The organism is Nonomuraea sp. NPDC049158 (genome assembly GCF_040648335.1).
GTDB lineage: Bacteria > Actinomycetota > Actinomycetes > Streptosporangiales > Streptosporangiaceae > Nonomuraea.
Genome location: NZ_JBEZDM010000017.1, coordinates 57,672 through 114,602 on the forward strand (window position 1 = coordinate 57,672; position 56,931 = coordinate 114,602).

Annotated in this window: 53 protein-coding genes and 1 pseudogene (2 of these 54 running past the window's edge); 23 read left to right on the forward strand and 31 right to left on the reverse strand. The window is 70.7% G+C overall.

Features of this window, described 5'->3' with window-relative positions; all coding sequences use genetic code 11:
- Positions 1–6 (forward strand): annotated as a pseudogene (locus AB0B61_RS31910) (dTDP-4-dehydrorhamnose 3,5-epimerase family protein); its annotated part reaches 393 nt to the left of the window's first position; the annotation flags it as partial.
- Positions 7–291: 285 nt separating this feature from the next.
- Here AB0B61_RS31910 and AB0B61_RS31915 read toward each other — a convergent pair.
- Positions 292–1,071, reverse strand: coding sequence for a DUF6545 domain-containing protein (locus AB0B61_RS31915; protein WP_358439673.1), 780 nt, complete (start codon positions 1,069–1,071; stop codon positions 292–294).
- Between the two features lie 38 nt (positions 1,072–1,109).
- Here AB0B61_RS31915 and AB0B61_RS31920 point away from each other — a divergent pair, with 38 nt between their 5' ends.
- A complete protein-coding gene (locus AB0B61_RS31920; protein ID WP_358439675.1) occupies positions 1,110–1,883 on the forward strand; it encodes a methyltransferase domain-containing protein in 774 nt (257 codons plus the stop codon).
- Here AB0B61_RS31920 and AB0B61_RS31925 read toward each other — a convergent pair.
- Entirely contained in the window at positions 1,880–3,361 is a 1,482-nt protein-coding gene (locus AB0B61_RS31925) for a sugar ABC transporter ATP-binding protein (RefSeq protein ID WP_358439678.1), read from the reverse strand. The genes AB0B61_RS31920 and AB0B61_RS31925 overlap by 4 nt on opposite strands.
- A gap of 74 nt (positions 3,362–3,435) precedes the next feature.
- Complete coding sequence (locus AB0B61_RS31930) at positions 3,436–4,236, reverse strand: DeoR/GlpR family DNA-binding transcription regulator (RefSeq protein WP_358439680.1); 801 nt, start codon at positions 4,234–4,236, stop codon at positions 3,436–3,438.
- A gap of 228 nt (positions 4,237–4,464) precedes the next feature.
- On the opposite strand from AB0B61_RS31930, the gene AB0B61_RS31935 reads away from it, so the two are divergent.
- From AB0B61_RS31935 to AB0B61_RS31960, 6 genes are all read left to right on the forward strand, one after another.
- Positions 4,465–6,975: a PA14 domain-containing protein gene (locus AB0B61_RS31935; protein WP_358439682.1), complete on the forward strand. Its 2,511-nt coding sequence runs from the start codon at positions 4,465–4,467 to the stop codon at positions 6,973–6,975.
- A 15-nt stretch (positions 6,976–6,990) separates the two neighbouring features.
- Positions 6,991–8,052, forward strand: a complete 1,062-nt coding sequence (locus AB0B61_RS31940) for an ABC transporter substrate-binding protein (protein ID WP_358439685.1) — start codon at positions 6,991–6,993, stop codon at positions 8,050–8,052.
- On the forward strand, positions 8,039–9,610 hold the full coding sequence (locus AB0B61_RS31945; RefSeq protein ID WP_358439687.1) for a sugar ABC transporter ATP-binding protein: 1,572 nt from the start codon (positions 8,039–8,041) through the stop codon (positions 9,608–9,610). Before AB0B61_RS31940 ends, AB0B61_RS31945 begins: the two co-directional genes overlap by 14 nt.
- Positions 9,607–10,569 carry an ABC transporter permease gene (locus AB0B61_RS31950; RefSeq protein WP_358439689.1) on the forward strand — a complete coding sequence of 321 codons (963 nt, stop codon included), beginning with the start codon at positions 9,607–9,609 and terminating at the stop codon, positions 10,567–10,569. Before AB0B61_RS31945 ends, AB0B61_RS31950 begins: the two co-directional genes overlap by 4 nt.
- Positions 10,566–11,534, forward strand: coding sequence for an ABC transporter permease (locus tag AB0B61_RS31955; RefSeq protein ID WP_358439691.1), 969 nt, complete (start codon positions 10,566–10,568; stop codon positions 11,532–11,534). Before AB0B61_RS31950 ends, AB0B61_RS31955 begins: the two co-directional genes overlap by 4 nt.
- Positions 11,535–11,866: 332 nt before the next feature.
- On the forward strand, positions 11,867–12,517 hold the full coding sequence (locus AB0B61_RS31960; RefSeq protein WP_358439694.1) for a hypothetical protein: 651 nt from the start codon (positions 11,867–11,869) through the stop codon (positions 12,515–12,517).
- A gap of 324 nt (positions 12,518–12,841) precedes the next feature.
- On the opposite strand, the gene AB0B61_RS31965 is transcribed toward AB0B61_RS31960, so the two are convergent.
- Both AB0B61_RS31965 and AB0B61_RS31970 read right to left on the reverse strand, forming a co-directional pair.
- Positions 12,842–13,291: a hypothetical protein gene (locus AB0B61_RS31965; protein ID WP_358439697.1), complete on the reverse strand. Its 450-nt coding sequence runs from the start codon at positions 13,289–13,291 to the stop codon at positions 12,842–12,844.
- A 38-nt stretch (positions 13,292–13,329) separates the two neighbouring features.
- Positions 13,330–14,799, reverse strand: coding sequence for an MFS transporter (locus AB0B61_RS31970; RefSeq protein ID WP_358439700.1), 1,470 nt, complete (start codon positions 14,797–14,799; stop codon positions 13,330–13,332).
- Positions 14,800–14,910: 111 nt separating this feature from the next.
- Between AB0B61_RS31970 and AB0B61_RS31975 the strand changes: the two genes are divergently transcribed.
- Positions 14,911–16,113: an Lrp/AsnC family transcriptional regulator gene (locus tag AB0B61_RS31975; RefSeq protein WP_358439702.1), complete on the forward strand. Its 1,203-nt coding sequence runs from the start codon at positions 14,911–14,913 to the stop codon at positions 16,111–16,113.
- A gap of 33 nt (positions 16,114–16,146) precedes the next feature.
- Positions 16,147–18,498, forward strand: a complete 2,352-nt coding sequence (locus AB0B61_RS31980) for a protein kinase (protein WP_358439705.1) — start codon at positions 16,147–16,149, stop codon at positions 18,496–18,498.
- A 225-nt stretch (positions 18,499–18,723) separates the two neighbouring features.
- On the opposite strand, the gene AB0B61_RS31985 is transcribed toward AB0B61_RS31980, so the two are convergent.
- From AB0B61_RS31985 to AB0B61_RS32000, 4 genes are all read right to left on the reverse strand, one after another.
- On the reverse strand, positions 18,724–19,638 hold the full coding sequence (locus tag AB0B61_RS31985) for a pirin family protein (protein WP_358439707.1): 915 nt from the start codon (positions 19,636–19,638) through the stop codon (positions 18,724–18,726).
- Positions 19,639–19,676: 38 nt separating this feature from the next.
- Positions 19,677–20,936: an MFS transporter gene (locus AB0B61_RS31990; protein WP_358439710.1), complete on the reverse strand. Its 1,260-nt coding sequence runs from the start codon at positions 20,934–20,936 to the stop codon at positions 19,677–19,679.
- The gene (locus tag AB0B61_RS31995) at positions 20,918–22,039 is read right to left on the reverse strand and encodes an MBL fold metallo-hydrolase (RefSeq protein ID WP_358439713.1); all 1,122 of its coding nucleotides are present in this window, start codon (positions 22,037–22,039) and stop codon (positions 20,918–20,920) included. Before AB0B61_RS31995 ends, AB0B61_RS31990 begins: the two co-directional genes overlap by 19 nt.
- 90 nt (positions 22,040–22,129) lie before the next feature.
- Positions 22,130–22,918: an SDR family oxidoreductase gene (locus tag AB0B61_RS32000; protein ID WP_358439716.1), complete on the reverse strand. Its 789-nt coding sequence runs from the start codon at positions 22,916–22,918 to the stop codon at positions 22,130–22,132.
- Between the two features lie 94 nt (positions 22,919–23,012).
- On the opposite strand from AB0B61_RS32000, the gene AB0B61_RS32005 reads away from it, so the two are divergent.
- On the forward strand, positions 23,013–23,591 hold the full coding sequence (locus AB0B61_RS32005; protein WP_358439718.1) for a helix-turn-helix domain-containing protein: 579 nt from the start codon (positions 23,013–23,015) through the stop codon (positions 23,589–23,591).
- A gap of 128 nt (positions 23,592–23,719) precedes the next feature.
- On the opposite strand, the gene AB0B61_RS32010 is transcribed toward AB0B61_RS32005, so the two are convergent.
- From AB0B61_RS32010 to AB0B61_RS32020, 3 genes are all read right to left on the reverse strand, one after another.
- On the reverse strand, positions 23,720–24,958 hold the full coding sequence (locus AB0B61_RS32010) for an FAD-dependent oxidoreductase (protein ID WP_358439720.1): 1,239 nt from the start codon (positions 24,956–24,958) through the stop codon (positions 23,720–23,722).
- Positions 24,959–24,999: 41 nt separating this feature from the next.
- Entirely contained in the window at positions 25,000–25,431 is a 432-nt protein-coding gene (locus tag AB0B61_RS32015; protein WP_358439723.1) for a type II toxin-antitoxin system PemK/MazF family toxin, read from the reverse strand.
- Between the two features lie 266 nt (positions 25,432–25,697).
- A complete protein-coding gene (locus tag AB0B61_RS32020; RefSeq protein ID WP_358439726.1) occupies positions 25,698–26,558 on the reverse strand; it encodes an AraC family transcriptional regulator in 861 nt (286 codons plus the stop codon).
- Between the two features lie 183 nt (positions 26,559–26,741).
- On the opposite strand from AB0B61_RS32020, the gene AB0B61_RS32025 reads away from it, so the two are divergent.
- Positions 26,742–27,101, forward strand: a complete 360-nt coding sequence (locus tag AB0B61_RS32025; protein ID WP_358439729.1) for a VOC family protein — start codon at positions 26,742–26,744, stop codon at positions 27,099–27,101.
- A 4-nt stretch (positions 27,102–27,105) separates the two neighbouring features.
- Positions 27,106–27,522, forward strand: coding sequence for an SRPBCC family protein (locus AB0B61_RS32030; protein ID WP_358439731.1), 417 nt, complete (start codon positions 27,106–27,108; stop codon positions 27,520–27,522).
- Here AB0B61_RS32030 and AB0B61_RS32035 read toward each other — a convergent pair.
- On the reverse strand, positions 27,420–28,544 hold the full coding sequence (locus tag AB0B61_RS32035; RefSeq protein ID WP_358439733.1) for an epoxide hydrolase family protein: 1,125 nt from the start codon (positions 28,542–28,544) through the stop codon (positions 27,420–27,422). The genes AB0B61_RS32030 and AB0B61_RS32035 overlap by 103 nt on opposite strands.
- A 50-nt stretch (positions 28,545–28,594) precedes the next feature.
- Between AB0B61_RS32035 and AB0B61_RS32040 the strand changes: the two genes are divergently transcribed.
- Complete coding sequence (locus tag AB0B61_RS32040) at positions 28,595–29,533, forward strand: YafY family protein (RefSeq protein ID WP_358439736.1); 939 nt, start codon at positions 28,595–28,597, stop codon at positions 29,531–29,533.
- Positions 29,534–29,544: 11 nt separating this feature from the next.
- A complete protein-coding gene (locus AB0B61_RS32045; RefSeq protein WP_358439739.1) occupies positions 29,545–30,315 on the forward strand; it encodes a thioesterase family protein in 771 nt (256 codons plus the stop codon).
- A 99-nt stretch (positions 30,316–30,414) separates the two neighbouring features.
- On the opposite strand, the gene gndA is transcribed toward AB0B61_RS32045, so the two are convergent.
- Both gndA and AB0B61_RS32055 read right to left on the reverse strand, forming a co-directional pair.
- Positions 30,415–31,839 (reverse strand): NADP-dependent phosphogluconate dehydrogenase, encoded by a 1,425-nt coding sequence (gene gndA / locus AB0B61_RS32050; RefSeq protein ID WP_357645422.1) that lies wholly within the window; start codon positions 31,837–31,839, stop codon positions 30,415–30,417.
- Positions 31,840–31,905: 66 nt separating this feature from the next.
- The gene (locus AB0B61_RS32055; RefSeq protein ID WP_358439742.1) at positions 31,906–32,598 is read right to left on the reverse strand and encodes an HAD family hydrolase; all 693 of its coding nucleotides are present in this window, start codon (positions 32,596–32,598) and stop codon (positions 31,906–31,908) included.
- An 84-nt stretch (positions 32,599–32,682) separates the two neighbouring features.
- Between AB0B61_RS32055 and AB0B61_RS32060 the strand changes: the two genes are divergently transcribed.
- Positions 32,683–33,717 carry an aldo/keto reductase gene (locus tag AB0B61_RS32060; protein WP_358439744.1) on the forward strand — a complete coding sequence of 345 codons (1,035 nt, stop codon included), beginning with the start codon at positions 32,683–32,685 and terminating at the stop codon, positions 33,715–33,717.
- A 3-nt stretch (positions 33,718–33,720) separates the two neighbouring features.
- Here AB0B61_RS32060 and ptsP read toward each other — a convergent pair whose 3' ends face one another.
- The 8 genes from ptsP to AB0B61_RS32100 form a co-directional block, all read right to left on the reverse strand.
- Positions 33,721–35,406 carry a phosphoenolpyruvate--protein phosphotransferase gene (gene ptsP, locus AB0B61_RS32065; RefSeq protein ID WP_358439747.1) on the reverse strand — a complete coding sequence of 562 codons (1,686 nt, stop codon included), beginning with the start codon at positions 35,404–35,406 and terminating at the stop codon, positions 33,721–33,723.
- A complete protein-coding gene (locus tag AB0B61_RS32070) occupies positions 35,399–35,680 on the reverse strand; it encodes an HPr family phosphocarrier protein (protein ID WP_225292945.1) in 282 nt (93 codons plus the stop codon). Before AB0B61_RS32070 ends, ptsP begins: the two co-directional genes overlap by 8 nt.
- Positions 35,681–35,691: 11 nt before the next feature.
- Complete coding sequence (locus tag AB0B61_RS32075; RefSeq protein WP_358439750.1) at positions 35,692–36,696, reverse strand: zinc-dependent dehydrogenase; 1,005 nt, start codon at positions 36,694–36,696, stop codon at positions 35,692–35,694.
- Positions 36,693–37,133, reverse strand: a complete 441-nt coding sequence (locus AB0B61_RS32080; protein ID WP_358439752.1) for a PTS sugar transporter subunit IIA — start codon at positions 37,131–37,133, stop codon at positions 36,693–36,695. The genes AB0B61_RS32075 and AB0B61_RS32080 overlap by 4 nt, the downstream gene beginning before the upstream one ends.
- Positions 37,114–37,422, reverse strand: coding sequence for a PTS lactose transporter subunit IIB (locus AB0B61_RS32085; RefSeq protein WP_358439755.1), 309 nt, complete (start codon positions 37,420–37,422; stop codon positions 37,114–37,116). Before AB0B61_RS32085 ends, AB0B61_RS32080 begins: the two co-directional genes overlap by 20 nt.
- Positions 37,423–37,425: 3 nt before the next feature.
- Positions 37,426–38,604, reverse strand: a complete 1,179-nt coding sequence (locus AB0B61_RS32090; RefSeq protein ID WP_358439757.1) for a PTS mannitol transporter subunit IICB — start codon at positions 38,602–38,604, stop codon at positions 37,426–37,428.
- 47 nt (positions 38,605–38,651) lie between these two features.
- On the reverse strand, positions 38,652–39,602 hold the full coding sequence (gene pfkB / locus AB0B61_RS32095) for a 1-phosphofructokinase (RefSeq protein WP_358439760.1): 951 nt from the start codon (positions 39,600–39,602) through the stop codon (positions 38,652–38,654).
- A 70-nt stretch (positions 39,603–39,672) separates the two neighbouring features.
- On the reverse strand, positions 39,673–40,434 hold the full coding sequence (locus tag AB0B61_RS32100) for a DeoR/GlpR family DNA-binding transcription regulator (protein WP_358439762.1): 762 nt from the start codon (positions 40,432–40,434) through the stop codon (positions 39,673–39,675).
- 88 nt (positions 40,435–40,522) lie between these two features.
- Here AB0B61_RS32100 and AB0B61_RS32105 point away from each other — a divergent pair, with 88 nt between their 5' ends.
- A complete protein-coding gene (locus AB0B61_RS32105) occupies positions 40,523–41,431 on the forward strand; it encodes a hypothetical protein (protein WP_358439765.1) in 909 nt (302 codons plus the stop codon).
- A 15-nt stretch (positions 41,432–41,446) separates the two neighbouring features.
- On the opposite strand, the gene AB0B61_RS32110 is transcribed toward AB0B61_RS32105, so the two are convergent.
- Positions 41,447–42,052, reverse strand: coding sequence for a class I SAM-dependent methyltransferase (locus tag AB0B61_RS32110; RefSeq protein WP_358439768.1), 606 nt, complete (start codon positions 42,050–42,052; stop codon positions 41,447–41,449).
- A gap of 21 nt (positions 42,053–42,073) precedes the next feature.
- Here AB0B61_RS32110 and AB0B61_RS32115 point away from each other — a divergent pair, with 21 nt between their 5' ends.
- Positions 42,074–42,937, forward strand: coding sequence for a hypothetical protein (locus AB0B61_RS32115; protein WP_358439771.1), 864 nt, complete (start codon positions 42,074–42,076; stop codon positions 42,935–42,937).
- On the opposite strand, the gene AB0B61_RS32120 is transcribed toward AB0B61_RS32115, so the two are convergent.
- Both AB0B61_RS32120 and def read right to left on the reverse strand, forming a co-directional pair.
- Positions 42,906–43,268, reverse strand: a complete 363-nt coding sequence (locus AB0B61_RS32120) for an MmcQ/YjbR family DNA-binding protein (RefSeq protein WP_358439774.1) — start codon at positions 43,266–43,268, stop codon at positions 42,906–42,908. The genes AB0B61_RS32115 and AB0B61_RS32120 overlap by 32 nt on opposite strands.
- Positions 43,269–43,347: 79 nt before the next feature.
- Complete coding sequence (gene def, locus AB0B61_RS32125) at positions 43,348–43,887, reverse strand: peptide deformylase (RefSeq protein ID WP_358439777.1); 540 nt, start codon at positions 43,885–43,887, stop codon at positions 43,348–43,350.
- Between the two features lie 140 nt (positions 43,888–44,027).
- On the opposite strand from def, the gene AB0B61_RS32130 reads away from it, so the two are divergent.
- Positions 44,028–44,822 (forward strand): methyltransferase domain-containing protein, encoded by a 795-nt coding sequence (locus AB0B61_RS32130; protein ID WP_358439779.1) that lies wholly within the window; start codon positions 44,028–44,030, stop codon positions 44,820–44,822.
- A 54-nt stretch (positions 44,823–44,876) separates the two neighbouring features.
- Here the strand turns inward: AB0B61_RS32130 and AB0B61_RS32135 are convergent, their stop codons facing one another.
- Entirely contained in the window at positions 44,877–45,422 is a 546-nt protein-coding gene (locus AB0B61_RS32135) for a hypothetical protein (protein WP_358439782.1), read from the reverse strand.
- A gap of 11 nt (positions 45,423–45,433) precedes the next feature.
- Positions 45,434–46,408 carry a hypothetical protein gene (locus AB0B61_RS32140; protein WP_358439785.1) on the reverse strand — a complete coding sequence of 325 codons (975 nt, stop codon included), beginning with the start codon at positions 46,406–46,408 and terminating at the stop codon, positions 45,434–45,436.
- Between the two features lie 142 nt (positions 46,409–46,550).
- On the opposite strand from AB0B61_RS32140, the gene AB0B61_RS32145 reads away from it, so the two are divergent.
- Positions 46,551–47,495 (forward strand): GNAT family N-acetyltransferase, encoded by a 945-nt coding sequence (locus AB0B61_RS32145; RefSeq protein ID WP_358439788.1) that lies wholly within the window; start codon positions 46,551–46,553, stop codon positions 47,493–47,495.
- A gap of 52 nt (positions 47,496–47,547) precedes the next feature.
- Here the strand turns inward: AB0B61_RS32145 and AB0B61_RS32150 are convergent, their stop codons facing one another.
- From AB0B61_RS32150 to AB0B61_RS32160, 3 genes are read right to left on the reverse strand one after another with little or no spacing between them, the layout of a single operon-like run.
- The gene (locus AB0B61_RS32150; protein ID WP_358439791.1) at positions 47,548–48,291 is read right to left on the reverse strand and encodes a nucleotidyltransferase domain-containing protein; all 744 of its coding nucleotides are present in this window, start codon (positions 48,289–48,291) and stop codon (positions 47,548–47,550) included.
- On the reverse strand, positions 48,288–48,941 hold the full coding sequence (locus AB0B61_RS32155) for a nucleotidyltransferase domain-containing protein (protein ID WP_358439794.1): 654 nt from the start codon (positions 48,939–48,941) through the stop codon (positions 48,288–48,290). The genes AB0B61_RS32150 and AB0B61_RS32155 overlap by 4 nt, the downstream gene beginning before the upstream one ends.
- On the reverse strand, positions 48,938–51,556 hold the full coding sequence (locus tag AB0B61_RS32160; protein WP_358439797.1) for an MXAN_6230/SCO0854 family RING domain-containing protein: 2,619 nt from the start codon (positions 51,554–51,556) through the stop codon (positions 48,938–48,940). The genes AB0B61_RS32155 and AB0B61_RS32160 overlap by 4 nt, the downstream gene beginning before the upstream one ends.
- A gap of 300 nt (positions 51,557–51,856) precedes the next feature.
- Here AB0B61_RS32160 and AB0B61_RS32165 point away from each other — a divergent pair, with 300 nt between their 5' ends.
- The 3 genes from AB0B61_RS32165 to AB0B61_RS32175 form a co-directional block, all read left to right on the forward strand.
- Positions 51,857–53,731, forward strand: a complete 1,875-nt coding sequence (locus tag AB0B61_RS32165) for an amino acid transporter (RefSeq protein ID WP_358440033.1) — start codon at positions 51,857–51,859, stop codon at positions 53,729–53,731.
- A gap of 186 nt (positions 53,732–53,917) precedes the next feature.
- On the forward strand, positions 53,918–55,774 hold the full coding sequence (locus AB0B61_RS32170; protein WP_358439800.1) for a propionyl-CoA synthetase: 1,857 nt from the start codon (positions 53,918–53,920) through the stop codon (positions 55,772–55,774).
- 91 nt (positions 55,775–55,865) lie between these two features.
- On the forward strand, positions 55,866–56,931 hold the 5' portion of the coding sequence (locus AB0B61_RS32175; protein WP_358439802.1) for an AAA family ATPase. 1,982 nt of this gene lie beyond the right edge of the window; the window shows 1,066 of its 3,048 coding nt (coding positions 1–1,066); the start codon lies at positions 55,866–55,868; its stop codon lies off the right edge, out of view.

Consider the following 56,931-nt stretch of genomic DNA (forward strand, 5'->3'; position numbering starts at 1 on the left):
AACGTGCCCTGGCCGCGGGAGCACAAATTCATTCTCTCCGACATGGACAGGGCCGCTCCCTCCCTGCGACTTAATCCAATGCCCATTGATAACCCTATGCGCGCACTTTCACCCGCTATGAAGGCATGTGCGGCGCGTCGAAATCCGGCCAATCATAGGCGCCTGATCGGTGGCATGGCGAATGAGAAAGTGCGCCCCAATTCGCGCAATCAATCCCCCTGGTATGTCGCCATATTTCATGAATGCGACGGGGGCGGAGAATCACGGCAGAAGGCCGCTCATGCTCTCCGTTCAGAGTCGGGCGAAGGCCCGGGAAAGTTGGGTCAGGTGCGTCAGCTCGTCCTTCATGGCCGGCAATCCAGGGCTGAGCACCGGGTCGCCGGACGTGGTGTCACGGGTGGCCGCGGGTTTCACATCACCCGCGGAAGCAGGGGAAACGCCTGGCGCCGCCGTGTTTCGCTTCGTGGCCGCGAAGGTATGGAGGGCCTGGGCCACGGTTTGGGCGCGCAGGGCCGGGGACATGCCGTCATGAAACGGCTTTCCGGTATAGGACTCCAGGACCAGCAGGGAGTCGCGGATCTCGATGACATAGCGATAGAGCTGGTAGCCGGCGGAGTCGCCGATGGTGGGGCCGGCCAGGATCAGCGTGGTGCAGCCGAGCCCGAGGTACGTCACGGCATGCGTCGACGTGCCCGGCGGCGTCGGCAGGGAGAAATAGCTGGTCAGCGCGGTGGCGCCCAGATAGCCGACGTAGACGAGCCCGCCGGCGTCACCGGCCGCGACCAGCCGTAATCCGAGCCGCACATAGGGCTGGTGCATGTAGCGCACGTATCGCCAGGTCCGGCGGAGCGTACCGAAAAGGCCGGCGGAGATATAGCCGAGGAAGGCCAGATAGGAACCTATGATGAGCGGGTTCTCGCCGTGCACGACGAGAAAGCCCGCGCCGGCGTCGTCCGGCACCCCGGAGCCCAGCAGCAGGGCTCCCATCACCGCGATGTCGGCCGCGGCCCATAATATCTTCGCCCTGACACCCGCCGACCGGTCGCCCGCCGATGACGTCAGGTAGGTCACCGTGATCCAGCGGTCAGCTTTACGACCGGACCACAGAGATGATCGAGAAAATCATGGGAGGCAGCCTGCAGAACGGCTATTGGGACGACCCCAGGGATGAGGCTTCGCTGGAAACGGCCTCCGAACGCCTGACCGAGCTGATGATCGACAAGCTGGAGGCGAGCAAGGGCCAGCGGATACTCGACATCGGATGCGGCACGGGCAGGCCGGCGATCGCCCTGGCTCGGACCGCCGGGGTGGATGTCGTCGGCGTGACGATCAGCGAGCGGGAAGTGGAGCTGGCCTCCCGTCTGGCGAAGGACGAAGGGCTGGCGGATCGGGCGACGTTCCAGGTGGCCGACGCACTGGAGCTGCCCTTCGAGCCGGACTCGTTCGACGGCGCGTGGCTCGTCGAGTCACTGCTGCACATGCCGGACCAGGCGCGCGTGCTCCGCCAGGCGCACTCCGTACTGCGGCCCGGCGGGGTGCTGGTCATCGCCAATCTGGTCGAGCGCGCACCCCTCACTGACGAGCAGCGCGGCAAGCTGGAGGCTTCCTACCACGACTCCCACATCGACTCGATCATCCCGCTGCGGAACTATCCCGGCTTCATCGCCGACAGCGGACTCGCGCTGAGAGATATCCTCGACATCTCCGAACACACGATGTCTCCGACACTGCATCGGATCGTGGAGAGAATCGCCGGACTGCGGGACCAGTTCGAAGAGTTCGACGGCGAGATCGAGCCGCCGCCGTTCGTGGCCCGCCTCATCGAAACGCCGCAAATCGGGTACGCGATCATCGTGGCCACCAAGCCCGAGCGCCTGAGCTAAGCCTTCGCCAGTGCCGCGAGCAGCCGGTCCTCGGTCACCTCGGCGCCGGTGAGCTGCTCGCTGATCGCGCCGTCGCGCAGGACCACCACGCTGTCGCAGTTGCCCGCCAGTTCGGCCACGTCTGAGGAGATCAGCAGGATGGCCAGCCCGTCCACGGCCAGTTCGTCGAGCAAGGCCTGCATCTCCAGTTTGGTGGCCACGTCGACGCCGCGGGTCGGCTCGTCGAGCAGCAGCACCTTGGGGTGCATGGCCAGCCAGCGGGCCAGCAGCACCTTCTGCTGGTTGCCGCCCGACAACTCGCCCGCGGGCTGGCGGGGGGAGACGGCCTTGATGCCGAGCCGTTTCATGAACGTCTCCACGATGCCGTCGATCTGCGCGTCGGAGACGATGCCGGCCCGGGACAGCCGGGGGAGCGCGGCCAGGGCGATGTTGTCGCGTACTGAGAGGGTGGGGACGATGCCCTCGGTCTTCCTGTTCTCGGGCACGAGGCCGACGCCGGCGCGGATGGCGCTCCTGATCGACCACTTGCGGGCCGCCGCTCCGGCCACGGTCACCTGGCCCGCGTCCACCGGCATGACGCCCGCGATCGCCCTGGCCGTCTCGCTGCGCCCGGCGCCGAGCAGGCCGCCGAGGCCGACGACCTCGCCCGCGCGCATCGCCAGTGACACGCCGTCGAGCACGTGATGGCGGGTGAGCCCCTTCGCCTCCAGGACGGGGTCGTCGCCCGGTTCGTCGGGCTGGGCGGCGGAATTGGGCTCCTCGACGGGGTGGAACGGTCTGCCGAGCATGAGCGACACCAGCCGGAGGCGATCCAATCCGGTCAGCGGGCCGGTGTGCACGACGCGGCCGTCACGCAGCACGGTGACGCGGTCGCAGACCTCGTACAGCTCCTCCAGCCGATGGGTGACGTAGACGACCGAGCGGCCCTCGTCGCGCAGCCGGGCCACCGCGCCGAACAGCGTCTCGAGCTCGGCGTGTTCGAGTGCCGAGGTGGGCTCGTCCATGATGACCAGCCGGGCGTCGGCGGTGGCCGCCCTGGCCAGGGCCACCAGCTGCCTGGCCCCCTCGCCCAGCGTGCCCAGGGGTCTGCGGACGTCGGTGCGCAGGCCGTACTCGGCCAGGATCCGCTCGGCGCGGGCGTTGGCGGCCGCGAAGTCGATCAGCCCGAGACGGCCGCGCGGCTCGCGGCCGAGCAGCAGGTTGCGGGCGATGCTCATGGTCGGGACGAGGTTCGTCTCCTGGTGGATGGTGGCGATGCCGGCCCGCCTGGCCTCGGCCGGGCTGCCGAACCTGACGGGCTCGCCCAGGAAGCGCAGCTGGCCCGCGTCCGGCTGGCAGACGCCGGACAGCACCTTGACCAGGGTGGACTTGCCGGCGCCGTTGCCGCCGATCAGCGCGTGCACCTCGCCGGGGCGCACGGAGAGCGTGACGTGGTCGAGCGCGGTCACGCCCTGGAACGTCTTGAGAACGCCAGCCACCTGTAGCACGGTTGCCTCCGCCTCGATCGTGGTCGCGGCAGGAAACAATTCAGTAACAGAAGTGTCACATTCGATCAGATCCGGGCGACGTGTAGCCTGACGCCCCTGCCGCTCAGCTCGTCGAGCACGTCGCCGGGCGCGCCCTCGTCGGTGACCAGGTGGCCGATCTGCTCGGCGGCGACGGTCTGCACCATCGTGTCGACGCCGATCTTGGTGTGGTCGGCCAGCACCACGACCTCCTCGGCCGCCGCGGCCAGCGCCCGGTCGACGCCGGCCACCTGCATGTTGGGCGTGGACAGCCCGCGCTCGGCGGTGAGCCCGTTGCCGGAGATGAACGCCCGGCGCACCCGCAGCCCGGACAGCGAGTGCTCGGCCGCGCTGCCCACCAGGGCCAGGATCGCGCCGCGCAGCGTGCCGCCGGTCAGCATCACCTCGATCCGCGGCGAACCGGCCAGGACCTGGGCGACGAGCAGCGAGTTGGTCACCACGGCGAGCTCGGCGTGCCTGGTCAGGCGGCGGGCGAACTCCTGCGTGGTGGTGCCGGGGCCGATCACGATGGCGTCGCCGTCCTCGACCAGCGCCGAGGCGAGGTCGGCGATCGCGCCCTTCTCGGCGGACTCCAGCGAGACCTTGTGCGCGTAGCCCGCCTCGCGCGACAGCTCGCCGGGCAGGGTGGCGCCGCCGTGGTGGCGGTTGAGCAGGCCCTCCGACTCCAGCGCGCGCAGGTCGCGGCGGACGGTCACCTCGGAGGAGTGCACGGACTGGGCGAGCTCGCGCAGGGACACGGCGCCGTTGGCGCGCACCAATTCGAGGATGCGCTGCCGGCGTTCCGCGGCGAACACCGGCCGTCGGCCGTCGCTCTGCGTGTCGCTCACGTCCCGATCATAGTCGAATGCTCAACTGCGGCTCACCTCTGATCATATGAGAACGAATTTGATCGGAAATCTTGACCGGCTCGGTCCACGGGTGCTTATTTGGGAGCCAGGCAGGGTCATAACCTGTCCGATCCTGATCGAAGGACATGCCATGCGTCTTGTCTGTCCGGTCGTCGTCCCGCGGTCCTCCGCTTGCTCCCTCCGCCCCCCAGCGTGAAAGGACACTCCGTGCGAAAGACACTCGCGGCTATGATCGCCGTGCTGCTGGCAGTGTTATGGCAGGTTCCCATCCCTGCGGGCGCCGCGGCCGAACGGCACGGGCTGCGCGGCGACTACTATCTCGCCTCGGCGCCAGGCGCGTTCGACTTCGATGAGCTCAAGGCCAGCGTCGTGGACCCGAGCCTCGAACAGGGCGATCTCAACCCGGTGTTCAAGCTGCTGGCCGGCCGGGAGGACGACGTCACCGTCCGGTGGACCGGCAAGATCCGGCCCGCCTACTCCGAGACCTACACCTTCTCGATCATCGGTGACAACGGCTTCCGGCTCTGGGTGGACGGCAAGGCCGTCATCGACCACTGGGTGGACGACTGGGACAGGGAGCAGGTGGGCACGCCCATCGCGCTGGAGGCGGGCAAGGACTACGACATCAAGGTCGAGTACTTCGAGCACTTCGGCGGGGCGAACCTGCACCTGCGCTGGCAGAGCGCCAGCCAGCCGAAGGCCGCGGTCCCGGCGGCGGCGTTCACGCTGCCGGACGGGTTCGACCCGCCTGGACCGGCGGCCGCGTCGGTCGGCGCCTCCGGCGACCTGGCCACGCTGACGTTCGCCAAGCCGCTGAGTTCGTTGCCCACGACTCTGACCGACCACCTGGCGCTGACGGTCGCCGGCACCAAATGGCCCATAGCCTCCGTGGCTCTGAAAAATCGGGACATGGTGGTGCTTAAGCTGCAATATCCGGTTCCGGCAAAAGCCGGTAACACGCTCCGCGCCACCTACGACGGCACCGGCCTGAGCTACACCGACGGCACGCCGGTGGCGGCCTTCCCGTACGCGTACGTCCTCAACGACTCCACGTACATCCTCAGCACCCGCTGGTCCAAGGACGTCGACCCGAAGAACCCGCTGCCCGAGTACCCCCGCCCCCAGCTGGTCAGGGACAGGTGGCGCAGCCTCAACGGCGTCTGGCAGTTCGCCGCCGCCAAGCAGGGCGAGGCGGCCCCGACCGGCCGCGACCTGGCCGAACGCATCGTCGTGCCCTACCCGGTGGAGTCGCAGCTGTCGGGCATCGGCCGCCACGAGGAGCGCATGTGGTACCGCAGGACGTTCGAGGTGCCGCGCTCGTGGAGCGGTGAGCGGCTGCTCCTGCACCTGGACGCGGTCGACTGGGACGCCACGATCTACGTCAACGGCAAGCAGGTCGGCACGCACAAGGGCGGCTACGACCGCATCACCGTGGACGTCACCGACGCGCTCAAGCGCGGTGGCCGGCAGGAGCTCGTCGTCGGCGTCGCCGACCCGACCGACTCCGGCGCGCAGCCGATCGGCAAGCAGCGGCTCGACCCGAGCGGCATCTGGTACACCGCCGTCTCCGGCATCTGGCAGACGGTCTGGATGGAGCCCGTCGCCAAGGACCACATCGAGCGCGTCGACACCGTCCCCGACGTCGCGGGCCAGGCGCTGCGCGTGACCGTCCAGGGCGGCGCGGGCACGGCCACCGTGGTCGCCAAGGACGGCCACCGCGTCGTGGGCACCGTGACCGGCCCCGTCGGCACGGAGCTCCGGCTGCCGGTCCCGAACCCCAAGCTGTGGTCGCCGGACAAGCCCTTCCTGTACGACCTGAAGGTCCGCACGAAGAAGGACGAGATCTCGTCCTATTTCGGGATGCGCTCCATCGAGCTGAAGAACAACCGCATGCTGCTCAACGGCCGGCCCGTCTTCCAGCTCGGCCCGCTCGACCAGGGCTTCTGGCCTGACGGCAGCTACACCGCCCCCACCGACGAGGCGCTCAAGTACGACCTCACGCAGACCAAGAAGCTCGGCTTCAACACCGTACGCAAGCACACCAAGGTCGAGTCCGACCGCTGGTACTACCACGCCGACAAGCTGGGCCTGCTCGTCTGGCAGGACATGCCCGCCATGTTCAGGACCAGCGACAAGCCCCAGTTCGAGGCCGAGCTGCGGGAGATGGTCGACCAGCACCGCAGCGTCCCGTCGATCGTCATGTGGGTGCCGTTCAACGAGGGCTGGGGCCAGTACGACCAGGCGCGCATCGCCGACCTGGTCAAGAGCTGGGACCCCTCGCGGCTCGTCGACAACATGAGCGGCGTCAACTGCTGCGGCGCCCAGGACGGCGGCAACGGCGACGTCAAGGACTACCACATCTACCCCGGCCCCGGTGTCCCCGGAAAACCCACCGGCACCCGGGCGGTCGTCATCGGCGAGTACGGCGGTCTGGGACTCCCGCTCATCGGCCACACCTGGTCGGGCGGCGGCTGGGGCTACGCGGTCGAGCCCGACCCGGCGGCCCTCACCACCCGCTACGTCGGCATGATCCAGGAACTCCAGAAGCTGCACGCCTGCGACCAGCTCAGCGCCGCCATCTACACCCAGACCACCGACGTCGAGACCGAGCTCAACGGCCTCATGACCTACGACAGAGCCGTCACCAAGCCCGACATCGAGCGGGTCAGCGCCGCCAACCGGGCGCTCACCGGGCAGATCAGCCCGGCCTGCGCCTGACAGGAAGGACCCCCCATGAATCTCCGGACAGCCTGCCTGGCGCTGGCCGTACTCCTGACCGCCTCGGCCTGCGCCAAGGCGGAGGAGCCGCAGAGCGCGCCCGCCGCCACCAGCACGGCCGGGCAGCAGGTCGTGCAGAGCCCCAGCGGTTCGGCCGGGCCGACGTGCACGCTCGACCAGTTCGGCGGCAAGAAGTTCGACCTCAAGACGGCCACCGTCGGCTTCTCCCAGTCGGAGAAGGAGGCCAACCCGTTCCGCATCGCCGAGACCAAGTCGATCAAGGACGAGGCGGCCAAGCTCGGCATCACCAAACTCAAGGTCACCAACGCCCAGTCGCAGTTCTCCAAGCAGATCACCGACGTGCAGCAGCTCATCGCCCAGGGCGCGCAGCTGCTGGTCATCGCGCCGCTGAACTCCGACGGCTGGGAGCCGGTGCTCCAGCAGGCCGCGGCCAAGAAGGTGCCGATCATCACGGTCGACAGGAAGATCAACGCCAAGGCGTGCAGCGACTACCTGACCTTCATCGGCTCCGACTTCTACGAGCAGGGCAAGCGGGCCGCCGACCGGATGATCGACGCCCTCTCGGCCAAGGGCAAGGTCGCCATCCTGCTCGGCGCGCCCGGCAACAACGTCACCACCGAGCGGACGAACGGGTTCAAGGACCGGATCAAGGAGAAGGCCCCCGGCATCACGATCTCGTTCGAACAGACCGGTGAGTTCGCCCGCGAGAAGGGTCAGCAGGTCACCGAGCAGCTCATCCAATCCAACCCCGACATCAACGGCATCTACGCCGAGAACGACGAGATGGCGCTCGGCGCCGTCACCGCTCTGAAGGGCGCGGGCAAGGAGGCGGGCACCATCAAGATCGTGTCCGTCGACGGCACCCGCAGCGCCGTCCAGGGCATCGCCGACGGCTGGCTGCACGCGGTCATCGAGTCGAACCCCCGCTTCGGGCCGCTCGCCTTCGAGACCGCGCGGAAGTTCCTCGACGGCCAGGCCATCCCCGACAAGGTGATCATCTCCGACCGCGACTACGACACGTCCAACGCCAAGGACTCCCTCGGTGAGGCGTACTGACTTGGAAGCGGTTCTCGAGGCGAAGGGGATCAGCAAGCGCTTCCCCGGCGTACTCGCTCTCGACGGTGTGCATCTCGCCCTCCTCCCCGGCGAGGTGCACGCCCTCGTGGGGGAGAACGGCGCCGGCAAGTCCACCCTGATCAAGGTCTTCACCGGCGTGTACCATCCCGACGGCGGCGAACTGCGCCACCACGGCGCGCCCGCCGCCTTCGGCACGCCGCTCGACGCGCAGCGCGCCGGGATCTCCACCATCTACCAGGAGGTCAACCTCGTCCCGATGATGAGCGTCGCCCGCAACCTGCTGCTCGGCCGCGAGCCCCGCGGCCGATTCGGGGTCATCGACGCCACGAAGATGTACGCCGAAGCCGCCCGCGTCCTGTCCGGCTACGGCGTCGAGACCGACGTCCGGCGGCCGCTGCGGACGCTCGGCATCGGCGCCCAGCAGATGGTCGCCCTGGCCAGGGCCGTGGCCGTCGAAGCCCGCGTGGTCATCATGGACGAGCCCACCTCCTCCCTGGAGCCGCGCGAGGTCGAGACGTTGTTCGGGGTGATCAGGCGGCTGCGCGACGAGGGCATCGCCGTCCTGTACGTCAGCCACCGGCTCGACGAGCTCTACCAGGTGTGCGACCGGGTCACCGTGCTACGCGACGGCCGCGTCGCGCACACCGGGCCGCTGACCGGGCTGGACCGGCTCAAGCTGATCTCGCTCATGCTGGGCCGCGAGCTGAACGAGGTCAAAACGGATGGCCTGACCAGGTTCTCCCGCGACCGCCACCGCGCCGCCGACGGCCAGGAGCCACCGGCCGTCGAGGCGCGCGGCCTCACGCGGCGGCACGTCCTGGACGGGATCGACGTGTCCGTACGGCCCGGCGAGGTGGTGGGTCTCGGCGGCCTGCTCGGCGCCGGCCGTACCGAGACCGCCAAGGCCATCGTCGGCGCGATGCCCCTGGACGGCGGGCAGGTGCTCGTGGCCGGGCTGCCGCTGCGCGGCGGCTCCACCACCGCGGCCATCAGGGCGGGCGTCAGCCTGCTGCCCGAGGACCGCAAGGCCGAAGGCATCGTCCCGACGCTGTCCGTCCGCGAGAACATCGCGCTGGCCGCCCTGCCCGCCTTGGCCAGGGCGGGCGTGGTGTCCGACGCGAAGATCGACCGGATGGTCGAGATCTTCATGCGGCGGCTGCGCATCAAGGCGGCCTCGCCGAACCAGCTCGTGTCGGAGCTGTCCGGCGGCAACCAGCAGAAGGTGCTGCTGGCCCGCTGGCTGGCCGTCCGCCCCAAGGTGCTGCTGCTCGACGAGCCCACCCGCGGCATCGACGTGGGCGCCAAGGCCGAGGTGCAGGCGCTGATCGACGAGCTGGCCGAGGAGGGGCTGGGCGTGCTGCTGATCTCCTCCGACCTGGAGGAACTGGTCGAGGGCGCCGACCGCATCCTGGTGCTGCGCGAGGGCGCGGTCGTCGGGGAGCTGACCGGCGACGAGGTGACCGAGGAGAGGATCATGGCAACGATCGCGGATGACCGCGCGCACCTCGACGGCGACGATCGCGGGGCGGTCCGATGACCGGCACCTCGAAGATGTCGATGGCGGATCTCAAACCGCGGATCTTCGCCTGGGTGCAGGACTACGGCGTGTACGCCGCCGTGCTGGCGCTGCTGCTGTTCAACGTGCTGTTCACGCCGCACTTCCTCGACGCGTCGAACTTCCGCACCCAGTTCGTCCAGGTCACGCCCATCGTGATCGTGTCGCTGGGCATGGCGCTGGTGATCGGCACACAGGGCATCGACCTGTCCGTCGGCTCGGTCATGGCGCTGGCCGCCGCGCTCGTCGCCCTCTACCTGGGGTACGGCGCGCTGCCCGCGCTCATCGTCGCGGTGATCGGCGGTGCGATCGTCGGCGCGGCGGGCGGGGCGCTGGTCGCCTACGTGGGCGTCCAGCCGATCGTGGCCACACTGGCGCTGCTCGTGGGTGTACGCGGTATCGCCAACGTGCTGGTGCCGCAGCTCGTCGAGTTCCGCAACCCGGACCTCATCGCGCTGGGCAGCAGCTCGGTGGCCGGGATCCCGGTCATCGTGCTGATCGCGGCGGCGCTGACGCTGATCGTGCTGTTCGTGGTGCGGCGCACGACGTTCGGCCGTCAGGTCGTGGCGATCGGCGGTAACCGGTCGGCCAGTGAGCTGTCCGGGCTGCCGGTCAAACGGGTGCTGCTGATCGTGTACGTCATCTCCGGGCTGCTCGCCGCGCTGGCCGGGGTGCTGGCGACGGCCCGCCTGCAGGCCAGTGACCCGACGTCGCTCGGCCTGTTCATCGAGCTGTCGGCGATCACCGCCGTCGTGGTCGGCGGCACGCCCCTCACCGGCGGGCGCATCAGGGTGCTCAGCACGGTCATGGGCGCGCTGCTCATGCAACTGCTCGCGGCGACGTTGATCAAGCACAATCTGCCGCAGTCGTGGACCCAGATGGTCCAGGCGGTCATCATCCTGGCCGCCGTCTACGCCACCAGGGAGCGTGCGAACCGATGACCACTGTTTCTTTACGGCGTGAGCAGGTGAGCCGGGTGCTCCAGCAGCACGGGGCGCTCATGGTGCTGGCGCTGCTGGTGATCGTGGGCAGCGTGGCCTTCGACTCCTTCGCCACGGCGGGGAACGCGGCCAGCGTGGTGGTCTCGTCGTCGTTCTTGGCGATCATCGCGATCGGGATGACGTTCGTGATCATCAGCGGCGGGATCGACCTGTCGGTGGGGTCGCTGTTCGTGCTGGGCGGGGTGCTGGCGGCCTACGGGTCCCAGTACGGCCTGCTCGTGGCGCTGGCGCTGCCGCTGGGCGCGTGCGGGGTGGTCGGCTTGCTGCAGGGCTTGGTCATCGCACGCACCGGTATGGCCCCTTTTATCGTGACATTGGCGGGTTTATTGGGTGTGCGGGGGTTGATGCTCGCCATTTCCGGCGAGGGGGCAACCACCTATTTGGTGAAAAATCATGCTTTTGCGTCCCTGGGGCAGGGGGAGTTGTTCGGCCTGACGTACCCCGTGTACATCACCGCGGCGCTGGCACTGATCGCGATGGTGCTGCTGCAACGGACCGGCTTCGGGCAGAACGTCTACGCGATCGGCGGCAACGAGCAGGCGGCGGCGCTCATGGGCGTGCCCGTGGCGCGTACCAAGGTGACCGTGTACGTGATGTCGGCCCTGCTGGCCGGTCTCGCCGGCGCGCTGAACGCGGCACGGCTCTCGTCCGGGGTGACGATCCTGGGCATCGGCCTGGAACTGGACGCGATCGCCGCCGTCGTCATCGGCGGCACCCTGCTGACCGGGGGCGCGGGCGGGATCACCGGGACGGTGGCGGGGGTGCTGCTGCTGGGCGTGATCCAGAGCCTGATCAACCAGGTGGGGAACCTGACGTCGGCCTTTCAGCAGGTGGTCAGCGGGGCGTTCCTGGCGCTGGTGGTGGTGGCGCAGCGGCTGCTGAGCAAGGCGCAGCGGCTGTCTTAGCGGTGGTGTGACTGTTTCGTCGCAGAGGGTCGGTGCCGTGCCCTTTCGAGGCGAGGCAGGTAAACACTGAGGTTTTATTCACCTTTGCTTTCCCTGTCCGGGGAAGTCCTTTTCGGCGTGGCGTCGGGAGGAGTCCGGCGACGACTGTAAGCATCTTTATCGTCACGCTGGGTTGCTCAGCGGGCAGGAATGGGCCGTCTTCCGGCCAATGGGTTAGCCGCGACCGCTGGCCGCGCTCCAAAAGAAACGGTACCTCTATGTTCACGCACACTTCGAGAGCCGACGCCACAGGCACACCGACCCGTCCGGCGAGGCGGCGGGCAAGACGACGGATGACGCTGGCCGTGGCAGCGCCCCTGTCCGTGGCCCTTGCCGGCATCACGACCATCCCGGCCAACGCCGATCCGGTGCCGGACCATCGGTTCCACCACCGCCATTTCCATCAGTTCCACAAGACGGTCCTGACCGATAGCGGGAATGGCTGCGAGCCGGGAACCTTCGTCAGGGCTCACTCTCTGCGGCCGCACAACTTCTTCGTTCCCCGCACCAGGTACACCGATGGTCCCGGCGGCTCGATGACCGTCTCGGTCCACCACGAGTATGAAGTGCTCGCGTTCGTGGAGGCCGACAAGATCAAGACCAGATCGGTCACCGACTCGGTCGCCAAGACGATCGGCAGCACGGTCACCACCGAGGACATTCTCCGCGCGCTCACCAGGGAGGTCACTCCACACCTCGAGAAGAGGCACATGATCTTCACGGGGCACGACTACACGCAGACAATCAGCGACGGCAAGTACGGAAACATGTGGTACCGCGTCTTCGGTTACCGCATCGGCTGGGGTCAGTGGGCCCGGCTCCACAACTGTGCCGAGGTCAGAATCGCCACGGGTATCGCCGACATTCCATCGAGAATCGAAGGCTGGCGCTACTGGGAGACCGACCACCCGATTTTCCGCGGCCACAAGCTTTCCGACAAGTAAGGGCCGAGCCGCCCGGGGCCTCCTGGCCCCGGGCGTCAGAAGGCGAAGTCGGCTATCCGTTCTTCCTCTCCCCGAAGGTAGCTATGACGGGCCGTCTTCCTGGGCTCCCCGGGGGGGTATTCCTCCATGGGGCCCGTGTCGCGACGAGCCGTCTTCTCCTCCTCCGGAGGAGGTATCCCTTCAGGGGGCCTGTGCCACGACGGGCCGTCTTCTTTCTGTCTCCCGAAGGGGCATTCCGCTAAAAGGACCCCAGCTGCCACGGACCGTCACGAGCATCGGGACGGTCGTGTGGCGAACTGCCCGGGAGCCATCGTGGTCGCCGCACTAGTTGTGCTGGGGCTCTTCGGCGGGGAGGGGGATGCCGAAGTGGGCGAACAGCGTCTCGAACATCCGAGTGTGCTTGGCCAGCGTCTGACCGTGCTCGGCCAGCGTCTGACCGTGCTCGGCCAGTATCTGGGTGTGCCCAGCCAGTATCTGGGTGTGCCCAGCCAGTATCTGGGTGTGCCCAGCTAGCGTCTCACTGTGCCCGCCCACCACCGCGGCGAGCTCGTTGAACCTCTCGTCCAGCTTGTCGAACTTCTCGTCCAGCTTGTCGAACTTCTTGTCCAGTACGTCGATTTTCTGCGTGTGCGTACGCTGGACCTTCAGGATCTCGTCCTGAGTCAGAAGGATCTTGGAGACCTCTGAGCCGATGACCTTGATGTCTTCTCGCTGGTTGTCCGAGCGCTCTTCGAGGCGCGTTACCCGGATCTCCAGCTCCTGGAGGGTTGTCATGCCGAAAATACTAACGGTGATCAATACATCGCGCTGCGTCACAAGTCGAGATCGAGGAGAGCTTCTTTACTCCCGGGATGAAGATCCTGTAACCGGGGCCCGGCCGCCCTCATGAGCGCGGCGGAGAGGAAGCTCGCCACGAGCAAGCCGCCCGCGACGCCGCAGGTCACCTGGACCGCGCCACCAGGCGAGCCGGACATGGAGCCGTCGAGGTAGACGCTGCCCAGGACGGCGACGCCGAGCGTGGCGCCGAGTTGCTGGACGGCGTTGAGCAGGCCGGCGGCTGAGCCGATCTCTTGAGGTTTGAGCGGTTTCAGCGCGGCGGTGAAGAACGACGGGGTGAACATCCCGACGCCGAGGCCCGCGACTCCCAGGGCGCCGAGCAGCGGCGTGGGATAGGTCATGGGGGCGGCCGCGTGGTACACGGCGATGGCGGCCACTATGCCCACCCCCAGAGTGGCGAGTCCGGCGAACATCACCCGGCGCCCGTAGCGAGGAACCAGATACGCGCCCGCGACCCACGACGACACCGCCAGGCACACCGACCAAGGCGCCATGCTCAGGCCCGCGGTGCGCGCGTCGGAGCCCACTCCCAGTTGCAGGTGCAGAACCACGACGAACATCAGCCCGGTCGTCATCGCGAAGAACAGAGCGGACGTCACCAGCGCGGCCGGGAAGGCGCGGTGCGTGAACAGGCTGGTCTCCACCAGCGAACTGCGGCCGAGCCCGGCTCTCCGTCGCTGCTGCAGGCCGAAGCCGAAGACGGCCGCCAGGCCGATGCCGATGGCCATCCAGCTTCCCGTCGACAGGTGCGCCGTGCCGGCCCCGATCAGGGGGTAGACGATCAGCGCGGTGCCGAGCATCGCCAGTGCGGTGCCCGCGGGGTCGAGACTCGGCCGCCGCGGCGCGTGGTCCTCGATCAGGACCGGCGCGACGGCCAGCACGGCGATGCAGAGCGGGACGTTGACCAGGAACGCCGACCGCCATGACGAGCCGAACAGGTCGGCCTGGGTCAGCACGCCACCGAGAATGGGCCCGCAGACAGCGGCCAGACCCATGACGGGGCCGATACTGCCCAAGGCCTTGGACATCTCCTCGCCGTCGAACATGGCGCGGATCAGGCCGATGGTCTGCGGAATGATCGCCGCGGCCGCGCCGCCTTGCACGACGCGGAAGCAGATCAGCATGCCGACCGAGTCCGCCAGGGCGCAGGCCAGCGACGCGCCCAGGAACGCCGCCACACCGATCCGAAAGACCAGCCGCCGACCGGCGATGTCACCCAGCCGACCCCCGGTGATCAGCAGCAGGGCGAAGGGCAAGGTGTACGCCGCGCTGAACCACTGCATGTCCGACGCCGACCCGCCCAGGTCGGCCCGGATCGCTGGTGTGGCGACCTGCACGATCGTCGAGTCCAGCAGATTCATGGCCTCGGCCAGCAGCAACGCCGCCAGCGCCACCCACCGCCACCGATAAGCCGCCCTTGGGGGCGATGACACACGTACCGACATCCCACGTTCCTCTCCAACTCCGCGAACCCACGCCGTCGACGGGCGGGATCCCAGCGTGAAGAGGTCGGGCCAGCTGTTCCATCTGGAACGTAGTGTTGGAGACTATCTTCCGTGTCCGACGGTTTTCTGCGGGAAATGCTCACACTCGACGATGTGGATCGAGGGCTGATCCACGCCCTCAGCATTGACGGGCGAGCACCTTTCGGTCGTATCGCCGAGGTACTCGGCACCTCGGGGCAGACCGTGGCCCGCCGTTATCGGCGACTGCGCGCCGAGGCCGCGCTGCGCGTGGTCGGGCTGCCCAATCCGGACCGGGCAGGCCAGACCCAGTGGTTGATCCGGCTCACCGCCACCCCGTCCACCGTGCGCGATCTTTCGCATTCGCTGGCCCGGCGCGCCGACACCTCTTGGGTCAAACTGGCCTCCGGAGGCACGGAGATCTTCGCCGTCATCCACGCGCCGACCGGCGCGCAGGCCGTACCCTCGCTGTTGCTGCACGACATCCCCCGAAGGGCCGGCATCACCGCGGTCTCCGCCCACTGCCTGCTGCACACCTACCTGGGCGGGCCGACCGGGTGGCGAGGCCGCCTCGAGACCCTCACCGACCAGCAGCAACAGCGGCTCGCACAGGCCCGCGACACAGATTCACCGGCCCGCCGACCATCACCGACCCATCAGTCAGCCCACCCGCCATCGTCGACCCGTCAGTCGGCCCGCCAGCCATCTCCGACGGATCGGCAGACCGATCAGTCGATCGATCAGCTGGCCGGTCAGTCGGCCGGTCGGTGGGGTCAGCCAGCCGATCGGCCGCCGCTGGCGCGCGCCGATCACGACCTGATCGACGCTTTGCGCCATGACGGCCGGGCCACGCACGCCGACCTCGCCGTGGCCACCGGGGTGTCCCAAGCCACCGTCGCCCGCCGTCTGGCCGAACTTCGCGCCAACGGAACGATCTTCTTCGATGTCGAGGTCGCCCCCGCCGTCCTCGGGGCCACCACCCAAGCCCTGCTCTGGATGTCCGTCCAGCCAGGACACCTCGACCGCGTCGCGACCACTCTGGCCGGTCACCGCGAACTCGCCCTGGTCGCCGCCACCACCGGCCGGACCAACCTGCTGGCCAACGCGCTCTGCCGCAGCCCCGCCGATCTGCACGATTACCTCACCCATCGGCTGGGTGGCCTCGACGCCATCCACACACTCGAAACGGCCCCCGTCCTGCACACCGTCAAGGCCGCGGGCCCACTGATCCCGATGGGTACACGCGCACCGTCGTCCATGCGTACTGACACGAAATTTCCGGACAGAGCTAGTTAAGTCATTCGCAAGAAGCACGCCCATAATTTGGTCATGCCGTCGATGAGTGAGCTGAGAGCAGGAGATCCCGCCGGTCTCGGAGGTTATGAGATCCGCGGACGGCTGGGAGAAGGCGGACAAGGCGTCGTATATCTGGGCGTCGACGAGCAGGGCGACCAGGCCGCCATCAAGTGGTTACGCCCGAACCTGGCGGGCGACGTGGTCGCGGCCGAGCGGTTCGCGCGGGAGGCGGCCGTGGCGCAGCGAGTGGCGCCGTTCTGCACCGCGAAGGTGCTGGCGACCGGGGTGCACGAGGAGCGGCCGTTCATTGTCAGCGAGTACGTCGATGGGCCGCCGCTGCGGCAGGTGGTGACCGAGGAGGGGCCGCGCGCGGACGCCGCCCTGTACCGGCTGGCCATCGGGAGCGTCACCGCACTGGCCGCCATCCACCAGGCGGGCATCGTGCACCGCGACTTCAGCCCGAACAACGTGCTGCTCGCCGGCGAAGGTCCCCGGGTGATCGACTTCGGCATCGCCAAGGCGCTCGACGCCACCTCGACGATCACCTCCACCCCGGTGGGCACGCCCGCGTTCATGGCGCCGGAGCAGGTTCTGGGGCATGCGGTGGGGCCGGCCGCGGACATGTTCGCGTGGGGGAGCACCATCGTGTTCGCCGCCACCGGGGTCGGGCCGTTCGAGGCGGAGTCGGTGCCGCAGATCGTCGACCAGGTGCTCTACAACGAGCCCGATCTGTCCTCGCTGACCGGGCCGCTGCGCGAACTCGTGGCCGCCTGCCTGTCCAAGGACCCCCTCCGGCGGCCCACCGCCGAGCAGGTGATCATGCGGCTGCTGGAGCACCCCACGTCGAATCCCGCGGAGTTGGAGCAGGCGGCCGCCGTGGTCAGCGGCTCCCCGTCCCACCCCTCGGCTCCGCCTCAGTCCTCGCCCAGCCCCTCGGCTCCGCCTCAGCCTCCATTCCCATCCCAGCCTCCGTCCCAGCCGGGGTCGGGGTTCCCCATGCAGCCCCCATATGGACAGCCCTCATACGGTCAGCCTCCGTACGGGCAGTCGGGGCCGTACCCCGAGGGACCGCAACCGCAGTCGGGGCCGTACCCCCAGGGGTCGCAACCGCAGGCGGCGTACCCGTACGGGCCACCACCCCAAGGTCCGATCCCACAGGGCTCGTCTCCGCAGGGCCCGCCACTACAAGGTCCGCAAGTACAAGGGTCGCAAGCACAGTCGGGGCCGCACCAGCAGTCGCCGTGGGTCCCCCCGGCCGCGCAGGGGCAGTCGCCGCAGTACGGCTCCGGCCCGCAGATGCCGCCACCCCGATCGGGTGGCAAGAAGAGCTATGTGGTGGCGGCGATCGCCGCGGCCGTGGCCATCGTCGCGACCATCGCCGTGGTGGCCGTCGCGCTGACCAACCTGCCCGGCCCGCCGACCCCGACCTCCTCCCCGAGCGCGGAAGGCACGGCCACATCCGCGGCTCCGGCGGTCGTTCCCACCGCGAACCTGGTCACCTCAACGCTTCCCGGTACGGACACGGTCATCTACGAGAATCCGGGCGACGCCGTCAGGCTCACCACCTACATGGTCCGCGACGCCAAGACCCAGAACTGGATCTACTACGCCCGCGACTCGCTGGCCGGACCTTTCACGAAATATCCGAACATGTGGGAGAGCATGCTGTCGCCCAACGGCCGGTACCTGGCCCAGCGCGGCAAGACCTTCGCCGAAGGCTACGACAGCGTGAAGATCACCGACAAGGTGTCGGGTGAGGCGTTCACGGTCAAGACCTCGCGCCAGCCGCTCAGCGCGTACGTGCAGGGCTGGTCGCGTGACAGCGGCCGCCTGCTGTTCAACGTCGGCAACCCGGTGAAGGGCGTCTGGCAGTCGACCGGGTTCGCCATCGTGACCCTCGCCACCAGGCAGGCCACGGTCGCCTCGCTCCGGGAGGGCTCGCTGCACGGCATCCGTTACGGCTTCGACCAGGCCGATACGGGCGTGGTGGCCCTGTCCAACGACGCCAAGCAGCAGGCGCTGCGCTTCTTCGACGTGAACGGGCTGCGACTGCGCCGGATCCCGAACGTGGGCCCGGGTATCGCCGAGTCGCTGTTCTCGCCATCGGGCAAGCAGTTCGTCACCAACTGCCCCGGCCTGGGCAGCGGCAACAACTGCGTCTACGACACCCAGACCGGCGCCGAGCTGAAGCGCTTCGAATCGCCCTGCACCGGCCTGGCCACCTGGTACGACGACAGCCACCTGGTCTGCTGGGTCAGGCCCGACGCGAGCGCGGAGAAGCAGCAGATACAGGTGGTCGATTTCACGGGTACCGCGGTGCGCCTGCTGGCCGAGATACCGACGAACAGCACGAACATGGACGTGATCTACACCTTCCCGCACTGAAACCAGCCCCGTTTCCGCGCGTAACGGAAACTAGCCCTATTTTCCGTACGTCACCGGAACCAGCCCTGTTTTCGCACGTCACGGAAACCAGTCCGGTTTCCGTACATCACCGGATCCAGGCCTGTTTTCCGCGCGTCACTGTTTCCGAGCTGCACCGATGACATCAAGTGCGGGATCAGCCATAGCGGCTGACCTGCGGCAAAGCGGTATGTGCGGAAACCGGGACTAGCGGACGCGACCCCTGGGCCGCAGCCGGGTGCCCGGCAGGACGGGCGCGGGGAGCGGACCGCCGTCGAACCCCTCGACGGTGCCGAACCCCTCGCCCTCCATCCACTCCTTGCGGAACGCGACGATCTCGTCGTGGTCGCGGCCGACGAAGTTCCACCACATCACGATCTCCTCGCTGAACGGCTCGCCGCCGATCAGCAGCACCCGCCCGTGCCCGCTCAACCGCAACAGGTTGCGGCCCGGCGGCAGATAGAGCAGCGGTCCCGCCTCCAGCGGCTCGACCTCCCCGTCGAGCAGCAGCACCCCATGCTCGAAGCCGGGGTCGAGCGGCACCTCGGCGCTCCCTTCGACGGCCACCTCGGCGCCTACCAGGGGGCTGTAGGTGGTCGCGGGCGAGGTCACGCCGCCGAGCGACCCCATGATCACCGTGGCGTCGAACCCGGGGCCGGACCTTACGGGCAGTGACGCGTGGTGCTCGAACCCGGGCCCGGTCCGCCGGTCCGTGCCGGGCAGCGCCACCCACAGCTGAACACCGTGCAGCAGCGTCTCGAGCGACTCCTCCGAGTGGGAGATGCCGCGTCCGGCGGTCATCAGGTTCAGCTGGCCGGGGCGTACCGCCTGGAGACTGCCGACACTGTCGCGATGCAGCACCTCGCCGGCGAGCAGCCAGCTCACGGTCTGCAGGCCGGTGTGCGGATGCGGAGGCACTCGCATCACCGCCACCTCGGGGCCGTAGGCGTCCACGAAGCACCACGCGCCGATCATGCGGCGGTGCGCGTTGGGCAGTGTCCTGCTCACCGACATGCCGCGCGGGCCGCCCAAGGGCACCGCGCGCCCGGCGAGCAACTCGGTCTCACCACCGCTCTCGGCTCCGCAGCGGATCTCGTTGGGGTCCTGCTCCAGGTTGCTCACGTTATGAACTGTACGACTGCAGTGAACGACGGCATGGATCAGTTCTCGGCGGGTGCGGGCGTGGAGGCGCGGCGGCGGACCAGGAGCGACTGCGCGATGCCCACCACGACGACCGCGAGCGGGAAGACGGTGCCGACCAGCAGCCCGGCGCGGAGCCCGGAGCCATCGCCGAGCAAGCCTCCTTGGGTGACGAGCAGGTCTCCTTGGGCGACGGCGCCCGCCAGCCACGGACCCGCCGCTGCCCCCGCGTCGCCGAACATCGCCAGGACCCCGAACATCGCGGTCCCGCCCAACGGGAAGCGGGCGGCCGTCAGGCTGAACGTCCCCGGCCACATCAGGCTGACCGCCAGCCCGCACAGCGCACACCCGACCAGGCTGAGCACCGGGTCCCGGGCCAGGGCGGCGGTGAGGTAGCAGGCGGTGGCCAGCGCGCCGCAGGCGATCACGGCCGGCAGCAGGGGGATCCGGCTACCCCAGAGACCGTAGGCGATCCGGCCGAGCCCCATGAGCACCGCGAACAGACACGGTCCCGCGAGGTCCCCCCACACCTTGGTCACACCCAGCCCCTCCTCGGCGAAGAGCGAGGACCACTGCGACATGGTCAGCTCGGCCGCGCCCGCGCAGAGCATCAGCAGCAGGGCGGCCGCGAAGAACGGGGTCCGCAGCAGCGCCCCGAGCCCGGTTCGGTGCTCGTCGGGCACCGTCGCGGGCAGCGGGACCCGCAGGAAGAGCACGAGGCCGGCCAGTGGTACGAGCGCCCACAGCAGCGGCAGCGCCTGCCAGGCCGCGTCGCCGATCCAGGCCAGGACCAGGGTCGTGCCCAGTACGACGGCGACCTGGCCCCAGCAGTAGAAGGAGTGCAACAGGCTCATCCTGGCGGCCCGGTGCTCAGCCGGTGCGGGGAGGGCGTCCACCACCGGGCTGACCAGGACCTCCAGCAGACCGCCGCCGATCCCGTAGACCACCACCGCCACGGCCAGCCCCGCGTATGGCGACGGCAGCGCCGACGGGGCGACCGCCAGCAGCGTCAGCCCGGCCACGCTGAACACGTGCGCCAGCACCAGGGGCACCCGGTAGCCCGTCCGGTCCACCACCTTGACCGCGATCAGGTCGGTGACGAGCTGGGTGGCGAAGTTGAGCAGGACCAGGCGGCCCAGCATCTCGTACGGCACCTGGTAGCGCGTCTGGAAGACGATGAACAGCAGTGGCGCCAGGTTGTTGACGATGGCCTGGGTGACATATCCGGCGTAGCAGGCCCGCCGGGTGTGGTCGAAGGTGGTCAGCCCAGGGTCTCCCACCAGCCGTCGACGGCCGGAGCGCCGTCGGTGTCCACGGCCTCTCCGGGGCGCGGCACCACGATCTCGACGTCGCGGGCCTTCGCCTCGCGCCACAGCCGCTCCACCGGCTCCGCCCACGGGTGCAGCGCCAACGTGAACGTCGCCCAGTGCACCGGCAACAACAGCCTGCCGCCCAGGTCGAGATGGGCGTTGACCGCCTCTTCCGGGTTCATGTGGATGTCGGGCCAGGAAGGGCTGTAGGCGCCGATCGGCATCAGCGTCAGGTCGAACGGGCCGTGTGCCGACCCGATGCCCCGGTAACCCTCGAAGTAGCCGGAGTCGCCCGCGTAGAAGACCCGCTTGCTCGCTCCGGCCACCACCCAGGAGCCCCACAGCGTGTCGTTGCGGGTGAGCACGCGGCCGGAGAAATGGCGGGCGGCCGTCGCGATGAAGCGCAGCCCGGCCACCTCGGCCTCCTCGTTCCAGTCGAGCTCGATGATGCGGTAGGCGGGCACGCCCCACCGCTCCAGGTGGGCGCCGATGCCCAGCGGCACCAGGAACGGCGCCTTCTGCGTCGCGGTGAGCGAGCGCACGGTCCCCATGTCGAGGTGGTCGTAGTGGTCATGCGAGATCGCGATCGCGTCGACCTGCGGCAAGCGGTTCAGCGGGATGGGCACCGGGTGGTGCCGCTTCGGCCCGACAAGCTGCGACGGCGACGGCCGCCTGCTCCACACCGGGTCGAACAGCACCCGGCGCCCCTCGATCTCCACCAGCGTGGAGGCATGGCCGTACCAGATCGCTCGCAGCCCGGTCGGCGACGGGTCGCCGGTCGGCGGGACGCGCAGCGGAACGGGGCCGGACGGGCGGCGCTGATCCCTGTCCTTGGACATCTCGCGCAGCAGACCCGCAGGAGGCGCGGACATCATGGTGGTGGGTTCCGGCATCGGGTTGTAGAAGGCGCCGTCCTTGAACTGCGGCGAGCGCCGCACCCTGGCCGCCCGGTCCGGTCCCGACGTCAAAGGCCGCACACCCAGCTCGGCGGGTACGTCGCGCAGGGCCCAGCCCGCCGCGGCCAAGGCCGCCCCGCCTACGAGAATCCGTCGTATCGTCCGCAGTCTCGCCATCGCTCACACTCCCCTGAAAGTCGGTCCACACCACTCAACTGATCGCGATATCTCCGATGTTCCCGATTTGGACGATATATCGCGATAGATTCAGACCGTCTTGATCGCGCCGCCGTCGATGACGTAGTCGGCGCCGTTGACGCTCGCGGCGTGCGGTGAGGCCAGATAGGTCACCAGGGCGGCGACCTCCCCGGGAGCGACGAACCTACCCGTCGTCATCCCCGCGCTCGACGGCAGTCCCGCCAGGAGTTGGTCGTGCTCCAGGCCCATCTTGGCCGCGAGCGCCGCACCGTAACCGTTGGGGTCCTCCCACATCGAGGTGCGGCAGGCGCCGGGGGAGACGGTGTTGACCCGCACCCCCTGCGGCCCGAACTCCTCGGCCAGCGCCTTGCCGAACGCGGTCAGCGCGGCCTTGGCCGTGGTGTAGGTGATCGGCCCGGCGTGCGGCATGCGGGCGCCGTTGGAGGAGATGTTGACCACGGTCCCGCCCCGGCGCAGCAGGCTGGGCAGGGCGGCCCTGGTGGCGCGGACGGCACTGAGGAAGTTGAGATCGTGGGTCTGGTGCCAGTGCTCCTCGGTGAAGCCCAGGAACCCGTCCAGCTGTCCCTCGCCACCGTCGCCGCCGCCCACGTTGTTGACCAGCAGGTCGATCTCGCCCAACTCGGCCAGGGCGGTGTCGATGAGCTGGGCCGGGCCTTCGGCGCTGGACAGGTCGGCCGCGATCGCCGTCGCGCCGGTCTCCTTCAGCTCGGGCGAGATCGTCCGCGAACCGGCCACGACCCGCATCCCCTCCGCTCGCAGCGCGGCGACGATGGCGAGACCGAGGCCCCTGCTGGCGCCGGTGACGACAGCGGTCTTGCCGGTGAGTCGCATGTCCATGGTGACGCGTACCTCCGTAAGTGCATCGCTGATGATGCCAGGAACTTAGCACTTGCAACATCAGTGTTGCAACTCTGGAGTGTATGGTTGCACTGTGGAAGCGAGTCAGCAGGGGCGCGCGCTGCGTTCCGACGCCGAACGGACCGTACGCACGATCCTCGAGGCGGCCGAGCGCGTGCTCAGCAAGAATCCGTCGGCCAGCATGGAGCAGATCGCTGAGGCGGCCGGGGTCGCCCGCACGACCGTGCATCGGCGTTTCGCGTCCCGTGACGCCCTGGTCAGCGCGATGGAGGGGTGGGCGTCGCGACAGTTCGCGGCGGCGGTCGACTCCGCCAACCCCGAGACCACGCCGCCGCTGGTCGCGCTCTACCAGGTCACGGCCAGCGTGCTGCGGGTGAAGATCGATTGGGGATACGCGATGAGCCGCGCGTCGTCGGATCCCGAGGTGGCCCGCGTGCACTCAGAGGTCGAGGACAGGTGCGAGCGGCTGTTCCTCAAGGCGCAGGCCACCGGCCTGCTGCGGGCCGACGTGGATCCGGCGTGGGCCAGGCGCGTCTACTACGCGCTGATCCACGAGGCCGCGCAGAGCCAGGGCGACGACGCCGACACCCTGGCCACGCTCCTGGTCGACACCCTGCTGCGTGGTGTGGGCACCGATCGGGGCTTGGGCTAGCCGTCCCGCTGGGCGATGTCAGCACCGATGGAGGTCTGGTCGACACTCTGCTACGCGTGCGGGCATCGATTGGGGCTTGGGTTAGTCGTCCTGCCCGCCGTCCAGGGGCCGGACGTCGATGGGCGGGCTCAGGCGGGGATGTGCGCGTACGGGCTGATGTCGATGGGTGGGGTCTCGTCCAGTGCGAGCGCGGCGGCGATCTGGCCGGTGAACGGGCCGGCCGTCAGGCCGTACGCGCCCAGGCCCGTCGCCACCACCACCCGCTCGGTGAGCCGGTCGATGAGCGCCGTGCCCGCCCCGTACACCGGACGCAGGCCCACCCTCGTCTCCACCACCCTCGCGCCGTCCAGACCGGGCGCCAGTCGCAGGCCCGCCGCCAGCACCTCGTGGACGCCGCCGAGAGTGACGTACGGCGAGAACCCGGCGTCCTCCACGGTCGCGCCGACCACCAGGCGCGAGCCGGGGAACCCCAGCAGGTACGGCCCGCTCCGGGGCAGCACGATCGGCCAGGAGGCGGTGTCCAACCCGTCGAGGGCGGCATGCACGATCTGCCCCCGCCTGGGGAACACCGGGATCTCCACCCCCAGTCCTCGGCAAACCTCCCCGCTCCAGGCCCCGGCGGCCACGATCACCACATCCGCCGCCACCCGGACCCCCGCCTCCTCGCCTGGCGACTTGAGCCCGCTGCTCGGTGCTCCCGCCCCCTCAGTCGGGGACTCAAGCCCGCTACCCGGCATCCCCGCCTCCCCGACCTGCGCCTCCGTGCTCGGCTCCGGGCCGGGCGCGCCAGTGGCGGTGTGGAGGAGCAGATCGCGTTCGGGTGCGGTGTGGAGGAGCACGCCGCCGTCGGGGGTGAGGGTCGCGGTGCCCGTACGGAGGTCGGCGCCTTGGCGGACGGCGGCGCGGAGGAGGGCGTCACGTACCGCCTGACCGTCCACCCGAGCGGCCCCCGGCACGTGGATCGCGCTCAGACCCTCCCTGAGCGGCGGGAACAGTGCCGACGGAGCCGCCACATCCGTGATGTCGCCCATTTCGGGTGCCTGCGGACGGCGGCGCAGCAGGAGGGCGCGTACCGGATCCAGTTCGGCCGGGTCCGGGGCCACCAGCAGCGCCCCCACTCGCGCGTACCCGATGTCCTCGCCCAGCGCCGACACCAGATCCGGGTAGCGGCGGGCCCCCTCACGAGCCAGGGCGTACCAGGCGTCGTCGTCGGCATGGTCCACCCACGGGCACACGATCCCCGCGCCGGCCTGCGTCGCCCGCCCGCTGAAAGCCCCGTCCACCACCGTCACGGACACCCCGCGCCCGCTCAGGTGCCAGGCCGCCGCCGCTCCGACGATCCCGCTTCCGATCACCGCAACACGCATGTGCCCATGATCTCAGCCAGCGGGACGCCGAACGAAGCGGGTCAGCCGCCGGCGGTCCAGCCGTACGTCTTCATGAGGTGGCTCGCCACGCGGGCGAACCGGGTACCGTCGAGCACCGCGCCCTCACGCCTGATGTCGTCCTCGTCCAGGGCGAACACGCGGTCCAGCCGCAGGTAGGACGTCTTGCCGTCGCGCCCCCACACGCCGACCTCCAGCCAGTCGGGGCCGTCGTCGCCCTGACTGGACAGCATCATGCCCAGCAGCCTGCGGCCGGTACGGCCCACGATCAGCAGCGGCCGGTCCTTGCCGCGCTCCGGGTCCTCCTCGTAGGGCACCCACGCCCAGACGATCTCGCCGGGGTCGGCCAGTCCGTCGAGGTCGGGGGAGTAGGACAGGGTCGCCGCCTGGCTGAGCGAGTGGATCTCCCGCACCGCACCGCGGGCGGGCCGGGGGTCCTCACCTGAATCACGCACGCGAGGGAGCTTACGCCACCGGGCCGTCGTTGATCGAATCCGGTGCGGCTATCCGGGCACGCCACGATATGTCGGCAAACAGGAGGCGGCGATCGTGGTCAGATCCGCGAGGCATGCGCGAAAGTCCTGCTGCGGGTCCAGCGTGCCGCGGGAGCGAGCGCCACAGATCTGGTCGCACGCGCAGTGCGAGCGCACACGTCGACGGGGACCGGGACCGCGACGGGGATTGGGACGGAGCGGGGACCGTGACATCCACACGTCAACGGTCATGGCCTGGGCTCTCCGTCGGCGGTCCTGGAGGGGCGAGCAGGCGACGGTCCTGGAGGGGCGAGCAGGCGGCGGAGTGCCGCGGGGGTGCGCCCGGCGTGGCGGCGGACCGTGCGGGTCAGATGGGCCTGATCGGCGAATCCCAGCTCGGCGGCCAGTAGCGCCAGGTTCGCCGCGCCGCCCTCCAGGTGGTCGAGGGCCCGCCCCACGCGCACCCGGTTGCGGTAGTGGGTCAGGGATATGCCGAGCTCCCGGGTGAAGGCCCGGCTCAGCTGGTACGGCGAGACGGCCAGGAACTCCGCCAGCGGCAGGAGCCCGTCGGCGGCGGGATGGCCGGCGGCGATGGCCTCCCGGGCACCCTCCACGATCACCTCCGAGCTCGCCGGAGTCCGGCCGCGCCGCACCGGCATGGGAGTGAGCTGGGCGAGGGCGGTGGAGAGGAGGGGCAGCAGGGCTTCGGCGAGCTCGAATGCCGTGTCGCCGGTGCGGGCGGCGGCCAGGAAGTGGCGGTGCGCCAGGTCGAGGCGGGCGTCCACATAGATCGTGGAGCGGGAGGGCGCCGTGTTGTCGCCCGCGAGCGAACGCCACAGGTCCGGTGTCACGCACAGGGACGTGCACACGTCGCCACCCCCCGGATGTGCGAAATGCTCCTCCTCGCCAGGAATGCCGAGATAGGCCATCGTCGGATCGACCACGGCGGCCCGGCCGTCGGCCTTGCGGCGGAAGCGGCCGCGGCGCACCAGCACCACCCGGTAGTCGGAGCTCGTTTCGGGCGGTGACCATCTGCGGTGATCGTCGTGGCAGGTCACCGCGTCGAGGGTGAACCCGGACCCGGTGCCAAGACGGACTGCTGAACGCACCTGCCGAACCCTACGCTTCGGCTACGACATTCCTGGCGCCGTCGCGCCGTCGCGCCGTCGCGCCGTCGCGCCGTCGCGCCGTCGTGACGGCGCGCGGGTGCCGTGGCCGCCAGTCCACGAACGCCCAGCGTTGGCGCAAGGATGTTCAAGACCCGGACCCCCGCCCCGCCCCACCCTGGACCCATGACAACCACCATCACGGTCGCCACCGTGATCTTCGACTGCCAGAACCCGGCCGCCCTTGCCGACTTCTACGCCAAGGCCACCGGCGGCCGGATCAGCCACAGCGACGACGGCTTCGCCACCGTCGAGGGTGGCCCCGTCGGGCTGGCGTTCCAGCGGGTCAACGGCTACCGGAGCCCCGGCTGGCCCGACGACGCCAAGCACGTACACCTCGACCTCCAGGTGGCCGACGTCGAGATCGCCGTCAAGGAGCTGGTCGGGCTCGGTGCCGCCGTACCGGAGTTCCAGCCGGGTGGCGCTGACTGGACCGTGCTCACCGACCCTGAGGGCCACCCGTTCTGTGTCGCGGCAGGTGGCTGACCTCATGGCCGTCATTCACAAGGAGGCGCTGCTCGACGTCCCCGCCGAGCGGGTGTGGGCGGTTCTGCGCGAGGTCGGCCGGGTTGATCGGCTCGCACCCGGGTTCGTGCTCGAGTGCCACATGGAGGGCGATGTCAGGATCGTCACGTTCTTCAACGGAGCCGTCGCCCACGAGCTCATCGTGGACGTCGACGACGAGGCCCGTCGCATCGCCTACGCCATAGTCGACAGCCCGCTCGGGCTGCGGCACCACAACGCGTCCTCGACGGTGATGGACGAGGGCGACGGCCGTTCGCGGTTCGTCTGGCACGCGGATCTCTACCCTGAGGAGGCGGTGCCCGTCGTCGCCGAGTTCATGGATCGGGGGCTGAGCGCCATGAAGAACTCCCTGATGTCCTCGGCGAGCAGCGCCGGCGCCTGAAGCGCGGCGTAGTGGCCGCCGGCGGGGAACTCCGACCAGCGCACCACGTTGTGCGCGACCTCGGCGTAGCGCCGCACCGCGCTGTCACCGGGGAAGACCGCCACGGCGGTCGGTGTTCTGCCCGGCTCGGCGGGTGGCTCCCAGGCTGAGGCGCCCTCGCGGTAGAGGCGCGCGGAGGAGCCCGCCGTGTCCGTGAGCCAGTAGATCGTCACGTTGGTCAGGATGTCGTCGCGCGACAGGCCGCCGATGTCCTGGCCCCAGGAGGCGTAGGCGTCGAGGTTCCAGGCGAGCTGGCCGGTCGGCGAGTCGGCCAGGCCGTAGGCCAGGGTCTGCGGCCTGGTCCCCTGGATCATGGCGTACCCGGAGTAGTGGCGGTGCCAGCGCTCCACCCCCTTGGCCCGCTCCACCTCGGCCGCGCTCAGCCCGGCCTGGTCGTCGTTGACGATCGTCGTGAGCGCGTTCAGGTGCACGCCCACGACGTGGTCGGGGTCGAGCCTGGCCACCTCCGGGGAGATCAGCGAGCCGAAGTCGCCGCCCTGCGTGCCGTACCGCGCATAACCGAGCCTGCTCATCAGCTCCGCCCAGGCGGCGGCGACGCGCCGTACGCCCCAGCCGGTCCGCGCCGTCGGTCCCGAGAAGGCGAAGCCGGGGATCGACGGGATGACCAGGTGGAAGTCGCGGCTGAGGGATTCGGCGACGCGCGCGAAGTCGGCGAACGTGCTGGGCCAGCCGTGCGTCAGCAGCAGCGGCAGCGCGTCCTCGCGGGGGGAACGCAGGTGCGCGAAGTGCACGCGCTGCCCGTCGATCACGGTCGTGTACTGCGGAAGGGCGTTCAGCCGGGCCTCGTGCGCACGCCAGGAATAGCCGTCGAGCCAGTAATCGGCCAGCTCGCGGACCGCTTCCGGAGGTACGCCGTACGACCAGCCCACACCCTCCAGCGCGTCGGGCCAGCGCGTACGGCGCAGCCGCTCCGCCAGATCGGTCAACTCGGTCTGCGGGACATCGATCACGAATTTCTCCATGTCGCCAAGCTAGGCGGCATTGCGGCCAGGATCAGGACACAATTGCCCTCATGTTGGACACTTCCGCCAGGTTGCTCCGCCTGCTGTCCCTGCTGCAGGCGCGGCGCGACTGGCCCAGCGCCGACCTGGCCGAACGGCTCGGCGTCGCGGTCAGGACCGTGCGCCGCGACGTCGAGCGGCTGCGCGGCCTCGGTTATCCGGTCCACTCCACGCCGGGTGTCTCCGGCGGCTACCGGCTGGGCGCGGGCGCCGAACTGCCGCCGCTGCTGCTGGACGACGACGAGGCCGTGGCCGTCGCGGTGGGCCTGCGTACGGCTGCGGGCGGCACGGTGACGGGCATCGAGGAGTCGTCCCTGCGCGCGCTGGCCAAGCTGGAGCAGGTGCTGCCCGCCCGGCTGCGGCACCGGGTCAACGCGCTGCAGACCCACACCGTGCCGATCACCCCCGACGGTCCGACGGTCGCCGCCGAGGTGCTGACCGCCGTGGCCGCCGCCTGCCGCGACCACGAGCAGCTCCGCTTCGACTACACCGGCCGCGACGGCGTCACGACGGAGCGCGAGGCCGAGCCGGTCACCCTGGTCAACTGGTCGCGCCGCTGGTACCTGGTCGGCTGGGACGTCGACCGGCGCGACTGGCGCACCTACCGCGCCGACCGCCTGCGCCCGCGCACGCCGAACGGTCCCCGCTTCACGCCGCGCGAGCTTCCGGGGGGCGACGTCGCCGCCTGGGTCGAGCGCCGGCTGGGCCACGACATGTGGCCGATCCAGGCCCGCGTCCTGCTGTACGCCCCGGCCGATCAGGTCGCGGGCCGTACGGCGGGCGTCGTCGAGCCGGTCGGCGAGGACACCTGCGTGCTCACCCTGCGCGGCGACGACCTGCATCTGATCGCCGTGGTCGTGGCCTTCCTCGACCTCGACTTCGAGGTGCTGGAGCCGGTCGAGCTCAAGGAACGGCTGCGCGGGCTCGGACGGCGCCTCACCACCCTCTAGAATCTCATTCTGTGACGTCAGCGTTCTTCACGCGTAAGACGGGCGAGTTCGTGCCCGCTCCGCACGCCCGCAGCCCTTGGTCGCCCGACATGCTCCACGGCCGCCTGCTCGGGGGCCTGGCCGCCATGGCCGTCGAGCAGGAGTACGGTGAGCCGGACCTGCGGTTCGCCCGCCTCACCGTCGATCTGTTCCGCAACAGCCCGATGCTCCCGGTCACCGTCGAGACCGAGCTGGTCAGGGACGGGCGCCGGATCCGGGTGGCCGACGTGACGATCCGTACCGACCAGGGCGTGATCGGCCGGGCCAGCGCCGTGCTTCTCCGGCAGAGCGAGCAGCCGGACGGCGAGCGGAACGACACGCCCGCGTGGGACGAGCCGCCGCCCGCCGGACCGCCGGTGACGGGCGGGGAGTGGGAGCCGCCGTTCGACCTGTGGCGGCTGACCGACTGGAGCGAGCCGGGCCCCAACCGGGTCTGGCTGCGCGAGACCCATCCGCTCGTGGACGACGAGCCGGTCACGCCGTTCACCAGGGTGGCGCTCGCGGCCGACTTCGCCAGCCCGATCAGCACCGGTGGCACCGGCGGCGTGCACTTCATCAACGCCGACTACACGATCACGCTCGGCCGGGTCCCCGAGGGCGAGCTGGTCGGCGTGGAGGCGACCGGGCACCTCAGCGACGGCGGCGTCGCCACCGGGCAGTGCACCCTGCACGACGCCGCCGGGCCGATCGGCTTCTGCCTCGTGACCGCCGTGGCCAACCCGATCCCCTTGCGTACCCGCTGAAGTACGAAGCCGCTTTCGAGCGGGCCCGCTAAAGTACGGGCCCGCTGAAGTACGAAGCCGCTTTCGAGCGGGCCCGCTGAAGAGCACGGCTGCTGAGAACTAGGCGGGACGCTCGGTGCGGTCGCCGGACCAGTCGGTGTGGTAGGCGCCCTCGCGGTCCACCCGAAGGTAGGTGTGCGCGCCGAAGAAGTCGCGCAGACCCTGGATCAGCGCGGCGGGCAGCCGCTCGCGGCGCAACCCGTCGTAGTAGGCCAGCGCCGAGGAGAAGCCCGGCGTCGGCACGCCGATCTGCACCGCCGTGGTCACCACCCGGCGCCAGGACTCCTGCGCCAGGTTCAGCGCCGCCGCGAACGTCGGGTCGGCCAGCAGCGTCGGCAGCGCCCGGTCGGTGTCGTAGGCGGCGCGGATCCGGTCGAGGAAGCGGGCCCTGATGATGCAGCCGCCCCGCCAGATCGTGGCCATGGCGCCCAGGTCCAGGTCCCAGCCGTACTCCTTGGAGGCGGCGGCCATCTGGTCGAAGCCCTGCGCGTAGGCGACGATCTTGGAGGCGTACAGGGCCTGCCGTACGTCCTCGATCAGCTCCCGCCCGCCGACGCCCGACAGCTTCGGCCCCTCCAGGGACGCGGCGGCGGCGCGCTGCTCCGGGTGGCCCGACAGCGCGCGGGCGAACACCGCCTCGGCGATGCCCGTCACCGGAACGCCCAGGTCGAGCGCCCCCTGCACGGTCCAGCGGCCGGTGCCCTTCTGCTCGGCCTGGTCCACCACGATGTCCACGAACGGCTTGCCGGTGGCCGCGTCCACCTGGTCGAGCACCTCGGCGGTGATCTCGATCAGGTAGGACTCCAGCTCGCCCTCGTTCCACTCGCGGAACACTCCGGCGAGCTCCGCCGGGGTGGCGCCGAGAGCCTGGCGCAGCAGGTCGTAGGACTCGGCGATGAGCTGCATGTCCGAGTATTCGATGCCGTTGTGCACCATCTTGACGAAGTGCCCGGCACCGTCGGGGCCCACGTGCACCGCGCACGGGACGCCGTCGACCTTGGCCGAGATGTCCTGCAGGATCGGGCCGAGCGCCTCCCACGACTCCTTGGAGCCGCCGGGCATGATGCTCGGGCCGTTGAGCGCGCCCTCCTCGCCGCCGGAGATGCCGGTGCCGACGAAGTGGATCCCCTTGTCGCGCAGGGCCGCCTCGCGCCGCCGGGTGTCGGCGAAGTGCGCGTTGCCGCCGTCGACGATCATGTCGCCCGGCTCCATCAGCTCGGCGAGCTGGTCGATCACCGCGTCGGTGCCCGGACCCGCCTTCACCATGATGATCGCCCGGCGCGGCCGCTTGAGCGAGGCCACGAAGTCCGCCAGTTCCTCCGACGGAACGAACGTGCCCTCCCCGCCGAACTCCTTGACCAGCTGCTGCGTCCGGCTGGGCGTGCGGTTGTGCACGGCCACCGCGTAGCCGTGCCTGGCGAGGTTGCGCGCCAGGTTCCTGCCCATGACCGCCAGGCCGGTGACCCCGATATCTGCCAAGTCCATATCAAGCTCCTCTGTGGGGGATACGCATGATCCAGCGGTAGAGGTTCGGCTGGATATTCCAATATTTCAATCGCTTTGGCGTACGCCCAGTTCGTCGAGCCGATGCAGCATGTCGGCCGGATCCGCGTACACGCGGAAAGCGCCCGCGCGCTCCAGTTCGTCCCTGCCGTATCCGCCGGACAGCACCCCGATCCCGAGCGCCCCCGCACGGCGGGCGGCGAGCAAGTCCCAGACACTGTCTCCTACCACCATCGCATGCCGCACATCCACCTCCAGCAGCGCCGCACCCGCAAGGAACAGGTCGGGGTCCGGCTTGGCCCGGCGCACCAGGTCGCGGGTCACCATCGGAGTGTCCTCCGGCAGGCCCAGCATGCCCAGCGCGAGCCGGGCCGTACGCGCGTAACCGCTGGTCGCGATCGCCCACGGCACGCCGCGCGAGGTCAGCTCGCTCAGCAACTCGGCGGCGCCCGGCAGCGGGCGGACGGAGTCGATCTGCTCGGTGTAGGCGTCACCGTGGATCGTCTGCAACTCGTCGATCTGCTCCGCCGACAGTTTCAGCCCCGTCTCCCGCAGCAGCGCGCTCACGAACAGCCCGCCGCTCATCCCGATGCGGCGGTGGATGCGCCACACCGACAGGTCGATGCCCAGCCCGGACAGTGCCTGGCGCCAGGCGATCACATGCTGGTAGACGCTGTCGATCAAGGTGCCGTCGAGGTCGAAGAGGAACGCCGGTGTGGGTGCGTGCGGGAACTCCGTCATGGCTCCATGACACCACGGCCGCCATGGACGCCGTCATCGCGGTGCGGCTGCCCGCCGCCCAGGTGGTCATGCCAGAGTGAGGGCATGACGGAATATCGCGTACTCGGACATACCGGTCTCAAGGTCAGCCCTCTTTGCCTCGGCGCGATGATGTTCGGCGGGTTCGGTGAGGAGTCGGCCGAGAAGTCGGCCGACATCATCGACCGCGCCCTCGACTCGGGCATCAACTTCATCGACACCGCCGACGTCTACTCGCGGGGCCAGTCGGAGGAGTTCGTCGGCCAGGCCCTGGCCAGGTCGGGCAAGCGCGACGACGTCGTCCTGGCCACCAAGTGCCATGGCGCCATGGGTGACGGCCCCAACGAGGGGGGCAACTCGAGGCGCTGGATCTTCCAGGCCGTCGAGAACAGCCTGCGCCGCCTCGGCACCGACTGGATCGACCTCTACCAGATCCACCGCCCCGACCCCGCCACCGACATCGACGAGACGCTCGGCGCCCTCACCGACCTCGTACGGCAGGGCAAGGTCCGCTACATCGGCAGCTCCACCTTCCCCGCGCACCAGGTGGTCGAGGCCCAGTGGGCGGCCGAGCGGCGCGGGCTCGAACGCTTCGTCTGCGAGCAGCCCCCGTACTCCCTGCTCGCCCGCGGCATCGAGGCCGACGTGCTGCCCACCGTCGAGAAGTACGGCATGGGCGCCATCGTCTGGAGCCCGCTGGCGGGCGGCTGGCTGAGCGGCCGCTACCGCAAGAACCAGGAACTGCCAGAGAGCCGCCGCGCGAGCCGGCTGCCGCACCGCTACGACATGAAGCTGGAGGTCAACCAGCGCAAGCTCGACGCCGTCGAAGAGCTCGCCGTCCTGGCCGAGGAGGCCGGGCACACGCTGATCGAGCTGGCCCTGGCGTTCACGATCAGGCACCCGGCGGTCACCTCGGCCATCATCGGGCCGCGCACGATGGAACACCTGGAGGGCCAGCTCTCCGCCCCCGATGTACGGCTCAGCGACGACGTCCTGGACAGGATCGACGCCATCGTGGCGCCGGGCGTCACCATCAACCCGGGCGACGAGGGCTGGCAGCCCCCGCAGCTGTCCGACGCGCGACTTCGCCGCCGCCCCTGACCGTCACTGGGCGAGTGCCGCCAGCTCGCGGCACTCCTCCAGGGTGTGCTGGGACAGCTCCTCGCGTACGGACGGCACGCACACCGCCGCCATGGACAGGCTCGTCACCCCCAATCCCACCAGCACCGGGGCGAGCCGGGGATCGCCGGCGGCCTCGCCGCAGACGCCGACCGGCTTGCCGGCGGCGCGGCCGGCGTCCGCGCAGGCGGCGATGAGCTTCAGGAGCGCGGGCTGCCACGGGTCCAGGAGGTCGGCCAGGCCGGGGTGCTGACGGTCGGCCGCGAAGGTGTACTGGCTGAGGTCGTTGGTGCCGATGCTGAGGAAGTCCACTTCCGCCAGCAGGCGGTCGGCCAGCAGGGCGGCGGCCGGCACCTCGACCATCGCGCCGACCCGGGTCAGGCCCCGGGCGCGGGCGCGGCGGGCGAAGCCGGCCGCCTCCGCCGGGGTGGTGACCATCGGGGCCATCACCCAGGCGTCGGCGCCCGTCGCGCGGGCCGCCTCCGCTATCGCGTCGAGCTGCGTGTCCAGTACGGCCGGGAGCACGCGGTCCACCCGCAGGCCGCGGATGCCGAGCGCCGGGTTCGGCTCCGGGGGCAGGCCGAGGAACGGCAGCGGCTTGTCCGTGCCCGCGTCGAGCGTGCGCACCACGACGGTCCCGGCCCGCGCGAACACCTCGGTGTAGGCGGCCACCTGCTCCTCGAACGACGGCTCCCGCTTGCGGTCCAGGAACAGGAACTCGGTCCTGAACAGCCCGACCCCCTCCGCGCCCGGCCGGAGGTCGGCGGCCGAGCCGATGTTGAGCAGCAGCTTGACCGGGTGGCCGTCGGCCGTCCTGCCGGGGCCGCTGCTGTTGGCCAGGCGCTCGCGCTCCTCCCGGTCGCTCCTGCGGACTTCCGCCACGGCCTCGTCCGTCAGGCCGACGCCGATTCGGCCCGTCTTGCCGTCGACCGAGATGACCGTGCCGTCGGTCAGGGCGGTGATGCCCGCGCAGGCGACCACGGCGGGCAGGCCGCGGCCGCGCGCCAGGATCGCGGTGTGGCTGGTCGGGCCGCCCTTCTCGGTGACCAGCGCCACCACGTCCGTGCCCAGGCCCGCCGTGTCGGCGGGGGAGAGGTCCTCGGCCACCAGGACGTACGGGTGGCCGGGGGCCGGGATGCCGGGCATCGGCAGGCCCAGGCAGGCGGCGACGGCGCGGTGCTTGAGGTCGTCCAGGTCGGCGGCCCGCTCGGCGAGATAGCCGCCGAGCGCGGCCAGCGTCTCGCGGTGGTGGGTGAAGGCGGCGTCCAGGGCGTGGGGCGCGTCCAGGCCGTCGCGGACGGCGGCCTCGGCGTCCTCACGCAGCATCGGGTCGTCGGCGATCATGGCGAGCGCGTCGAGAATCTCCGCCGCGTCGCCGCCACCGGCCTGAGCCGCGTCGCCGCCGCCGGGAGCCGCCCCGCCGCCTTCCCGGGTCGCGCCCCCGCCCGTGCCCCGTGCGGCGTTGGCCGCGCGTTGCCGCAGGTCGGCGGTGACCGACTCAAGGGCCTTCACCACCGCGGCGGTCTCCGCGGCAGGGTCGGCGACCTGCCGAGGGCTGGGAAGTGCGGGCTGCGGTGCCATGCGGATCATCGGCCCCGCGGCCCGACCCTGGCTGACCCCCAGGCCCGCCAGGCCGCCGTCCGGGGCGGCCGGTCGGCCGGGGTCAGCCATCGAGGGCACCTTCCGCGTCCAGGTCCTGGGCGAGCAGTGCCACCAGCGCGTCCAGCGCCGCGTCCGCGCCCGGCGCGTCCGACTCCAGTGTCACCTCGGTGCCCTGGGTGGCGCCGAGTGACAGCACGCCCAGCATGCTGTTCGCGGGCACCGACTTCTCGCCCACCCGGATCCGCACCGGAACCCCCAGCCGCACCGCCTCCTGGACGAACAGCTTCGCGGGCCGCGCGTGCAGGCCGCTCGCCGATGCCACCGTCACCGTACGTTGTGCCATCACAACCCCCCTCAGGGCTCGATCGTGACCTTGATGGCCGCGCCCCGGCTGACGAGGTCGATCCCGTCGAGCACCTGGGGCAGCGGCAGCCGGTGGGTGATCAGGTCCGCCACCGGCACCAGACCTTCGGCGATCAGCCCGAGGGCCTCGGCGTTGTGCGCCGGGCTGGAGCCGTTCGCGCCGACGATGGTCAGCTCGCGGTAGTGCACCAGGTTGGAGTCCAGGGCGATGTTCGGGGCGTCCTTGGGCAGGCCGCCGAAGAAGCTGATCCTGGCCTGCCTGGCCGCCATGCGCAGGGCCTGCTCCTGGGCCGCGCCGGAGGCCGCCGCCGTGATCACCACGTCGGCGCCGCGGCCACCGGTCAGCTTGAGCACCTGGTCCACCGCGTCGGTGTCGGCGACCGCGTCGGGGCGTACCAGCTCCGCCGCCATCGCCAGCCGCTCGGCGTTCACGTCGACCAGGAACACCCGCGCGGCGCCGCGCGCGTGGGCCAGCCGCACGTGCAGGCAGCCGATCGGGCCCGCGCCCATGACGACCACGTCGTCACCCGGGCCGACCCGCGCCAGCGACTGGCCGTTCAGCACGCAGGCCAGCGGCTCGGCCACCGACGCCTCGGCGAACCCGACGCCGGACGGGATGACGTTGACGCCGTTCACGGCCCGCACCTTCGCGGGGATCACCATGTACTCGGCGAAACCGCCGTCGTAGTGGTACCCCATCGACTCCTGGTTCGGGCAGACGGTGAGGCGGCCGCGCCGGCACTCCTCGCAGGTGCCGCACGGAATGGCGGCGATCACCTGCACGCGTTCGCCGGTGCCGACCACCTCGCCGGCGATCTCGTGGCCCATCACCCGGGGCGGGCGGATGTGGTGGTGGCCGTGCTTGAAGATCTTGGCGTCGGTGCCGCAGGTCGAGCAGTTGCGTACCCGGATCTTCAACTCGCCAGGACCGGCGACCGGCTCCGGCGCGTCCTCCACCCGGATGTCGCCTGGGGCGTGGAAACGGGCGACTTTCACGATCTGAGCTCCTTCATCACTTGACCGACCTCCGTCGCCTCACGGAGCGCTCTGGCGCGTTCGGGGTCGAGCAGGATGTCGGCGAGCGCCGCCAGCAGTTGCACGTGCCCGTCGTTCTTCGCGGCGATGCCGACGCAGAGGGTGACGGGCTCGCCGCCCCAGTCGACGCCGTCCGGGAAGCGTACGACGCAGATCGCGTCGTGCTGGACGACCTCCTTGGCGGCCGCGGTGCCGTGCGGGATGGCCACGCCCTCGCCGACGTAGGTGGAGATCGTCTGTTCGCGTTCGAGCATGGCGTCGATGTACGGCTCGGCGACCGCGCCCACGTCCACCAGGGCGCGCCCGCACCGCCTGATCGCCTCGTCCCGGTCGGCCGCGCTCTCGTGCAGGAGTACGGCGCGTGGGTCGAGCAGGTCGTCACGCATCGACCGTGCCACCGTTCTTGATGGTGGCGACCAGCTTGGTCACGGCCGGGTCGCCGAGGAAGATCTGGAAGGGCACCAGCACCTTGCCCGGCGCCGAGACCCTGGCCCGGGCGGCCAGCCCGGAGTGGCAGACGACCACGTCGGCGTCGGCCGGGATCTCGTTCACCGGCGTGTGCTCCACGGTGACGCCGCTGCCCTTGAGCTGCTTGCGCAACTGGCTGGCGAGCATGACGCTGCTGCCCATGCCCGCGTCGCAGGCCACGATGATCTTGTGAATGTCCTTGCTGTCGATGCTGGCCATGGTTCACGCCTCCTTGGCGACGGGCTGGGCCTGGGTCTCGCGGTCGTTCGCGCCGCTTTCCTCGACGCGGTCGGCGGCAGGTTCGGGAGTGTCGGCGGCGGCGGCCTGCGGGGTGTCCTCCGGCGGCTCCTCCTTCTCGCCGCGGCCGAAGCCGAGCAGGAGCGAGGAGACCGCGAACGACACGGCGGTGGCGACGAGGATGCCGGCGATCACGCCCAGCCAGCCGCCCTTCGGCGTCACGGCCATGTAGGCGAAGATGCTGCCCGGTGAAGGAGTCGCCACCAGCCCGGCGCCGGTGATCATGAAGGTGAACACGCCGGCCGCGCCGCCCGCGATGACTCCGAGGATGAGGCGGGGCTTCATCAGGACGTACGGGAAGTAGATCTCGTGGATCCCGCCGAAGAAGTGGATGATCATCGCGGCGGGCGTGCTCGGACGCAGTGGGCGCGGGCCGAACAGCAGGAACGCGATGAGCAGGCCGAGCCCGGGACCCGGGTTCGACTCCAGCATGAACAGGATCGACTTGCCGTGCTTGACGGACTCGGCGACGCCGAGCGGTCCGAGGACGCCGTGGTTGACGGCGTTGTTGAGGAACAGCACCTTGGCGGGCTCGATCAGGACCGAGGCGAGGGGCAGCAGGTTGTTGACGATGAGCCACTCGACCGCGTTGCCCGCGGCCGTGGTCACGACCCGGACGACCGGCCCGATGGCCCACATCCCCACGATGGCCATGACGGCGCCGACGATGCCCGCGGTGAAGTTGTCGACGAGCATCTCGAAGCCGGATTTGGTCCGGTCCTCCGTGAACTTGTCCACATATTTCAGGATCAGGGCGGTGAGTGGGCCGATGATCATGGCGCCCAGGAACATCGGGATGTCCGACCCCACGATGACGCCCATCACCGCGACCGCGCCCACCACCGCGCCGCGTTGCCCGTGGACCATCCGGCCGCCGGTGTAGGCGATGAGGATGGGCAGCAGCGTCTTGATGATCGGGTCGACCATCGCGCCCAGCGCCGCGTTCGGCAGCCAGCCGGTGGGGATGAACAGCGCGGTGATCAGCCCCCAGGCGATGAACGCGCCGATGTTCGGCATGATCATGCCGGCCAGGTGGCCGCCGATGCGCTGGATGGTGGCCTTGGCCCCGGTCCCATAGACCTGGGGTGTGTAGGTTTCGGCCATTGGACATGCTCCTTCGGGGGGATGAGCAGGTTCCTGGTATGTCGAAGTCAGGTGGGGTCGGCGGGGGATTCCAGGGGGTGGGTCAGGAGGGGCGGGCCGGTGCGGACGCCGTCGCGGCGGATGTCGCCAGGCCCGGGCATTCGGCTGCCCGGCAGGCACACCGCCGCCGCGCCCCAGGCCAGCGCCTCGACCAGGGCCCGCTCGCCGTGCGCGCCGCCGGCCAGGAAGCCCGCCAGCATGGCGTCCCCGGCCCCGACCGAGCTGCGCGGCTCCGTCACGGTGGCGTGGCCGTACCAGATGCCGCTGTCCTGGACGAGAACCGCGCCGTCGGCGGCGAGGCTGGCCAGGACCGTACGCGCGCCCGCCGCCCGGAGCTTGCCCGCGGCCTCCACCACGTCGCCGACGCAGCGGATCGGCATGCCGGTGGCGGCGGCGAGCTCCTCCAGGTTCGGCTTGACTAGGGCGGGTCCCGCGGCCAGCGCGTTGGCCAGCGCCGGGCCGCTGGCGTCGACGGCGACGTGGATGCCCGCGCCGGCGAAGCGGCGGCAGAGCCTGGCGTAGACGTCGGCGGGCACCTCCGGCGGCAGGCTGCCCGAGGCCACCACCCAGTCGGCCTCATGCGCGGCGGCCAGTACGGTGTCGGCGATCGTGTCCAGCTCGCCGGGGGACAGGGCGGTGCCGGGCTCGTTGATCTTGGTGATGGTGCCGTCGGGCTCGGCCAGGGTGACGTTCGACCGGGTGGTGCCGGTCACCGGGACCGTCACCATGTCGAGCCCTTCGAGGGTGAGCAGGCGGACGAGCTGCCTGCCCTCGTCGCCGCCGAACGGGACCACGGCGCGCGAGGCGACCGCGTTGGCGAGCAGCGCGCGCGAGACGTTCACGCCCTTGCCGCCGGGGTCCAGGCGGGCGGCGGCGGCCCGGATGACGGCGCCCCGGTCGAGCGAGCCGATCTCGATCGTGCGGTCCAGGCTGGGGTTGAGCGTCAGCGTGAGGATCATGGCCGCCACTCTCCGCCGAGGTCTCCGTAAGAGGTCACGCCCGAACCGCCGCCGAGGTCTCCGTAACGGGTCATGCCCGGACCACCTCCGGGCCCGCGGCGGACAGGTCGGCGGCCAGGGCGAGGTCGAGGCCCGCGTCGGTGATCACCACGTCGATCTCGCTCAGCTCGGCGAAGCTCGCCAGGTAGGTGTTGGTGAACTTGGTGTGATCGGCCAGCAGCACGCTGCGCTCCGCGGCCGACACCATCGCCCGCTTGATCGCCGCCTCCGCCGGATCAGGCGTGGTCAGGCCCTTGGCGACCGAGCAGCCGTTCGTCGCCATGAACGCCACGTCCACGTGCAGCTGGGACAGCGGCCGCAGCGCCCAGTCGTCCACGGTGGCCAGCGTCCGGCCGCGCAGCCGGCCGCCGAGCACGATGACGCTGATGTTGGCGCGGGCGGCCAGCGCGGTGGCCAGCGGCGGTGAGTTGACCACGACCGTGAGCTCCCGGTCGGCGGGCAGGATCTGCACCAGGCGGCCGGTGGTGCTGCCGGCGTCGATGATGACCGAGCCGTCCTCCGGCAGCTCGGCCAGGGCGGCCTTGGCGATGCGCTCCTTCTCCGCGGTCATCACCTCGTCGCGGGTGGCGAGCGCGGGCTCGAACCCCATCCGCTCCACGGGAATCGCGCCGCCGTGCACCCTGCGCAGCACGCCCGCCCGCTCCAGCGCGGTCAGGTCGCGGCGGATCGTCTCGGTGGTCACGTCGAGCTCGCCGGCCAGCGACACCACGTCGACACGGCCCGCGGCGCGGGCCCTGCGAAGGATCTCCTGCTGCCGCTCCTCGGCGTACATGATGTTGATTCACCGCCGTTTCAGTGTGGTTTCATCTGTGTTTATACCCGACTCTGTTGGAAGGTCAAGACTCTGGTAGGTATGTCGGATGCGAACCAAGCCCTGGGCCGCCGTCGCGGCAGCCTTACCTCTCGCGGTGACATGCGTCGCCGGACCCCCGGCGGCCGCGTCCACCGATGGCGTCAAGCCTCCGACGGTGCCGGCCGGTACGACGGCGTCGTGGCTGGTGTTCGACAGGAAGGCGGGCACGTTCGTCGCCACCCGCAACGCGCACCGCAAGTTCCGCTCGGCCTCGGTCGTCAAGATCCTGATCGCGATCGACTACCTGGACAAGCGCAAGTCCGTCCCCGCCGCCGACGCCCGGCTGCTCAAGGTCATGCTGCGCTCCAGTGACGACCACGCGGCCACCACGTTCTGGAACCGCGACGGCAAGGGCGCGATCGTCGAGCGGATGGCGCGCAAGCTCGGGCTGTCCGACACCACGCCGCCGCCCGCGTCCAAGCCGGGGTTCTGGGGCTACACGTCGCTGAGCGCGTACGACATCGTGCGGACCTACCGCTATCTGCTCGACACGGCGGCGCCCGGGGTGCGGGACACGATCCTGGGGCACCTGCGCAACTCCACGCCGTGCGGCACCGACGGCTTCGACCAGTACTTCGGCATCCCGCGTGCGGTGCCCAAGCCGTGGGCGGTCAAGCAGGGCTGGTCGGGCTTCGGCGACGTGGCGCCCACCAAGTGCGGCACCGGCGCCTCGGTGAACCCGGTTCCGCTGCGGGCGGCTGGGGCCGACCTGTCGATCAGCGGGGTCGCGTCACGGGCCACCGGGTCCGGCGTGCCCGACTACGGCCGTCCGGTGCTGCACACCACCGGCCTGCTGGGCAAGGACGACCGGTTCATCATGGCGCTGCTCACGGCGCACCCCGTGGGCGGCACCTGGAGCTCCTCGGTCAAGCGCATCACCGGGCTGACCCAGGGCCTCTACCGGAGCGTGTCCTAAAGACCGGAGTGTGTCCTAAAGAAAGGTGAACATCCGGACGCCCGGCTCCAGCGGCCTGGGCGGGCCGGTGTAGCGGTGCACGCCGACGCCGTAGTGGCCGTCGCTGTCCAGGTGGATCCGCTCGAACTCGTCCTGCTCGAACCAGTCGCAGATCGTCGTCAGCAGGTCGGGTTCGTGGCGGCCCCTGGTCCAGATCACGGTCGCGCCGGGCGCGCAGAGGCGGGGCAGTGTGGCGACCGTACGCCGGATGTCGGCATCACTGACATTGCCGAAGATCCCGCAGGCGAGAACCAGGTCGGCGGGCACGGCGCCCGCGTAGGCGTCGGTCAGCGCGGCGTCGCCGCACACCACCTCGACGCCGCCGGGCGCGTCACGCTCGGCGATCCGGGCGTTGTGCTCGTCGAGCTCCACCAGCCTGGCGCGGACGCGCTCCCGGCGGGGGTGGGCGGCGAGTGCGGGCAGCAGGTCGCGGCCCGGGCCGGCGCACAGGCTCACCACCCGCTCGGCGCCGGCGTCCAGGGCGAGCCGGACGCGTTCGCGTACCACGGCCAGTCGGCGGCTCAGGGACGAGCCGGGCGTGTCGTAGTGGTCGTGCCAGGAAATCCAGTCGCGCTCGCTCATGATCACGATCATGCTTGGGCGATGGGTGATGAATCAACGGCTTTGCAGCGGGTGCTCAGGAAAGCGGGCGGTCCCGAGATCCTCGACGTGCTGGCCGAGCGGCTGTCCGGCGCCGATCTCACCACGCTGCTGCTCGAAGTCATGCGGGTGCGGGCGCGCGGCCTGACCCCGGCCGACGTGCTCCGCCGCTACACGACCGACCGGTTCGTGGGGCCGGCCACGGTGCCGTTCGAGCGCATCCGCCGGGTCGAGGACGCGGTGCTGTCGGTCGTACCGGCCGATTTCGAGCTGCTCACTCTGGCGCCGGTCGCGCCGCTCGGGGCGCACTCGGCGCCGGCCACCGTGGACCAGAACAAGGTGATCACCACGATCAGGAACACCGAGGTCGCGGCCGACCCGACGAACGCCCTCGCGCTGGAGGCGGCCGTCCGGCGGCGCCGCTCCACCGATCCGGTGCGGCTGGCCGCGTTCCAGCGTGTGGTGCGGGCGCAGCAGTTCGCGGGCGCGGGGATGTACGCGCACTTCGGCCTGTTCGCGCTGGTGTCGGGCGACCGGGACACGGGGAACCTGGCCTTCGAACGCCGTCACCTGGCCGAGCACCTGGGCCTGCTGACGGATGCCCTCCGGGCGTGCGGCATCCCCGGCCCGGAGGTCCGCGTCACCGTTCTCGACCCGCGCTTCGAGCGGGTGGCCGACGGACTCGGCGCGACGGACGACCCGGACCGGCGGTCCGGGCGGGGTTACTACGCGGGGTTGTGTTTCAAGATCTACGCGGACGGCGTGGAGCTGGCCGACGGGGGCTTCGTCGACTGGACGGCCCGCCTGCTCGGCAATCGCAAGGAACGCCTGCTGATCAGCGCGTTGGGTGTTGACCGGCTGAGCTGATGTAGGCGGCGTAGACCTTCTTCGGGACCGTCAGCCGCCACGCCTCGACGACCAGCTCCCGCATCTCGTCGGCGTCGATGGCGGCCATGCGCGCGACGACCCAGTTGAACCGCATGTCGGACTCGCCGGGCAGCAGGAACTTGTCCGGCTCGGCCGCCACCAGGGCGGCCCGCTCCTCCTTGGGGAAGCCGAAGCCCATGAGGGTCTCGTCGCGGGAGAAGGCCACGTAGACGATCGAGCCGACGCGGAACTTGATCCGGTCCCTGATGAGATGCTCCGACGAGCGCGGCAGCGTGCTCGCCAGCCGCCGCACGTCCTCCACCGTGATCACATCGCCACCGTAGTCCATGTCCGCGCCAGTCCACTTTCCGTCGGCAGTCCACTTTCCGTGGGCAGTCCACTTTCCGCGGTTACCCCACGGCGCGGGACTCCTCGTACGCCGCCAGCACCTGCTTGCGGCGCTTGGCCGGGAGGCGATCGATGTAGAGATAGCCGTCGAGGTGGTCGGTCTCGTGCTGCAGGCAGCGCGACAGCATGCCGGTGCCCTCGACGGTGACCGGCGCGCCCTCGGCGTCGAAGCCGTGCACGGTGGCGTGGTCGGGACGGGGGAGCGGGGCGTACTGGCCCAGGACCGACAGGCAGCCCTCCTCGCCCGCGTCGAGATGCCGCTCGCCGATTCCGGGCAGCTCGAGCGTCGGGTTGACCACGACGCCCTTGTGCCGGTCGCCGTTCTCGTCGGGGCAGTCGTACACGAACACCCGCGACGCCACGCCGATCTGGTTGGCGGCCAGGCCCACGCCCTCGGCCGCGTACATGCTCGCGAACATGTCCTCCACCAGCGCCGCCAGCGCTCCGTCGAACCGGGTGACCGGCTCGCAGGGCGTATGCAGCACCGGGTCTCCCACCTGAACGATCGGCCGGACCTCTCCCACGACCAGTGCCCTTTCCACATGCGGATGTGTCGCCACAAAGTCTACGAGCGCCCAAGAGATGATCAGCACCCAATCATGCTCATATAATGAGACATATATTCTTGAATGATGAGATAGGGGCTAGTGTCGTCGTACCGAGGCGAGACGAAGGAGTTTCGATGGACGCCGTCTACACCCATGGCCACCACGAGTCCGTGCTGCGCTCCCACCGCTGGCGCACCGCCGCGAACTCGGCCGCGTACCTGCTGCCCCACCTCAAGCCCCAGATGAAGCTGCTGGACGTGGGCGCCGGACCCGGCACCATCACGGCCGACCTGGCCGGCCGGGTGGCGCACGTGACGGCGTCCGAGGTGAGCGCGGAGACGCTGGAGCTGACCAGGGCCGGCGTGGGAGATGCGGGCAACGTCGACTTCGCCGTCGCCGACGTGCACGCGCTCGACTATCCGGATGCCACGTTCTGCGTCGTCCACGCCCACCAGGTGTTGCAGCACGTCGGCGATCCCGTACGGGCGCTGCGGGAGATGCGGCGGGTGACGAAGCCGGGCGGCCTGGTGGCGGCGCGTGACAGCGACTACGCCGCGTTCGCCTGGTACCCGCTGCTGCCGGAGCTCGACGAGTGGCTGGCGCTCTACCAGCGCATCGCGCGGAGCAACGGCGGCGAGCCGGACGCCGGACGGCGCCTGCTGTCGTGGGCCAGGGCCGCGGGCTTCGACGACGTCACCGCCACCTCGTCCACCTGGTGCTTCGCCACACCGGAGGACCGGGCCTGGTGGGGCGGGATGTGGGCCGACCGGATCAAGCAGTCCGCCATGGCCACGCAGGCACTCGACACGGGCGCCGCCACACAGGAGGACCTACGGCGCATCTCCGAGGGCTGGCTGAAGTGGGCCGCGGCCGACGACGGCTGGATCTCGATCACACACGGCGAGATCCTCTGCCGCATCGAGCGCTGAGGACCGCGTCAAGCGGCTGAGGGCCGCGTCGGGCGCTGAGGGCCGCGTCAAGCGTTAAAGGCCGGAGGCGCGGGACCACTGCGGGTCGCGGTAGAGGACCACGTCGGCGCCGTCCAGCAGCTCGTCGGGAGCCGACAGCATGGTGATCTCGCCCGCCGCCTGCAGCCGCAACAACAGGTCGCGAACCCGTGGCCCCACCGGCAGGCGGCCCGGCGGGAGTCCGAGGCCCGATCTGACCGCGTCCGCGACCTCCGACAGGTGGAACGGCCCGCCGAACTCCGCCACCACACCACGTACCAGGCTCATGGTGATCACCTGTTCGGCCTCGGCGTGGGCCAGCTCCCAGACGATCTGCTCCTTGCGGCGCCCCGTGGCCGCGCAGGCCGGGCAGGGGCGCATCAGGCCACGCGAGAGGCCGGGCAGGATGCCGGGCGCCAGACCGGGCAGCACCGGCTGCTCCGCCGAGCCGAGGCAGGCGGTGCACTGGTTGGTCTCGGAGGCGTGCAGCTCGGCGGACATGAGGTCGGGCAGGTCCGCCTCGCAGCCGCAGGAGTACGCGCCGAGAACGCCGGTCCGCGGGCTGATCGTGTGGTTCGTCATCTCGGGAGACTCTACCCTCGGGCGTCCATCAGGCCGTGCCGGCGCAGCGCCTTGCGGGCCGCCGCCACGACTCGCTCGTCCGGATGGTGGTCGATGAACACCTGCAGCACCCGTTCGGTCCAGGGATGGTCACCGAGGGCCAGGAGGGCGATCGTGCCCGCCTGCTCGTCCTTCTCCATGCCCTGGGAGACCGACTTGATGACCTCGGCCGCCTCCCCGCCGAACTCCAGCAGCGCCGCCGCCATGTCCACGAACGCCCACGCGATCTCCTCGGGCGTCGGGGGCCGTTCCTCGCGGCCCAGCCGGGCGGCCACGACGGCGCCCAGCCTCGGCGCGCCGAGCAGCCCGTCGAGCGCCTCCGTGCCCGCCTCGCCCAGCCCGGTGGCGAGCAGTTCCACGCCGACGGCCCGGCTCAGCGGGCTCACCTCGCCGAGCGCGGCCGCGATCTCGGCCGCCGCCTCGCCCTGATCCCGGCCGGCCAGCCAGCCGGCGAGCTCCTCGTCGCGTTCCGGCTCCGGGTAGGAGCGCAGGCCGTGCAGCAGCGCGCCGGCGTCCCGGCCGGCCAGCGAGCCCATGACCGGGATGTCCTGCCCGGTCGCCTCGCCGATCACCAGCCCGGCCGCCCAGATGCCGAGCGGGGTCAGGGTGCGCGGCGGCGCCTGGCGTACCAGGCCCAGGTCCGTCAGGACGGCGGGCACCTCGTCGGTCAGCGGACCGCGGCCCAGGTAGAGGCGTACCACCTCCATGAACAGCGTCTCGTCGGTGCTCAGCGTGCGGCGGCAGACGTCCGCCCACACCTGGAGCACCTTGTCGTCGGAGCCGTCACGCAGGGCCTCGGCCGCATCCGGCGCGAGCGCCGGATGAGCGGAAGCGCCGGCGTCGCCGGTCGCCAGAGGAGTCTCGCGTACGGCCGCCACCAGCTCGTCGTCGGCCGGCAGCCGGACGGGAGGCTGGAGCGGAAGCGTGTCGTCGTCGTAGGAGCCCACGTCCTTATCCTGTCGGAACTCGCCTTACATTTGCGATAAAGTCCTCGCTGACCGCGAAAAGTCCGGAAGAAGGGAGGCGTCGAGATGGTCCGTGGTTTCCGGGCGCTCCACGCGTCCGCTGTTGTCACTCTCCGGAGGAATCGTGCTTTTCCGCTCCACGGTCGAGGCTGACCTCGACCGACTGCTCGACTGCGCCGTCGATGAGCCCCTCAGCTGGGCCGACCCCGACCGGCTGCTCCCCTTCCTCAAGAACGGTCATTACCGCCACGACCGCATCTGGGTCGCGGAACAGGACGGCCGCATCCTCGCCCGCGCCGTCTGGTGGGGCCTGCCCGACGGCGACCGCCCGCTCGCGCTCGACTGCCTCTGGGTCCACCCGTCGGTGCCCGACCGCGTGGAACTGGCCGCCGAGCTGCTGCGACACGCCCATGAGGGGTTCGGCGACGCGCCCGCCTACCACGTGTTCGTCGCGAACGGCTGGCGGGACGACCCGGAGGTCACGGCCGCCATCGACTGGCGGTGGCGGGCCGGGGCACTGGCCGGGCTGACCGACGAGCTCGAACGGCTCCGGTTCGAGTGGACGCGCGGCACGCCGGTGCCGGAGGCGTCGGACCGGCTGGTGTTCCGGGCGGAGGCCGACGACGAGGTGTTCGTCGAGGCGTTCGGGCGCGTGGCCGTCGGCACGCTCGACCACCACACCCGGGAGGCCCTGGCCACGACCGCCCCTGAGGCGCAGGCCCGGGAGGATGTCGAGGGCTACCGGAGCATGCCGGGCGACAGGGGCTGGTGGCGCCTGGCGTACACGCCGGACGGCGACCTCGCCGGTGTGGCGCTGCCGTCGGCCAACGCGGGCGGGCCGGTGGTCGGCTACCTCGGCGTGGTGCCCGAGCACCGCGGCCACGGCTACGGCGACGACCTGCTCGGCGAGATCACCCGGCTGCACGCCGACCGGGGCGCCGAGCGGATCGTCGCCGACACCGACGCCGGGAACGTCCCGATGGCCAGGGCCTTCGAACGGTCCGGCTATCGCAACTTCGCCGTCAGGCTCGTCCTGTCGGCGGCGCCGCCTGCTGCCCTGAACACCTGATCCGGCCCCGCCGCTTGATGTCCTGACCACGTGATCTGGCGGCGCCGCCAGATCACGTGGCCACGGTGGCGAGGCGCGCCCGGACCACGAGGTCGTGCATGGCGTCCCGGACCGTGGCGGCCTCCGGCAGCGGTGAGCAGTCCCTGGCCGCCTCCAGCTCGGCGGTCAGGCGCGCCACGTCCTCGCCCGCCGTGCTCACCCCCGGCGCGCGGCCGTGCTCGGCGTCCCGCTTGGCGGCCACCAGGTCGGGCAGGTACGCCGGGACGTACGCGAACAGGTGGGTCAGGTCGGCGTCCAGCTCGCCGGTGCGCATCAGATGGAGGCCGGTGGCCAGCACGCGGAAGGTGTAGAGCAGCGGTATGAGCTCCCCGTTCTTCTCGAACAGCCGCCACTGCGTACGCGCGAACCCCAGATAGTGGTGGGCGTGGTGCCGCGTCAGGCAGCCGGGCGCCAGGGCCGTCAGCTCCTCGTGCAACGGAGAGGAGGACACGACCAAGGGGGAGAGGAGCTGTTCCAGGACGTAGCCGTTGCGGTTCAGCAGCAGCCCGCAGAACTTGGCCAGGTCGTGCGTGACCAGGTCCACCTCGACGCCGTCGCGCGTCCAGGTCCGATCGAGGGTCGCCGGTCCGGTACGCAGGCCGACGACCTCCCGCAGCGGCAGCAGGTGCACGCCCCGCAGGTCCACGTCCGAGTCGGCCGAGGGGAAACCGTAGAGGTGCGCGCCGCTGATCGTGGCGAACACCAGCGGGTACGGCTGCTCCTCGGGGATCTCCGGCAGCCAGGCAGGCAGGTTCACACGCGCTCCCGGGACAGGTGGGCTCTGCGTACGGCCACGAGGTAGGTCTCGACGGACTCCAGGTCCGGCGCCGCAGGCAGGACACCGGTCGCGTCGGCCAGGTCGCCGGTCAGCTCGGCGCGCCAGGCGGCGATCTCCGCCCATGCCACCTCGCCGCGCCTGATCGCCAGCAGCCGGTCGCGGTGGTCGCCCACCTGGATGAGGGGCTCGCCGTGGCGTATCAGGTGGCGGCCGCTGAGCAGCAGCCTGATCAGGTGCATCGCCTGCTTCCACTTCGGCGCGGCCGGATCGAGGCGGCGGAACTGGGCCTCGGCGTACCGGGTGAACGACTCGTGCGCCCGCCGCGACAGAAACGCCCCGCGCAGGTCGCGCAGCCGCTCGCCCTCCGGCGTGAGCACCTCCGTGAGGGGAGACCACAGGCACTCCAGGACCGTGGGGTTCGCGTCGAGGGCGAGCCCGCAGAAGCGCTCGACCTCCCACGAGAACTGCTCGGGCAACGGCCCGTCGCGATGCGTCACCGGCTTGTCCAGCCGCCAGAACGCCTCCGTCGGCGCCACGAACACCCCGCGCCGGTCGGTGTCGGACTCGGCCGTGTCCAGACCGTAGGCCCGCGACCCCACCACGACAGAAAGGATCAGATCTTCGCTCACGTGGGCACTTTCACGGGGTCGGGGGACAGGCCCGTCAGCAGGTCGGCCGCGCCCAGTGGGCGCACGTCGCCGAGGCCGTCCGGGTGCAGCGCGTACGCCGCGCAGCCGCTGGGCAGGGGCAGGTCGCCGTGGACGAGCATGGCGAGCTCGACCCCGTCGAACGACACGGGCCGTTCGACGGCCGGGGCGTCGGCGCGGGCCATCAGCCGGTCGGCGAACGCGGCCACGTCCTCACTCGGCCGCCGCTCGTAGCGGACCAGTTCGCCGTGGCGGTTTCGTACCAGGACCTCGGCGGCGCGCGCGGCGGCGTGCCAGCAGCCCACCTCCCACAGCGTCACCCGGTGCGTGAACGCCTGCTCGAGCGCCGCGCCCAGCAGGCCCAGCTCGCCGGCGCTACCGGCCACGTTGTGCCCGTAACCGGCGGCGGACAGGTTGACGTCCGCCCACCGCATCGTCCGCGTCCACAGGTCGGCCACCAGCGGCACCAGGATCTTGGCCGGCCCCGTCAGATCGAAGCGCTGCCGCACGGCCAGCGGGTCGAACAACCCCTCCGGCTGCTCCATGAACCCGGCGAACCCCCGTACCAGCCCCTCGAACGGCACGTCGTTGTAGCTGAACACCACCGGCACCAGGTAGCGGCCGCGCAGGGCCCGCACGTTCACGTCGATGAACTCCGACGCGCCCAGCGGCTCGGGCGCCGACGTCAGGTCGCCCGAGTGCGTGACGGCCTTGCCCAGCCGCAGTCGCGTGTAGTCGCACAGCCCGACGAACTCCCAGCGCCCGTCGAAGACCGCCACGGACAGGTCGAGGTCCACCCGGGTGCCCTTCGGCTCGGCCCAGTGGAGGAAGAACCGGAGCCGCTCGCCGCCGGGGAGGGGCTGGAGGCTGCCGCGCGGCAGCCGTACCAGCGCCTTGACCGCCGTCCGCTCGGACGTCGGCGCGACCAGGTCGGCCAGGCCCTCGTCCAGCAGCACCCGCCGCAGCGGGGGGAGCGCGGCGGCGCGGCGCAGCAGCTCGGCGGCCAGTGTCCGCTCGGCCTCCAGCACCACCTCGTCCGGCAGCGGCGGCCGGTCATCGGGCCGGGTGTGCAGGCGCGCGGTGCCACCGCGCGGCAGGAACAGCCGCAGCCCGCCGGGCGGCGTCCGCAGCTGCCCCAGGGCGGCGAGGAGCACCCCGGGCGCGACCCGCACCGCCACACCCGCCAACCCGGTAGATGCCGCCACGCCCGCCAGTCCGGCAGGCGCCGGTCCGGACGCGGGCGTGTCCGCCTCCGCGCGGCCGAGGGTCTCCAGCAGGTCGGGGGAGAGGCGGAGCAGCTGCGACAGCCGCCGCATCAGCTCGCCGGGCCGGTGGGCCAGCAGGTCGGCCGCGTCCGAGTGGCGGCCGTCGGCCAGGGCCGTCTCCATGCGGCTCGCGAACGAGGTGACCACCAGCCGCCCGTCACGCACCCGCAGCAGCCCCGGCCGCCGCGCGGCCAGCTCCAGCAGGGTCCGCCCGAACGCCGTCTCCGGGTCGAGCCGGGTGCCGCGCAGGGCGGCGAAGGCCAGCGCGGCGTTCGGGTAGCGGGCGTGGTGCTCGTGGGGGTGCAGCACCTCGGCCATGCGCTTCCACTGCTCGCCGTAGCGGAGCAGGTCCTCGATCGCGTACGGCATGGCGTCCAGGCACGACAGCAGCGTCCGGCGGACGGCGCGCGGCAGCGACACGCGGCGCCGCGGGCGGATCCGCAGCCCGGGGTCGGCGTCCATCAGCACGTACAGCAGCCGCAGCACGTCCGTGGCCGTCTCCAGATGCTTGCTCAGCAGCTCGGGGGCGCCCCGGCGCAGGGCGACGGCGAGCACGACGGCGCGCGTCTCCTTGACCGGGACGCTCTCCGGCAGCCAGTCGCCCGACTCGGGCCAGAACGCCTCCAGCAGCGTCTCCAGGTCGGCCCGGTCGTGCGGCGGCATGGGGGTGCGGCGGGTCATCAGGTCCACGGCCACCTCGCGGCAGGCCGCCGTGGGGTCGTCCGCGAGACGCAGCAGGCCGGTGGTGGTGACGGCGGCGCGGTCGACGCTCGCGCGCTCCTCCGACGGGAGCAGGAACGGGTCGTCCAGGTCGATGCGCCGATGGCAGATGGGGCAGGCGCTGAAGTCGGCGCCGTCCCAGCACGAACGGCACACCAGGTGCGCGCAGGGCGACACGGCGTGGACGGTCCCGACATTTCCGCACAGGACGCACGGCCGCTCCGGCTCCTGCAGCAGCAGCGAGAACACCCGCCGCACGTAGAACTCGCCGGTGTCCTTGGGCACCCTGTCAGGAAATCTCCGGAAAAGGGGTACGTGCGAGACCGACGCGCCCAGCTCGCCCCGCAGACCGTGCAGCAGCCGCCGCCCGACGCGCGTCAGGTCCTTCGACGACAGCCTCGCCAGCGCCCGATACAGCTCCGCCGACACCAGGAAGCCCAGTTGCAGCAGCTCGAACTCCAGCGCCGCCACCCCGGACCGCACATCGGCCCCGGTCATGGTCAGGCGGCTGGGCAGCGTGCCGACGGGTTCGGGAATACGCGGATCGGCGGCCAGCAGCGCGGGCGCGACCACCCGCGTACGGCGCAGCAGGATCTCGGCGGGACCGTTCACCCAGGCACCTCCGATGCCCTAGAGACCGCGGAGCGACCCTTCGCATTGAGAGAGGCCGCGTGGGAGCACCGCGCGACCTCTGAAGAGGTGGAGAGCGGGGGCGCTGGAGTCATTTGAAAAATGAAGAAGGAAGCACACCCAAAGAGCCACCCCGGTGATCCACGGTACCGGCACAAATCACCAAATGTCCCCCGAATTTCCAGTCCAGTAAGGCCCGGCATGCGCGAGAGCCGCTCCGGTGGATAGGGTCTCCGAATTCGACCAGGACAGAGACCAGGAGAGAAGGGCCGACCGGTGACCATGCGGAGCTGGCTGCTACACGGGCTGCAGCCGACGTCCGGGATGCACGACGAACATCCCGGCAAGCGTCACTCCTGGTGGCAGGTCATGTGCCTCACAGGCGTCGACTACTTCTCCACCCTCGGCTACCAGCCGGGCATCGCCGCGCTGGCCGCGGGCGCGCTGTCGCCGATCGCCACGCTCATGCTGGTGGCGCTGACGCTGTTCGGCGCGCTGCCTACTTACCGCGTGGTGGCGGCCGAGAGCCCCAACGGCATGGGCTCCATCGCCATGCTCGAACGACTGCTGCCGAGCTGGTGGGGCAAGCTGCTGGTGCTGGTGCTGCTCGGGTTCGTGGCGACGGCGTTCATCTTCACGATCACGCTGTCGGCCTCCGACGCGACCGCCCACATCCTGCAGAACCCGTTCTTCCCTGACGCGCTCGCCGGTCAGCAGGTGCCCATCACGCTGCTGCTCATCGCCGCGCTCGGCGCGATCTTCCTGCGCGGGTTCAGCGAGGCCATCGGCCTGGCCATCGCGCTGGTGGCCGTCTATCTGGCCCTGAACCTGGTCGTCGTCGGCACCGCCGTCGCCCAGGTGCTCTCCCGCCCGGAGCTGGTCGGCGACTGGCAGGACGCGCTCACCGCGGGGCACTCCAGCCCGCTCGCGATGATCGCGCTGTCCGCCTTCGCGCTGCCCAAGCTGGCGCTCGGCCTGTCCGGCTTCGAGACGGGCGTCGCCGTCATGCCGCAGATCGAGGGCGACCTGGAGCAGCGCGTCAAGGGCGCCAAGCGGCTGCTCACCACGGCCGCGTTGATCATGAGCGTGTTCCTGGTGTTCAGCGGGTTCGCCACGGCCGTGCTCATCCCGCACAAGGAGTTCGAGGAGGGCGGCCACGCGGCCGGGCGCGCGCTGGCGTACCTGGCGCACGAATATCTGGGCGACTGGTTCGGCACCCTCTACGACGTCAGCACCATCGCCATCCTCTGGTTCGCGGGCGCCTCGGCGCTGACGGGCCTGCTCAACATCGTGCCGCGCTACCTGCCCCGCTACGGCATGGCGCCCGACTGGGCGCGGGCCGTACGGCCGCTGGTGCTGGTGTTCACCGCGATCTCGTTCGTCATCACGATCCTGTTCGGCGCGAACGTCGAGTCGCAGGGCGGCGCTTACGCCACCGGCGTGCTCGCGCTGATCCTGTCGGCCGCGGTCGCCGTCACCATCTCGGTCGCGCGCGCCGGGCGGCGGGGCGCGGCGGCGGCGTTCGGCCTCATCTCGCTGATCCTCACCTACACCTTCGTCGCCAACGTGATCGAACGCCCCGACGGCCTGTCGATCGCGGTGTTCTTCGTCGTGGCGATCATCGTCACCTCGATCATCTCCCGCGCCACGCGCTCCACCGAGCTGCGGGTGACGGGGGTGGCGCTCGACGGGGAGGCCAAGCGGCTCATCGACGGGCTGCCGCCGGGCGAGCTGCGCATCATCGCCAACGAGCCCGACGCCCGCGACGAGGCCGAGTACGCCGAGAAGGACAGCGAGACGCGCCAGTACCATCACCTGCCCGACGACGAGCCGATGCTGTTCCTGGAGGTCACGCTCGGCGACACCTCGGAGTTCGAGTCCGAGGTGCTCGTGCGCGGCGAGATGCGGCACGGTTACGGGGTGCTGACCGCGACGAGCGCGGCGGTGCCCAACACGATCGCCGCGATCCTGCTGCACCTGCGCGACACCTCCAGCCGCCGCCCCCACGTGTACTTCCACTGGGCGGAGGGCAATCCGGTGCTGGCGCTGCTGAGATATCTGCTGTTCGGCGGGGGTGACGTGCCGCCGCTCACCCGTGAGGTCCTGCGCCAGGCCGAGGAGGAGCCCGGCCGCCGCCCTCAGGTACATGTTGGCTGATCTTTTACCACCAGATCACTTGTTACGGCACAGCCGCACCCACCGCCACCCGCCGCACGGGGCGGGCGGCCTCCAGGAATACGGCCGCTGAACCCGCACGGGGCCGGGCGCCGTTACGCGCGTCTTGTTGGCCATGGCTTCCGTTTGCGCTTGCCATGGGGGGTGAGGCGCTGATCTGATCGGATTATGAGTGCTTATGATGCGGTCTACCAGCGGAGCATCGAGGAGCCTGAGGCGTTCTGGGGAGAAGCCGCCCGTGGCATCGAGTGGGATGTGCCGCCCGCGACCGTGTTCGCCGACGGTCGCTGGTTCGTCGACGGGCGCCTGAACACCTGTCACAACGCCGTCGACCGGCACGTCGCCGGCGGGCGGGGTGAGCAGGCCGCGTTGATCTACGACAGTCCCGTGACCGGCGTCGTGCGGAGCTTCAGCTACGCCGAGCTGCTCGACGCGGTGTCCCGGACCGCCGGGATGCTGCGTGACCTCGGCGTCGTCGCCGGGGACACCGTGGTGATCTACATGCCGATGGTGCCCGAGGCGGTGATCGGCATGCTGGCCTGCGCCCGGCTCGGCGCCGTGCACTCCGTGGTGTTCGGCGGCTTCGCCGCCAATGAGCTGGCCGTGCGCATCGACCACGCCAAGCCCAAGGTCGTGCTCTCCGCCTCCTGCGGGATCGAGCCGACCCGGATCGTGCCGTACAAGCCGCTGCTCGACGCCGCCCTTGAGCAGGCCGAGCATCGACCGGCGCGGTGCGTGATCCTCCAGCGGCCCGAGTCGCCCGCCGACCTCGCCGAAGGGCGGGACCTGGACTGGGCCGAGACCGTACGCGACGCGGCGCCCGCCGGCTGCGTGAGCGTGGCGGCCACCGATCCGCTCTACATCCTCTACACCTCCGGCACCACCGGGGTGCCCAAGGGCGTCGTCCGCGACAACGGCGGGCACGCCGTCGCGCTGCACTGGAGCATGTCCAACGTCTATGGCGCCGCGCCGGGCGAGGTCTACTGGGCGGCCTCCGACGTGGGGTGGGTCGTCGGTCATTCCTACATCGTCTACGCGCCGCTGCTGGCCGGATGCACGACCGTGCTGTACGAGGGCAAGCCGGTCGGGACGCCTGATCCGGGCGCGTTCTGGCGGGTCGTGGCCACGCACGGGGTACGGACGCTGTTCACCGCGCCGACCGCGCTCCGAGCCATCAAAAAAGACGACCCCTCCGGAAATTTCGCGCAAAAGTGGGATTTGTCGGGTCTGCGGTATCTGTTCATGGCCGGGGAGCGGCTCGATCCCGACACCTACCACTGGGCGTCCGACCTCCTCGGGATCCCGGTCATCGATCACTGGTGGCAGACCGAGACCGGCTGGCCGATCGCGGCCAACTGCGTCGGCCTCGAGCCGCTGCCGATCAAGCCGGGCTCGCCGACCAAGGCCGTCCCCGGCTGGGACGTGCGCGTTCTGGACCCGGAGGGGAAGGAGTGCCCGCCCGGAGTGGAGGGCGCGGTCGCGATCAGGCTGCCCCTGCCGCCCGGCGCGCTGCCGACGCTCTACCGCGACGACGCCCGCTTCGCGGAGTCGTACCTCTCGCGCCACCCCGGCCACTACCTGACCGGTGACGGCGGCTTCCTGGACGACGACGGCTACCTGTACGTCATGGGGCGCATCGACGACGTCATCAACATCGCCGGCCACCGGCTGTCCACGGGCGCGATGGAGGAGGTCATCGCGGCCCACCCCGACGTGGCCGAGTGCGCGGTGATCGGCGTGGACGACGCGCTGAAGGGTCAGCTCCCGCTCGGCTTCGTGGTGCTCAAGGCGGGCGCCGACCGCGACCCGGCCGAGGTCGAGCGCGAGCTGGTGGCCCTGGTCCGCGAGCGCATCGGCCCCGTCGCCGCCTTCCGCCGCGCCGTCGTGGTGGCCCGCCTGCCCAAGACCCGGTCCGGGAAGATCCTGCGCGCCACCATGCGCGACATCGCGGCGGGCCGCGACTACCGCGCCCCCTCGACGATCGAGGACCCGGCGGCCCTGTCGGAGATCGCCGACGCACTCTAACCCATTCCGCCCAAACGCTCCCTCAGCGCGATGGAACGCGCCATCATGGGAATTCCTCTGCTCTTCAGAGACCGTGATGACGGAGACCGTGATGACGGAGACCTTGAGCTACGCCGACGCTCTGAAGATCCTCGGCTGCAAGGACAGCAGGCTCGTCAAGGTGATCGACTTCGCCGCGACGGCCGCACTGACCGGATGGGCGCTCGCCGGCGGCGCCGACCTGGCGCTGGGCCTGCGCGAGCTGCAGGAGGACGCCGTCCGTTACGGCAACGACGTGGTGCGGCGGGTGCCCGAGTGGCGCGGCGGCGCGGGCCGGTTCGCCCGTACCCAGCGGCTGGCCGCCGTCCACGCGGTGGTGATCGTCTCGGCCTACTTCGAGGCCCTCGGCCGGGCCAGCCTGCCGTTCGGGCTGGACCGGCTCGACCGGGACCGCGCGGCCGGCGGCACCCGCGCGGCGGCGTTCGCCGAGCTGGTGGAGAAGCTGCTCACGCACCCGCTGCCCATGCCGGAGCCGTACCGCCCCTACGCGGAGACCCGTGAGGCCGTCGAACGCCATTACCGGCGGATGTCGGAGGCCGTGGCCGGGTACGTGCGCGAGGTGGCGGCCTGGGACGAGCTCTCGGCCGACGAGCGCGCCCGCGTCCCCCTCATGCTCGTGGAGGGACCGTCGGCGCACGCCCTGCGGATCTACGACGAGGACTACCACTCGCTCACGCTCGACAGCCCCGAGTTCCGGATGTGGAGCCTGGTCACCGAGACGCAGGCGTTCGCCCCCGGACTGTCGCGCGTGGCGCGGCTGCTGGCGGAGCTGGCGCCGCCGCGCGTGGGCGACCGGCCGATGATCCACCTGGTCAGGATGGCCGCCGCCGCGCTCGACCAGTCGCTCATGGCCGTCGGCCGGGCGCCGGACGACGTCACGCTGCCGCTGCTCGGCGAGGGGTACATCAGCCCCCGGTGCAAGGTCGCGGAGATGACGCGCGAGTCCGCGCCGGCGGCGAAGAGCTGGTGGAAGGGCCGGTTGGAGCTGCCCGACGCGGAGGCGTTCCTGGTGGGCCACCTCACCTCGCCGCACGCCACCCAGGCGCCCCTGGTCGTACTGGGCGAGCCGGGGTCGGGCAAGACCAAGCTGACCGAGGTGCTCGCGGCCCGGCTGGCCG

Coding starts and splice junctions, on each gene's coding strand:
- AB0B61_RS32060 (WP_358439744.1), top strand. CDS start 32,683: ATGACGGAATATCGCGTACTCGGACATACCGGTCTCAAGGTCAGCCCT.
- AB0B61_RS32085 (WP_358439755.1), bottom strand. CDS start 37,422: ATGGCCAGCATCGACAGCAAGGACATTCACAAGATCATCGTGGCCTGC.
- AB0B61_RS31995 (WP_358439713.1), bottom strand. CDS start 22,039: ATGGCGAGACTGCGGACGATACGACGGATTCTCGTAGGCGGGGCGGCC.
- gndA (WP_357645422.1), bottom strand. CDS start 31,839: ATGGACTTGGCAGATATCGGGGTCACCGGCCTGGCGGTCATGGGCAGG.
- AB0B61_RS32070 (WP_225292945.1), bottom strand. CDS start 35,680: ATGGCACAACGTACGGTGACGGTGGCATCGGCGAGCGGCCTGCACGCG.
- AB0B61_RS32105 (WP_358439765.1), top strand. CDS start 40,523: ATGCGAACCAAGCCCTGGGCCGCCGTCGCGGCAGCCTTACCTCTCGCG.
- AB0B61_RS31940 (WP_358439685.1), top strand. CDS start 6,991: ATGAATCTCCGGACAGCCTGCCTGGCGCTGGCCGTACTCCTGACCGCC.
- AB0B61_RS32165 (WP_358440033.1), top strand. CDS start 51,857: ATGCGGAGCTGGCTGCTACACGGGCTGCAGCCGACGTCCGGGATGCAC.
- AB0B61_RS32110 (WP_358439768.1), bottom strand. CDS start 42,052: ATGAGCGAGCGCGACTGGATTTCCTGGCACGACCACTACGACACGCCC.
- AB0B61_RS32170 (WP_358439800.1), top strand. CDS start 53,918: ATGAGTGCTTATGATGCGGTCTACCAGCGGAGCATCGAGGAGCCTGAG.
- AB0B61_RS31970 (WP_358439700.1), bottom strand. CDS start 14,799: ATGTCGGTACGTGTGTCATCGCCCCCAAGGGCGGCTTATCGGTGGCGG.
- AB0B61_RS32000 (WP_358439716.1), bottom strand. CDS start 22,918: ATGGACATGCGACTCACCGGCAAGACCGCTGTCGTCACCGGCGCCAGC.
- AB0B61_RS32130 (WP_358439779.1), top strand. CDS start 44,028: ATGGACGCCGTCTACACCCATGGCCACCACGAGTCCGTGCTGCGCTCC.
- AB0B61_RS31955 (WP_358439691.1), top strand. CDS start 10,566: ATGACCACTGTTTCTTTACGGCGTGAGCAGGTGAGCCGGGTGCTCCAG.
- AB0B61_RS31965 (WP_358439697.1), bottom strand. CDS start 13,291: ATGACAACCCTCCAGGAGCTGGAGATCCGGGTAACGCGCCTCGAAGAG.
- AB0B61_RS31920 (WP_358439675.1), top strand. CDS start 1,110: ATGATCGAGAAAATCATGGGAGGCAGCCTGCAGAACGGCTATTGGGAC.
- AB0B61_RS31980 (WP_358439705.1), top strand. CDS start 16,147: ATGCCGTCGATGAGTGAGCTGAGAGCAGGAGATCCCGCCGGTCTCGGA.
- pfkB (WP_358439760.1), bottom strand. CDS start 39,602: ATGATCCTCACGCTGACGCTCAACCCCAGCCTGGACCGCACGATCGAG.
- AB0B61_RS32055 (WP_358439742.1), bottom strand. CDS start 32,598: ATGACGGAGTTCCCGCACGCACCCACACCGGCGTTCCTCTTCGACCTC.
- AB0B61_RS31960 (WP_358439694.1), top strand. CDS start 11,867: ATGACGCTGGCCGTGGCAGCGCCCCTGTCCGTGGCCCTTGCCGGCATC.
- AB0B61_RS32040 (WP_358439736.1), top strand. CDS start 28,595: ATGTTGGACACTTCCGCCAGGTTGCTCCGCCTGCTGTCCCTGCTGCAG.
- AB0B61_RS32035 (WP_358439733.1), bottom strand. CDS start 28,544: ATGGAGAAATTCGTGATCGATGTCCCGCAGACCGAGTTGACCGATCTG.
- AB0B61_RS32100 (WP_358439762.1), bottom strand. CDS start 40,434: ATGTACGCCGAGGAGCGGCAGCAGGAGATCCTTCGCAGGGCCCGCGCC.
- AB0B61_RS31950 (WP_358439689.1), top strand. CDS start 9,607: ATGACCGGCACCTCGAAGATGTCGATGGCGGATCTCAAACCGCGGATC.
- ptsP (WP_358439747.1), bottom strand. CDS start 35,406: ATGGCTGACCCCGGCCGACCGGCCGCCCCGGACGGCGGCCTGGCGGGC.
- AB0B61_RS32025 (WP_358439729.1), top strand. CDS start 26,742: ATGACAACCACCATCACGGTCGCCACCGTGATCTTCGACTGCCAGAAC.
- AB0B61_RS32010 (WP_358439720.1), bottom strand. CDS start 24,958: ATGCGTGTTGCGGTGATCGGAAGCGGGATCGTCGGAGCGGCGGCGGCC.
- AB0B61_RS32030 (WP_358439731.1), top strand. CDS start 27,106: ATGGCCGTCATTCACAAGGAGGCGCTGCTCGACGTCCCCGCCGAGCGG.
- AB0B61_RS32090 (WP_358439757.1), bottom strand. CDS start 38,604: ATGGCCGAAACCTACACACCCCAGGTCTATGGGACCGGGGCCAAGGCC.
- AB0B61_RS32115 (WP_358439771.1), top strand. CDS start 42,074: ATGGGTGATGAATCAACGGCTTTGCAGCGGGTGCTCAGGAAAGCGGGC.
- AB0B61_RS32135 (WP_358439782.1), bottom strand. CDS start 45,422: ATGACGAACCACACGATCAGCCCGCGGACCGGCGTTCTCGGCGCGTAC.